Raw genomic sequence first — 46,160 nt, 5'->3', positions numbered from 1 at the left:
GTCGCGAGGAAGGCCGAGAAGAAGGCAGGGAAGAGGGGCGCATCCAGACATCCCAGGCGATGGTTCTTCGCCTTCTGGAATGGCGCCGCATCCCCGTCCCCGACACCGCCCGCGCACGCATCGAAGCCTGCACCGACCTCAGCCAACTGGAGACGTGGGCCGAACGAGCCGTACACGCGGCGGACGCCGGCGAATTGTTCGCCGGGGAATGAGCCCGCGTCCTCACGGCCGACGCCCGCCCCCGTCGGGCACGCCTCCCCGGTGATCGGCGCGCGCCGATCGCCGGTCACCGGTGATCTCCCGCCCGCCAGACGTCGCCTTCCGGCCCGGTAACGATTGAGTTTCGGCCACCGCCCACCCCCTTGCCACCCCTCATGTAATCGATTCCAATCGTTTCCGCGTCTCGATGTAATCGATTCCAAACGTCACGAGTTCACAAGGAGGTGGGCCGGAGGTGGCGAGTATCAAGGATGTCGCCGCGGTGGCGGGCGTGTCCGTTGCGACGGTTTCGCGGGTGCTGAACGCGCATCCGTCGGTCAGCGCGGACGCGCGGAGCCGGGTGCTGGCCGCCGTGGAGTCGCTGGGGTACCGGCCGAACGCCGTGGCGCGTTCGCTGCGGACCGATCAGACCCACACCCTGGGCCTCGTCATCAGCGACGTCCTGAATCCCTACTTCACCGAGCTGGCCCGCTCCGTGGAGGAAGAGGCCAGGTCGCTCGGGTACAGCGTGATCATCGGGAACGCGGACGAGCGGCCCGACCTGCAGGACCACCACGTACGGAACCTGCTGGACCGGCGGATCGACGGCCTGCTCGTGTCGCCGACCGACGGCGGGTCTCCGCTCATGCTGGACGCCGCCCGCGCCGGAACACCGATGGTGTTCGTGGACCGCTGGATCCCCGGCGTCGACGTCCCCGTCGTACGCGCCGACGGACGAGCCGCCGTACAGGACCTCGTGGCGCACCTCCACGCCCTCGGGCACCGGCGGGTCGCGATCATCGCGGGGCCCGCGGCCACCACCACCGGCAGCGAGCGCGTCGAGGCGTTCCGCGCCGCGCTGGCCGAGTACGGGCTCCCGCTCCCCGGCGTCTACATCGGCCAGGGCGACTTCCAGGCCGCCAGCGGGCGCCGGGTCACCGAGGGCTTCCTCGACCTTCCCGAACCGCCGGACGCCGTCTTCGCCGCGGACAACCTGATGGCGCTCGGCGCCCTGGACGCCGTCCGGGCGCGCGGGCTGCGGGTGCCGGACGACATCGCGCTCGCCGCGTTCGACGACATCCCCTGGTTCGTGCACACCGATCCCCCGGTCACCGCGATCGCCCAGCCCACCGGCGAGCTGGGCCGGGCCGCCGTACGCGCCCTGGTCGACCGGATCGAGGGGCGGCCGGCCACGTCCGTCACCCTCGCCGCCCGGCTGGTCGTACGCCGTTCCTGCGGTGAGACACCGGAGAAAGCCCGGATCGTCCCCACCCCGCCCCTCCCCCCAGTGCAAAGGAGCACGACGTGAGCAACCCGGACGAGTTGCTGCGCATCGAGGGCATACGCAAGACCTTTCCCGGCGTGGTCGCACTCGACGGTGTCGACTTCGACCTGCGCCGGGGCGAGGTGCATGTGCTGCTCGGAGAGAACGGCGCCGGCAAGAGCACGCTCATCAAGATGCTCTCCGGCGCCTATACGCCCGACTCCGGGCGGATCCTCGTCGGCGGGCAGGAGACGCGCATCCACGGTGCGCAGGACTCCGGGCGGCTCGGGATCGCCACCATCTACCAGGAGTTCAACCTGGTGCCGGACCTGACCGTCGCCGAGAACATCTTCCTCGGCCGGCAGCCGCGCCGCCTCGGGATGATCGACCGGAAGCGGATGGAGGCCGAGGCCGCGAAGCTCCTGGAGCGGGTCGGCGTGCGGGTCTCACCGCGGGCGCGGGTGCGGGAACTGGGTATCGCCCGGCTCCAGATGGTGGAGATCGCCAAGGCGCTGAGCCTGGACGCGCGCGTGCTCATCATGGACGAGCCGACCGCCGTGCTGACCTCGGAGGAGGTCGAGAAACTGTTCGCGATCGTGCGCCAGCTGCGGGCGGACGGGGTGGGCATCGTCTTCATCACGCACCATCTCGACGAGATCGCCGCCCTCGGTGACCGCGTCACCGTCATCCGGGACGGCAGGAGTGTGGGCCAGGTGCCCGCCACCACGCCCGAGGACGAACTCGTACGGCTCATGGTCGGGCGGTCGATCGAGCAGCAGTACCCGCGTCAACGCCCGGACAGGGGCGATGCGTTGCTCAGCGTCGAGGGGCTGACCCGCGACGGCGTCTTCCACGACGTGAGCTTCGAGGTGCACGCCGGTGAGGTCGTCGGCATCGCCGGTCTGGTGGGCGCCGGGCGCACCGAGGTCGTACGGGCCGTGTTCGGCGCGGACCCGTACGACGACGGGACCGTGAAGGTGGGTGGCACCGCGCTCAGGCGCTCCGACGTGAACGCCGCGATGGCGGCCGGGATCGGGCTGGTGCCCGAGGACCGCAAGGGGCAGGGCCTGGTGCTGGACGCCTCCGTCGAGGAGAACCTGGGCCTCGTCACCCTGCGCGCGGCGACCCGCGCCGGGCTGGTCGACCGCCGGGCGCAGCATGCCGCGGCCGAGCGGATCGCCGGTCAGCTGGGCGTGCGGATGGCCGGGCTCGGCCAGCATGTGCGCACGCTGTCCGGCGGCAACCAGCAGAAGGTCGTCATCGGCAAGTGGCTGCTGGCCGACACCAGGGTGCTGATCCTGGACGAGCCGACGCGCGGCATCGACGTCGGCGCCAAGGTCGAGATCTACCAGCTGATCAACGAGCTGACGGCCGCCGGTGCCGCCGTCCTGATGATCTCCAGTGATCTGCCCGAGGTGCTCGGCATGAGCGACCGGGTGCTGGTGATGGCCCAGGGCCGGATCGCCGGCGAACTCGCGGCCGGCGAGGCCACGCAGGACGCCGTGATGGCGCTCGCCGTGTCCAGCCCCACGACCGGCGACGCGAACGGCAACACGAACGACAACACCGCGAAGGAGGCCGACCGTGGCCAGTGACACGCTCAAGAGCACGAAGGGAGCGAGTGGCGCGCCGGGCGGCCTGCGCCGGCTGCTGCTCGACAACGGCGCGCTGACCGCGCTGATCGTCCTGGTCATCGCCCTGTCGGCGCTGTCCGGTGACTTCCTGACGACGGACAACCTGCTCAACATCGGTGTCCAGGCGGCCGTGACGGCGATCCTGGCCTTCGGTGTCACCTTCGTGATCGTGGCGGCGGGCATCGACCTGTCGGTCGGCTCGGTGGCCGCGCTGTCTGCGACGGTGCTGGCGTGGAGCGCCACCCAGCACGGGGTGCCGGTCGCGCTGGCCGTCGTCCTCGCGGTGGCCACGGGTGTGGCGGCCGGTCTGGTGAACGGTTTCCTCATCGCCTACGGCAAGCTGCCGCCGTTCATCGCGACGCTCGCGATGCTGTCGGTGGGGCGCGGTCTGTCGCTGGTGATCTCCGGCGGTGTGCCGATCCCGTTCCCGGCCTCGGTCTCGCACCTCGGTGACACGCTCGGCGACTGGCTGCCGGTGCCGGTCCTGGTCATGATCGTGATGGGGCTGCTGGCCGCGTTCGTGCTCGGCCGCACCTACATCGGCCGCTCGATGTACGCGATCGGCGGCAACGAGGAGGCCGCGCGCCTGTCGGGTCTGCGGGTGAAGAAGCAGAAGCTCGCTATCTACGCCCTGTCCGGTGTGTTCGCGGCGGTGGCGGGCATCGTGCTGGCCTCCCGGCTGTCCTCCGCGCAGCCGCAGGCCGCCGACGGCTACGAGCTGGACGCGATCGCGGCCGTCGTCATCGGCGGCGCCTCGCTCGCGGGCGGCACCGGCAAGGCGTCCGGCACCCTGGTCGGCGCGCTGATCCTCGCGGTGCTGCGCAACGGTCTGAACCTGCTGAACGTCTCCGCGTTCTGGCAGCAGGTCGTGATCGGTGTCGTGATCGCGCTGGCGGTGCTGCTCGACACGGTGCGCCGCAAGGCGGGTGCCACCCCGGTCACCAGCGGGGGCGGCGGCAACAAGGGCAGGCAGGCGGCAACGTACGGGCTCGCGGCCGTGGTGACGGTGGCGGTGGTCGGCGCGACCTCCTTCCTGCACAACGGCTCCTCGTCCTCGGACAAGCCGAAGATGGGTCTGTCGCTGTCCACCCTGAACAACCCGTTCTTCGTGCAGATCCGCTCCGGCGCCCAGGCCGAGGCGAAGAAGCTGGGCGTGGACCTGACGGTCACCGACGCGCAGAACGATGCCTCCCAGCAGGCCAACCAGCTTCAGAACTTCACCAGTTCGAGCCTCGACGCGATCATCGTCAACCCGGTCGACTCGGACGCGGCGAGCAACTCGGTCAAGGCCGCCGACAAGGCGAAGATCCCGGTGATCGCGGTGGACCGCGGGGTGAACAAGGCCACCGTGGACGCCCTGGTGGCCTCGGACAACATCGCCGGCGGCGAGCAGGCGGCCAGGACGATCGCCGAGAAGCTGGGCGGCAAGGGCAAGATCGTGATCCTCCAGGGTCAGGCGGGCACCTCGGCGGCGCGGGAGCGTGCGCAGGGCTTCGCCAACGGTCTGAAGGCGTACCCCGGCATCAAGGTGGTCGCGCAGCAGCCCGCCGACTTCGACCGCACCAAGGGACTCGACGTGATGTCGAACCTGCTCCAGGCCCACCCGGACGTGCAGGGCGTGATCGCCGCCAACGACGAGATGGCCCTCGGCGCGATCAAGGCGCTGGGTTCGAAGGCCGGTACGTCGGTGCCGGTGGTCGGCTTCGACGGCACCCCGGACGGCCTGACCGCGGTCAAGGCGGGCACGCTGTACGCCTCCGTCGCGCAGCAGCCGACCCAGCTCGGCCGGATCGCCGTGGACAACGCGCTCAAGGCGTCCCGGGGCAAGAAGGTGCAGCAGACGGTGAAGGTGCCGGTGAAGGTGGTCACCAAGGACAACGTGGCCGGATTCACCGGCTGACGGCGGCGGGCGAAGCGGGCGCGGGCGGACGGTCGGACACCATGGACGCACCATGGGGGCGGCCGTCCGCCCCGGCTCGTTCCTCGGGTTCTCGGATTTCAAGGGTTCATGGGAGTCAACTGATGTACGACTACGACCTGTTGGTCGTGGGTTCGGCCAACGCCGACCTGGTGATCGGGGTCGAGCGGCGGCCAGCCGCCGGTGAGACGGTGCTCGGCGGGGATCTGTCCACGCATCCGGGCGGCAAGGGCGCCAACCAGGCGGTCGCGGCGGCCCGGCTGGGTGCCCGTACGGCCCTGCTGGCGCGCGTCGGCGAGGACGGCCACGGCCGGCTGCTGCTGGACTCCCTGCGCTCGGCCGGGGTGGACCCGGCGGGGGTGCTCGAAGGCGGGGCGCCGACCGGGGTCGCGCTGATCACCGTGGACCCGTCCGGGGACAACAGCATCGTGGTGTCGCCCGGCGCCAACGCCCGCCTCACCCCGGCGGACGTCCGGGCGGCCGGCTCGCTGCTCCGGGCCGCGCGCGTGGTCTCGGCCCAGCTGGAAATCCCGCTGGAGACGGTGGAGGAGGTCGTACGGACCCTGCCGTCCGGCACCCGTTTCGTGCTCAACCCCTCCCCGCCGCGCCCGCTGCCCGCGGAGGTGCTGGCCGCCTGCGACCCGCTGATCGTCAACGAGCACGAGGCGCGGGTGATCCTGGGCGAGTCCGCCGGGGGGGAGCCCGAGGACTGGGCGCGCGGGCTGCTGGCCCTCGGCCCGCGCTCGGTCGTGGTCACGCTCGGCGCGCGGGGTGCGCTGGTGTACGACGACTCGGGGGCGCGGCGGGTCGCGTCGGTGAAGGTCGACGCGGTGGACACCACGGGTGCGGGCGACGCGTTCACGGCGGCGCTGGCCTGGAAGCTGGGCACGGGCGTGGGCCTCGCCGAGGCGGCGGCGTACGCGGCCCGCGTCGGCGCGGCGGCCGTGACGAGGGCGGGGGCGCAGGAGTCGTATCCGACGGCCGAGGAGGTCGGGCAGCTGTGAAGAAGTCGGGCATCCTGAACCGCCATCTGGCGGGCGCCCTGGCCGAGTTGGGGCACGGGGACGGGGTTCTGGTCTGCGACGCGGGCATGCCGATCCCGGCCGGGCCGCGCGTGGTGGACCTGGCCTTCCGGGCCGGGGTGCCGTCCTTCGCGGAGGTCTTCGCCGGCCTGGTGGACGAACTGGTCCTGGAGGGCGCCACGGTCGCGGAGGAGCTGCGCGGAGGCCATCTGGAGCTGGTGCGGCGGCAGTTCGCCCGGCTGGACGTCGTACCGCACGAGCGGCTCAAGGAGTTGTCGGCGGGAGCGAGGCTGGTCGTGCGCACCGGTGAGGCGAGCCCGTATGCCAATGTGCTGTTGCGGTGCGGGGTGTTCTTCTAGGGACGCGCCGAAAGAGGGCGGTCAACTCCGCTGATGGAAACGGGTGTTGAGCATCCGTACCGCCGGTGTTTGACTTGGCCGGTGACTGCCATCGAGGGAGCGAGCGCTCTGGACCAGCTCGGGCCGGTGCTCAGCCGGCATCCGGTCGACCACCGCAAGCGGTGGGTGAATGCCGCCTGGGCCCTGCTGGTCGCCGTCCCGTCGGGCTGGCTCGGGGTGTGGGGCCTGTCCACCGCCGACGAGGGGTCGGCCCGCGGCAACCGGGCGATCGGCCTGCTGATCGGTCTCGCGCTGGGCGCCGTATGGGTCGCGGTGACCCAGATCGTGCGGGCGCTGCGCGGCGAGCCCGGAGAGTACTTCGAGGTGCGGGAGCGGGGCCTGGTCCACGGGTCGCGGCGGGGCGCCGCCGGCTGGACCTGGGACCGCGTCACCTCCCTTTACATCGAGGGCGACGCCGTCAACCGCCTCGCGACCCGGCTGGGCAACGGCTACCGCATCGAGATCCTGTTCGCCGACGGCCGCCGGCTGCGGACCGACGGGCTCGCCGCGTACGCCGCGGACCTGGGGCGCGTGCTGCTGGCCCGCTGCCCGGACATCGCCCTGCGCCCGCGGGTCCCGTGGTGGGCGAGGGCGGGCGGACGGCTGCTGGCCGGGGCGGCGCTCTGTGTGCTGGCGATCGTGGGCCAGGTCCTCTACATCACGGACCACCCCGATCGTGTGCACCGGGAGCAGACCGCCCTCGGCCCGGCCACGGTGACCGACGCACAGGGCATCAGCGACACGGGGATCACCCTCCTGGCCGTCGGCATGATGGTGTGCGCGATCGCGGCGATCACCTTCGTCGTCCTCTTCGTGCGGGGCCGGGCGTACCGGGGCGTGTCCGGCCGCTGAGCCCTTCACCGGGTGGTCGCAGCGGCGCCGGACTTCTCGGCATCCTTCGGCTCGGGATTCACCAGCACGATCCCCCAGGTGTCGTGCGGGCCGGGCCGCACCGTGATCTCCTCGGTGCGGCCGGGGCGGGTGAAGTGCAGGACGACGGGCTGCCGTACGGCGAAGCCCTCTGCGAAGTCGGCGGTGACCTCGTCGCGGGCCGCCGCCCTGCCGTACTCCTTGATCCACCCGCGGGCCGCGGGCCTCGCGTCGCCGTCCTCGGTGTCCAGGGCGGCGACGCCGTCGACGTCACCGTCGGCCAGCCGCCACAGAAGCTTCTGGACGACTTCCAGGCTGTCGGCGACCGGGTAGCCGGTGACGCGCAGGTGCGGGTGGTCCGCGTAGTCCTGCAAGTAGTCCGTTCGCTTGGCGGCACAGCCGGTCAGGGCGGCGCCGAGCAGCAGCGGGATCACGAGCGCGGTGGCGCGGCGGCGGGTCGATATGGTGATCATCCGGTCAAGTTTCCACGATCGGCCGCGTGGCCGTCCCGGCCGGCCGCGCGCCCGCCGGTTTGCGCGCACGCACCCGCGGGGCGGGGCAAACGGTCCCCCCGCGGGTTCCATCCCATGTGATGAACCCGCAGGACGACACGCCCGGCATCGCCCGGACCCGGCCCCACCATGGCGGTGTCCGCCCTTCGCGACGACACCTAGGAGCACCACCATGTCGCCTCAGGACTCGGCCGAACCGGAACTCGCCGGACTGACCATCAGCGATCCGCTCGACCAGCGGGTGCACAACCCGGTCGACGTACCGTCCCCGGACAACGAGTGGAGCCTGCCGGAAGGCTTCGCGTGGGTCTTCCACGGGGAGGGGAACCGGGGCATCACCCGGCCCGTGATCATCTCCGACGGCTTCAGCCTCGGCCGGAGCGAACTCGACAAGCTCTACCAGTTCCTGGAGAGCGACTTCCCCCTCATCAGCGAACTGCGCCGGCGCGGCAAGGACGTCATCCTGCTCGGCTACAACGAGCGCACCGCCGCGATCCAGGCCAACGCCCAGGCGGCCACGGCGGCGATCCTGCGGGCCGCCGCCGAACGGCTGGGCGGCGAGCGGCTGGTCGTCGGCGGGTTCAGCATGGGCGGACTGGTCACCCGGTACGCCCTCACCCGGCTGGAGAACCAGCGCATCGACCACCAGACCGGCACCTACTTCTCGTTCGACACCCCGCATCGCGGCGCCACCATCCCGGTCGGCGTCCAGGCGTTCTCGTACTTCATCCCGTTACCGGGCAACGACTTCGCCCGGCAGATGAACAGCCCGGCCGCCCGCCAGATGCTGTGGCGGCACTACGACAAGGACACCGGCAAGATCGGGGTGGCCAAGGAGCGCCAGGACCTGCTGGCGGAGCTGGCGCGGTTGGGCGGCTGGCCCCGCATCCCCCGGCTGCTCGGCGTCGCGAGCGGGCGCGGGGACGGTGTGGGACTGCCCGAGGTGCGGCCCGGCGAGACCGCGCTGCGCGTCGAGCGGATCTACCCCGGCACCACCTTCTACACCCAGGCACAGGGCGACGACGTGACCGCCGCCTACCTCAACCGCCGCTTCCCGAAGGCCGAGAAGACGATCACCACCGACGGCTTCCCGGAACTCGACGGCGCGCCCGGCGGCACGCTCAACACGTACCGCATCCTCGCCAACGCGCTGGAGAAGGCCGGCGGCACGGTGGACCTGCGGCACCCCGACATCTGCTTCGTGCCCACGATCAGCGCGGTGTCCGTCCGCGACATCGGCCGGCAGGACGACCTCTACGTGCAGGTGAACGATCTCCCGCCGGAGGAGAGCGACCTGGACGACTTCATCTGCTCGTCGACGACCACCACGCACACCGCCGTCACCGAGGAACTGGGCGTCTGGCTGCTCGACCGGATCACCTACTGACCCGGAGCCGGACTCAGGCGGCGTGCTCCAGATAGCGCGCCGCCGTCTCCCGCAGCACCTCCCGGCCGTCCCGCGCCCACAACTCCTCGTTGAACAGCTCCACCTCGACCGGGCCGGAGTAGCCCGCCGCCTCGACGTGCCCGCGCCACTCGCGCAGGTCGATCGAGCCGTCTCCGAGCTGCCCCCGGCCGTTCAGCACCCCCGCGGGCAGCGGTGTGGTCCAGTCGGCCAGTTGGAAGGCGTGGATACGGCCCGCCGTGCCCGCCCGAGCGATCCCCGCCGGGGCCTGGTCGTCCCACCAGACGTGGTACGTGTCCACGGTCACTCCCACCTGGTGCGCGGGGAAGCGTTCCGCGAGGTCCAGCGCCTGGGCCAGGGTCGACACCACGCAGCGGTCGGCGGCGAACATCGGGTGCAGCGGCTCGATGGCGAGGCGGACGCCGTGGGACTCGGCGTAGGGGGCCAGTTCGGCGAGGGCGTCGGCGATGCGTTCGCGGGCTCCGCCCAGGTCCTTGCCGCCCGCCGGGAGACCGCCGGAGACCAGGACCAGCGTGTCGGTGCCGAGCGCCGCCGCCTCGTCCACCGCGCGGCGGTTGTCGGCCAGGGCGGCGGCCCGCTCGCCGGGGTCGATCGCGGTGAGGAAGCCGCCCCGGCACAGCGTCGTCACCACCAGCCCCGCCGACCGGACCAGCGCAGCCGTCTCCGTGACGCCGTACGCCCGCACCGGCTCGCGCCAAAGGCCCACCTTGCCGATGCCGAACTCGCCGCAGACTTGCGTCAGTTCGGGCAAGGACAGCTGTTTCACCGTCATCTGGTTGACGGAGAGGCGGGCGAGGTCGCCGGTCACTGCCGGACTCCGTACAGGGCGAGAAGGGTTTTCATGCGGTCCTCGGCGAGGCGGGGGTCCGGGAACAGGCCGAGTCCGTCGGCGAGTTCGTAGGCGCGGGCCAGGTGCGGGAGTGAGCGGGCCGACTGGAGGCCGCCCACCATCGTGAAGTGCGACTGGTGGCCGGCCAGCCAGGCGAGCAGGACGACGCCGGTCTTGTAGAAGCGGGTGGGGGGCTGGAACAGGTGACGGGCCAACTCCAGGGTCGGGTCGAGGAGTTCGCGGAACGCGGCGGCGTCCCCGGCGTCGAGGTGGCGTACCGCCGGTGCCACCAGCGGGGCGAGCGGGTCGAAGACGCCGAGCAGGGCGTGGCTGAAGCCCCGCGCGTCGCCCGCGATCAGCTCGGGGTAGTGGAAGTCGTCGCCGGTGTAGCAGCGCACGCCCTCCGGGAGACGGCGGCGCAGAGCGATCTCCCGCCCCGCGTCCAGGAGGGAGATCTTGACGCCGTCGACCTTGTCCGGGTGGGCCGCGATCACGGCGAGGAACACCTCGGTGGCGGTGTCCAGGTCGGCCGAACCCCAGTAGCCCTCCAACGCCGGGTCGAACATCGGGCCGAGCCAGTGCAGCACGACCGGCTCGGCGGACTGGCGGAGCAGGTGGCCGTAGACCTCCTGGTAGTCCTCGGGGCCGGTGGCCGTCGCGGCCAGGGCGCGAGAGGCCATCAGGATCGCCTGGCCGCCGGACTCCTCCACGACCGCGAGCTGTTCCTCGTAGGCCGCGCGGATCTCCGCGAGGCTCCCGCCGGTGAGCTGGTCGGTGCCGGCGCCGCAGGCGATGCGCCCGCCGACTGCCTTCGCCTCGGCCGCGCTGCGCCGGATCAGCTCGGCGGCCCCCGGCCAGTCCAGGCCCATCCCGCGCTGAGCGGTGTCCATCGCCTCGGCGACCCCGAGGCCGTGCGCCCACAGATGGCGGCGGAAGGCGAGGGTGGCGTCCCAGTCGACGGCGGCGGGCGAGCCGGGCGAGACGTCCGCGTACGGGTCGGCGACGACATGGGCCGCGGAGAAGACCGTACGGGAGGTGAAGGCCGCACCGGGGGCGGTCCGGAGGGGCTCGGGGCGCGGCTCGTACGTCCGCACGGTGCCGTCGGCGCGGGGGAGTCCGATGGTCACAGGGCGATCTCCGGCACCGCGAGGCGGCGGCCCTCCGCCGCCGACCTCAGGCCCAGTTCGGCCAGTTGCACGCCCCGCGCCCCGGCCAGCAGGTCCCAGTGGTACGGGGTGCCGGCGTACACATGCCTGAGGAACAGCTCCCACTGCGCCTTGAAGCCGTTGCCGAACTCCCCGTTGTCCGGGACCTCCTGCCACTGCTCGCGGAACGCCTCGGTGGCGGGGACGTCCGGGTTCCAGACCGGCCTGGGGGTCGTAGCGCGGTGCTGGACGCGGCAGTTCCGCAGGCCGGCCACCGCCGAGGCCTCCGTGCCGTCGACCTGGAACTCGACCAGTTCGTCGCGGTGGACGCGCACCGCCCAGGAGGAGTTGATCTGCGCGATCGCACCGCCCTCCAGCTCGAAGACGCCGTACGCGGCGTCGTCGGCCGTCGCGTCGTACGGCTTGCCGTGCTCGTCCCAGCGGCGCGGGATGTGGGTGGCGGTCAGGGCCTGGACGGACGTGACGCGGCCGAACAGTTCGTGCAGCACGTACTCCCAGTGCGGGAACATGTCCACGACGATGCCGCCGCCGTCCTCGGCGCGGTAGTTCCAGGAGGGGCGCTGGGCGTCCTGCCAGTCGCCCTCGAAGACCCAGTAGCCGAACTCGCCGCGCACGGACAGGATCCGGCCGAAGAAGCCGCCGTCGATCAGCCGCTTCAGCTTCCGCAGGCCCGGCAGGAACAGCTTGTCCTGGACGACGCCGTGCCTCACGCCCTTCTCCCGCGCCAGGCGGGCGAGTCCGAGAGCGCCGTCGAGGCCGGTGGCGGTGGGCTTCTCGGTGTAGACGTGCTTGCCCGCGGCGATCGCCTTCCGGAGTGCGCCCTCGCGGGCGGCGGTGACCTGCGCGTCGAAGTAGACGTCGACGGACGGGTCGGCGAGCACCGCGTCCAGGTCGGTGGAGACGTGCTCCAGTCCGTGCCGGCCGGCGATCACGCGGAGCGCGTGTTCGCGTCGGCCGAGCAGGACCGGCTCCGGCCACAGCACGGTGCCGTCGCCGAGATCGAGTCCGCCCTCGTCGCGCAGGGCGAGGATCGAGCGCAGCAGGTGCTGGCGGTAGCCCATGCGCCCGGTCACGCCGTTCATGGCGATGCGCACCGTCGTCCTACGGGTCATGCCTCTCCCCTCCACGGGCCCCGGCGGGGCCTCGCCGAGCCCTCTTGCGTGGCGCCGAGCGGCCTGCCGTCCACTGCGACAATCGTCATAGCAAGCGCTTTCCGCCGAGAGGGAAGCTAGCCTCGGGACGGCGGTCGGCACAAGGCCCGTCCGGGTTCCGGGGCCCCTTTCCAGCGGGAGGGGCGTCGGCAGGGCGCGGGAACCGAAGTCCTGCTCAGGCCGTCTACCTGCCCTGACGAGACGACGATCGGCGCGACCCGGAGGACGACGAGAATGACCGTGACCCTGGCGGACGTGGCCGCGCGCGCCCAGGTCTCCCCCGCGACGGTGTCGCGTGTGCTGAACGGCAACTACCCGGTGGCGGCGTCGACCCGCGAGCGGGTGCTGCGCGCGGTGGACGAGCTGGACTACGTCCTCAACGGACCCGCGAGCGCGCTGGCCGCCGCCACGTCCGACCTGGTCGGCATCCTCGTCAACGACATCGCCGACCCCTTCTTCGGGATCATGGCGAGCGCGATCCAGGCGGAGATCGGGGGCACCGGGGGCCGGGCGGGCGGCGAGCGGCTCGCGGTCGTCTGCAACACGGGCGGCTCGCCGGAGCAGGAGCTGAAGTACCTGACGCTGCTGCAACGGCAGCGGGCGGCCGCGGTCGTACTGACCGGCGGCGCGGTCCTGGACGCGCCGCACGCGGCGGCCGTGGCGGCGAAGCTGCGCAAGCTCGGGGAGGGCGGCACGCGAGTGGTGCTGTGCGGCCGGCCCCCGGTTCCGGACGCGGGGGCGGTCGCCCTCAGCTTCGGCAACCTCGGCGGGGCGCGGGCGGTGACCGGGCATCTGGTGGGCCTCGGGCACCGGCGGCTCGGGTACATCGCCGGGCCCGAGGAGCGCTCGACCACGCGGCACCGGCTCGACGGACATCGCGCCGCGCTGGCCGCGGCGGGGATCGGGGAGGATCCGCGATGGACCGTGCACGGGCGGTTCGACCGGCGCTCGGGGTACGAGGGCGCGCGGGAACTGCTGCGCCGGGACCCGTCGTTGACGGCCGTGGTCGCCGCGAACGACTCCGTCGCGGCGGGGGCGTGCGCCGCCCTGCGGGATTCCGGGCTGCGCGTCCCGCAGGACGTGTCCGTCACCGGGTTCGACGATCTCCCGGTGGCCGTGGACGTCGTACCCGGCCTGACGACGGTCCGCCTGCCGCTGGCCGAGGCGGGCGCGCGGGCCGGGCGCATCGCCATGGGCCGGGAGGAGGCGCCGGCCTGGGGGACGGCCGAGGTGCCGGGGGAACTGGTGGTCAGGGGGTCGACGGGGGCGCCACGGGGCTGAGCGGGGCGGGCCGGTGGCGGCCGGGGGCTGAGCGGGCACCCGGCGCCGGCGTGCACGGGCCGACGGGTCCGGTGGCCGGATCGCTCGCGTCCCCCGCGGCCACCAAGACGCGCACCGGCGCGTCGCCGTCGGCGGGGCAGCGCGCGACCGCGGCGGGACGTGCACCACGCGGCCAGCCGACTCCCGCCCCCTGTACGCCAGGCAACCGGCGGCCCCGCGTCCCCGTGCGCCACGCCCGCTTCCCCTACGCCACGCGCCCGGCCGGTCCGCGTTGCCATACGGACGCACCCGATCCGGCCGCCTTCCCACGCACCACGCGGCCAGCCGACACGCGCCCCCGTACGGACGATCCCGGCGGCCCCGCACCCCCGTACGCCATGCGGCCGGCCGGCCCACGCCCCCGTGCCGACGCGCCCGTGGTCGACCGTCGTCGTCTACGCGGTCGGTCTCTCCCCCCGACGCGAAGGGCTCCCACCGGGGCGCGGCCGGCCGTCTTCCGTGCGGTCGCGTTTCGTCCCGATGGGAGTCGCCCCGGTGGGCCGTGCCGCCTCGCCCGGTGGGGCCGCCGCCCTCACACCTGCGGCAGCCCTCCCTCACACCTGCGGCCGGTGGCCCTTTTCCTGGTGCGGGTAGGTCTGGTCGGCGGCGGGCAGGCGCGGTGCGGGCAGCGTCGCCACCTCCTCCTTCGCCTTCTTCAGCCGCGCCGCCGTGTCCACGGGCAGCCGGGGCGCGCGCGTGGCGCTCCGGGAGAAGCGGAAGGCGCTGGTGAGGTCGCCGAAGGTGCGCCGCCGCCACGCGCTGACGTTCGGCTCCTCGACCCCGGTGAAGCGCTCCAGGAGCCGGAGGGCCGAGGTGTGGTCGAAGGCTTCGGTGGCGACCCAGCCGCCCACGGTCCAGGGCGAGATGATGATCGCCGGGACCCGGAATCCGCCGCCGATGGGGAGGCCGCCGACGAACTCGTCCCTGGTCCCGGCGGGCGGGGTGGGCGGGGCGACATGGTCGAAGAGGCCGTCGTTCTCGTCGTAGGCGAGGATGAAGGCCGTCTTGCGCCACACCTTCGGATTGGCGGCGATGGCCTCGATCTTCGACGCCACGAAGTCCGCTCCCGCGGCCGGCAGATAGTCGGGGTGCTCCGACTGGTGGCTGGTCGGCATGAGCCAGCTCACCGCCGGCAGCCGGTCGTTGCGGGCGTCGTCCTCGAAGGCGCCCGCGGGCCGCGGGCGCACCCCGCGCTCATGGAGGGCGGAGCCCGGCTTGGCCTTCTGGAACGCGGCGAACTGCTCCAGCATGTTGCAGCCGTAGTCGTCGTCCTGCCGGTACACCTGCCAGCTGACCCCGGCCGCCTGGAGCCGTTCGGCGTACGTCGTCCAGCGGTACGGCGCCGGCGCCTCGTTGCTGATGACCGGGCCGCCCCTGGTGCCGCCCGGATCGATCGAACCCGTCATCCACATCAGGCGGTTGGGCCAGGTGGGCCCGAGGACCGAGCAGAAGTAGTTGTCGCAGACGGTGAAGGTCTCCGCGAGCGCGAACTGGAACGGGATGTCCTCGCGCGTGTAATACCCCATGACGTAGGGGCCGTTGGCACCGTCGGCCGCGCGATGGGCGGGCAGCCACCGGTCCATCTTGCCGTTGTTCCACGCCTGGTGCTGCACCGACCAGGCGTGGCTGGTGGACGGGATCGCCTGGGCGCTGGACTTGCGGGTGTCGAGGTGGAAGGGCAGCAGATAGCCCTTCGGGTTCTCGGCGTCCGGCTGGTAGAAGACGCTGCGCCCGGTGTCGAGCCGTCGCGCGCGCGGGTCGGCGAAGCCGCGTACGCCGGAGAGTGTGCCGAAGTAGTGGTCGAAGGACCGGTTCTCCTGCATCAGCAGGACGACGTGCTCGATGTCGTGCAGCGAGCTGCGCCTGGGCGCGTCGGCGGCGACCGCCTTCTGGACGCTCGGCGGGAGCAGGGAGAGGGCCGCCGCGCCGCCCAGCGCTCCGGCGCCCGAGCCCAGGAGTCTGCGTCGAGTCAACTCTGCCATGTATCGACCTTCTTGTGGGTCTTTGCGGACCGGATGAGCGGTCGATCCCTACCCCGGCAGATCGGGTGACATCGGTTGTCGGCGAAAAAGCGGCAATACCTGGGTTCTTCTTGGAGAAGTCGTGACATTGCGGCGCGCCGGTGGCGCATGCGGCGGGCGAGTAGGCTCGTTGTGCATGAAGCTGGCGTTCTCCACTCTCGGTGTCCCCGGCCTGCCCGTCCCGGACGTCCTGGCGCTCGCGTCCGAGCACGGCTACCACGGTGTCGAACTGCGCGCCCACCCCGAGGAACCGGTCCACCCCGGCCTCTCCCCCGCCGAACGCGCCGACACGGCCGTCCTGTTCAGGAGTGCGGGCATCGAACCGCTGTGCGTGGCCGGGTACGCGCGGGTCGCCGCGCCCGGTGACGACGCGGCGGTACTCGGCGAGCTGCGCGGGCTGCTCCGGCTCGCGCACGATCTCGGCGCGCCCTTCGTCCGGGTCTTCCCCGGCGGGGAGGGGCCTCGGGAGGAAGCCGACGCGATCGCGGCCCGGCGGCTCGGGACCGCCGCCGAGGACGCGTCCGCGCTCGGGGTGCGGATCCTGCTGGAGACCCATGACTCGCACCGCACCGGCGCCGGCGCCATCCGGGTGCTGGGCCCGGTGGGGCACCGGCAGGTGGGGGCGCTGTGGGACGTGATGCACACCTGGCTGGGCGGCGAGCAGCCCGCGCAGACGTACGCGGCGCTCGCCCCCCACCTGGGCTACGTGCAGGTCAAGGACATCGCCTCGGCCGAGGACAGCACCCCGCTGCCGCTCGGCGCGGGCGTGCTGCCGCTCACCGAGTGCGTGGAGGTGCTCAGCCGGGGCGGCTGGGACGGCTGGCTGTGCTGGGAGTACGAGAAGCGGTGGTACGAGCGGGCCGCCCCGCTGCCCGGCCTGCTCGCCGCGGGCCGCGATCACCTCGTACGGCTGCTCGGCGAGGCGGCGTAGCCCGGTGCCCCCGGCCGCCTCAGTAGGTCAGGCCGTGGCCGATCGGGTACAGGATCCGGGTCGGGTCGTCGGCCCGCTGCACGGGTACCGGCAGCCTGCCGCGCGGCTTGACCCGGCCGGCGATCACCCGTGCGGCGGCGCGGAGTTCGACGTCGGTCCAGCAGTACGACGCCAGGCAGGCCCGGACCGAGGGGAGCTGGGCGATGTCGTACGGATTGCGCAGGGCGAGCGCCACCACGGGCTTGCCGGTCGCCAGCAGCCGCTCCACCAGGGTGCGTTGGGAGCTGCCCGCCGTCACGTTGTAGGTGCCGACCACCACCGCGTCGGCGTTCCGGGCGGCGGCCACCGCCTTGTCGATGGTCGCGGCGGACGGGCTGGTACCAGTGGACAGCGCGGTCGCGGTGAAGCCCGCCTCGGTGAGGGCGGCGGCCAGCACGCCGGTCGGCGGGCCCGTCGTACCGGACGGGGAGTCCGGGTCGGCGCCGACCACCAGCAGGCGGGGTTCCCGGTGCCGGTCGAGGGGCAGGATCGCGTCCTCGTTGACCAGCAGGGTCGTCGTACGGTCGGCGATGCGCTCGGCCGCGGCCAGGTGGGACGCGGTGCCCACCACCCGGTCCACGCCCGCCCGGTCCGCGTACGGGTCGCCGAACAGACCGAGCCGGGATTTGAGCCGCAGGATGCGCAGGATCGATTCGTCGAGGCGGGACTCGGTCAGCTCGCCGTCCTGGACGGCCTTCAGGACCGCGTTCCAGGCCAGGTCGATGGACGGCGGGTCGAGCAGCTGGTCCACGCCGGCCTTCAGCGCGAGCACCGGCACCCGGTCGTCGCCGTACTTGGTGCGCACGCCCTGCATGCCGAGGGAGTCGGTGACCACCACGCCCTCGTAGCCGAGCTCACCGCGCAGGATGCCGGTGAGGATCGGCTCGGAGAGGGTGGCCGGGTCGCCGGAGTCGTCCAGGGCCGGGAACTGGATGTGCGCGGTCATGATCGAGTCGATGCCCGCGGCGATCGCCGACCGGAACGGCACCGCGTCCAGCTTCTCCCACAGCTCCCGGCTGTGCGTGATGACCGGGAAGCCGTAGTGGCTGTCCACGGAAGTGTCCCCGTGGCCCGGAAAGTGCTTGGCGGTGGCGGCGACTCGGGCCGACTGGTAGCCCTTCACCTCGGCCGCGACCAGCTCCGCGACCGCCGCCGGGTCGGCGCCGAAGGAGCGCACCCCGATCACCGGGTTGGCCGGGTTGACGTTCACATCCGCGTCGGGCGAGTAGTCCTGGTTGATGCCGAGGGCGCGCAGTTCGGTGCCCGAGATACGGCCCAGGGTGCGCGCGTCGGCGGCCGGACCGTCCGCCCCGCCCCCGCCCTCGCCCTCGCCCTCGCCCTCGCGGGGAAGCGCTTCGCGCCCTTTCGCTCCCGCCCCGATCGCCATGGCGCCGGGGAACAGGGTCGCGGGCTCGCCCACCCGGCACACCGCGCCGTGCTCCTGGTCGGTGGCGATCAGCATCGGCAGGCCCCGCGGCTGCTCCAGGGACGCCTTCTGGATGCCGTTGGACAGGTCCGCGATCTGGTGCGGGCTCCGGGTGTTGTGGGTCCAGGTGAAGTAGATGATCCCGCCGACCCGGTACTTCCGGATCAGCTCGGCCGCGGTGCGCACCCCGAGCTCGCTGAGGTTGGCGTCGATGTCGGCCTGGTCGGGGGCGGTGGCGGAGGCGCCGTAGACCCGCGACACGAACAGCTGGCCGACCTTCTCCTCGAGGGACATCCCGGAGATCAGGGCCTTGAGCCGGCGCTCGTCGGGGGTGGCGGCGCGGGCGGTGGCGGGGACGGTGAGCGCGGCGGTGATCCCGGCACCCGCGGCGAGGACGGTACGCCGGGACAGCCGGGCGCCGCCGTCACCGCCCCCGGTGTTTCCTGTGCCTCTCTTGCTGGTGTCGCTTCCCGTGCTGGTGTCGGGCACGTGCGCTCCTTCCCAGAGGAGAACTGCTGAAGGAAACTTCCAAGGAGTCACGAATATCCGGGAAGTTTCTTTCCGTCAAGGGAAAGCGCGGGAGCCAGCGTGTCGGTGGGCCCGGCGGCTCAGCAGAGGATCCAGCCCGAACTGACGCTGTTCCGGCCGACCGCGCCGCGGACCCAGACGCAGCGGTGCCCGGCGTGCACGGTCACCGGACCGGCGTGGCTGAGGTAGTGGCCGGTGTCCTTGGCCGGGAGGCTGCCGCGGGCCTGGACGCTGACCGACATCGCGCGGACGGTGCCGGGGACGCGGGCGACGGTCATGGCGCAGACGTAGTCGCCGCTGCGGTAGACGCGGGTGACACCCAGGGCGAAGGAGAAGGTTCTGACCTGCTGGCCCGAGCAGGTGCTGGGCGCGGCCTGTGCGGTGCCGGAAGCCGCGAGGGCCAGCAGCCCGGCCGCGGCCAGCAGGGCCGGGCCGAGCGTGAGTCGCCGACGGATCGCACCCTTTTCCACGTCTTCGTCCTCCCCGTAGCGTGTCCAGGCCGTCCCCCGGCAGCCGTACGCCTGTACGACGCAGGGGGTGTGTCGGATGGTTGCACGGCCGTCACCGGCGCGAACCGGCGGGTCCGGCCGGTCGCCGGCGGCTCAGCGGACCGCGCCCACCGGCTCCTCCGGCTCGGAGCTCCCGGTGAAGGTCCGCCACAGTTCGGCGTACCGGCCGCCGAGGGCGAGCAGTTCCTCGTGGGTGCCGTCCTCGGCGACCCGGCCGCGGTCCATGACCACCACCCGGTCGGCGCGCGCGGCGGTGGTCAGCCGGTGGGCCACCACCAAGGTGGTGCGCGCGTGAACGCTCGCCGAGGAGTGGTCATCGGACGAGGGGCCCGCCATGCGGCGGCCCGCCAGGCGGTCGGTGGCCTGGTTGACCTGGGCTTCCGTCGCGAGGTCGAGGGCGGCGGTGGCCTCGTCCAGGAGCAGGATGTCCGGATCGACCAGTTCGGCGCGGGCGAGCGCGATCAGCTGGCGCTGGCCCGCGGAGAGGTTGCGTCCGCGCTCGGCGACCTCGTGCAGATAGCCGCCGTCGAGGGTGGCGATCATGTCGTGCGCGCCGACCGCCCGCGCGGCCGCCTCCACCTCGGCGTCGGTGGCGTCGGGGCGGCCGTAGGCGATGGCGTCCCGGACGGTGCCCGGAAACAGGTACGCCTCCTGCGGCACCACGCCGAGCCGGTGCCGGTACGCGGTCAGGTCCAGGTCGCGCAGGTCGATGCCGTCGACCGTGACCCGCCCGGCCGTCGGGTCGTAGAACCGGGCCACCAGCTTGACCAGCGTGGACTTCCCGGCGCCGGTCTCGCCGACGAAGGCGACGGTCTGGCCCGCGGGGATCCTCAGGTCGACGTCCGCGAGGGCCGCCTCGTCGTCGCCGTACGCGAAGTGCACATGCTCGAAGGCGATGTCGCCGCGCAGCGAGGTGACGTCCCGCGGCCGCTGCGCCGCCTCGGTGGAGGTGGGCTCGCGCAGCAGTTCCTGGATGCGGCCGAGGGAGACGGTGGCCTGCTGGTAGCCGTCGAAGACCTGGGAGAGCTGCTGGACGGGGGCGAAGAAGAGGTCGATGTAGAGGAGGTAGGCGACCAGGGCGCCGGTGGTGAGAGTGGCGGCCTCGACCCGGTCCGCGCCCACGATCAGCACGGCGGCCGCGGCGACGGAGGACAGCAGCTGCACGAACGGGAAGTAGACCGATATCAGCCACTGACCGCGCAGCCGGGCGGCGCGGTAGCCGTCGCTGCGCTCGGCGAACCGCCGCCCGCCGTCCCGCTCGCGGCGGAACGCCTGCACGATCCGCAGCCCGGACACGGACTCCTGGAGGTCGGCGTTGACCGCCGAGACGCGCTCGCGGGCGAGTTCGTACGCCTTCACGCTCGCCCGGCGGAAGAAGAAGGTGGCGATGACCAGCGGGGGCAGCGTGGTGAACACGACCAGCGCGAGCTGGATGTCGAGCACCAGCAGGGCGACCATGATGCCGAAGAAGGTGACGACCGAGACGAACGCGGTGACCAGCCCGGTCTGCAGGAAGGTGCTCAGCGCGTCCACGTCGGTGGTCATGCGGGTCATCACCCGGCCGGTCAGCTCGCGCTCGTAGTAGTCGAGGCCGAGCCGCTGGAGGTGCGCGAAGATCTTGAGCCGGAGCGTGTAGAGGACGCGTTCGCCGGTACGGCCGGTCATCCGGGTCTCGCCGATCTGCGCCGCCCACTGCACCAGGACCACCAGCAGGGCGAGCAGCGAGGCCGACCAGACGGCGCCGATGGCCAGCTTGGTGACGCCCGCGTCGATGCCGTGCCGGATCAGCACGGGCAGGAGCAGGCTCGCGCCCGCGTCGACGGCGACCAGCGCGAGGCTGATCAGCAGGGGCAGCCCGAAGCCGTGCAGCAGGCGGCGCAGTCCGTAGGAGTCCTCGGGACGTACCGCCTTCTCCTCGTCGACGCCGGGGGTGTCGGTGGCCGGGGGCAGGGCGGCCACCCGGTCGAGGAGCTCGGGGGTGGCGGGGGTGCCGGCCAGCGCCATGTCCTTCGGCGCGCGGTCGCCGGTCCACAGGCGGGGGGTGACACCGCGCTCGGCGTCGTACTCGGCGTCCAGCTCGGCGCGCAGGCCCGCGTCGTCCTCGGCCGGCTCGCCGTCCGGCGGCGTGTGGCCGGGCGAGACGCCGCCCAGTTCGTCCGGGTCGGTCAGCAGCCTGCGGTACAGGGCGGAGCGCCGCTGGAGTTCCTCGTGGGTGCCGAGGTCGGCGAGCCGGCCGCGGTCGAGTACGGCGATGCGGTCGGCGAGGTTCAGGGTGGAGCGGCGGTGGGCGATCAGCAAGGTGGTGCGGCCCCGCATGACCTCCTTGAGGGCCTCGTGGATCTCGTGTTCGACGCGCGCGTCCACGGCGGAGGTCGCGTCGTCCAGGACCAGCAGGCGGGGGTCGGTGAGCAGGGCGCGGGCGAGCGCGACGCGCTGGCGCTGGCCGCCGGAGAGGGTGAGGCCGTGCTCGCCGACCTTGGTGTCGTAGCCCTCGGGCAGCTCCCGGATGAAGCGGTCGGCCTGGGCGGCGCGGGCGGCGGCCTCGATCTCGTCCTGAGTGGCGTCCGGGCGGCCGTACGCGATGTTGGCGCGGACGGTGTCGGAGAAGAGGAACGAGTCCTCCGGGACCAGTCCGATGGCTGCGCGCAGCGAGGAGAGGGTCAGCTCGCGGACGTCGTGGCCGCCGATGAGGACGGCGCCGTGGGTGACGTCGTAGAAGCGCGGCAGGAGCAGGGAGAGGGTGGACTTGCCGGAGCCGGAGGAGCCGACGACGGCCAGCGTCTCACCCTGGCGTATCTCGAAGCTGAGCCCGTCCAGGACCTTGGCGTCCTCGGCGTACCCGAAGGACACGCCGTCGAACTCGACGGTCGCGGGCGCGTCCGCGGGCAGCTCCAGGGTGCCGTCCTTCATGGTCGGCTCGGTGTCGATCAGCTCCAGGACGCGCTCGGTGCCGGCGCGGGCCTGCTGGCCGACGGTGAGGACCATCGCGAGCATGCGGACCGGGCCGACCAGCTGGGCGAGGTAGGTGGAGAAGGCGACGAAGGTGCCGAGCGTGATGTGCCCGCGCACCGCGAGCCAGCCGCCGAGGGCGAGCATGGCGACCTGGCCGAGCGCCGGCACGGCCTGGAGGGCGGGGGTGTACTTGCTGTTCAGGCGGATGGTGCGCAGCCGTCCCGCGAACAGCTTGCGGCCGACCTCGCGCAGCTTGCGGGTCTCCTGCGCCTCCTGCCCGAAGCCCTTGACCACGCGTACGCCGCTCACCGCGCCGTCGACCACACCGGCGACGGCGGCGGCCTGGGCCTGGGCGTACCAGGTGGCGGGGTGCAGCTTGGTGCGGCTGCGCCGGGCGATCCAGCCGAGCGCGGGGGCGACGGCGAGGGCGACGAGGGTCAGCGGCAGCGACAGCCACGCCATGATCACCAGGGAGACCAGGAACAGCAGGACGTTCCCGATGGTCATCGGGAGCATGAACAGCAGGCCCTGGATCAGCTGGAGGTCGCTGGTGGCGCGGCCCACGACCTGCCCCGTGGACAGCTCGTCCTGGCGGCGGCCGTCGAGACGGGTGATCGTGTCGTACATCTCCGTCCGCAGGTCGTGCTGGACGTCGAGGGCGAGCCGGCCGCCGTAGAAGCGGCGGACGTAGGTGGCGGCGTAGACGAGGACGGCAGCGGCGACGAGGGCGCCGGCCCAGGGGGCCATGGAGCGGGTGTGGGCCCCGATCACGTCGTCGATGATCACCTTGGTGATCAGCGGCACGACGGCGGTGACGGCCATGCCGGCGAGCGAGGAGCCGAGGGCCAGGACGACGTCCTTCGGATAGCGCCAGGCGTAGCCCGCGAGCCGTCGTGCCCATCCCCGTTGCGGTCCCACGCGGTGCCTCCCGATCGTCGTACTCGTCCGGAAGGCACCAACGCGGGCGGGCGGTGATTTCATCCCGCCGTAACAATCGGCCGTCAGGCGCGCACCCGCAGGGAGTAGAAGCGTGTGGTCTGGGCCGGGTTCTGGTTGTCGTCGCTGACCAGGAGGACCTTGAGGCGGCCGGTGCGGTCGCGGCCGGTGATGGTCATCCCCTCGATGTTGTCGAGGAGCGGGTTGGGCTGCGGCTGCCTGGCGGTGGCGCCGAGGGAGGGGCAGTCGGCGAGGTCGGCGAGCAGCGTCTTCCCGAGCGGCCGGACGCCGCGCTGCCCGGTGAGGTTCCCGATGCCGCTGGTGTCGGTGGCGTGGCGCGGGTCGGCCAGGTAGAGGCGGACGGTGTTGCCGACGCCCGCGGTGAAGCCGCGCTCCAGGACGAGGAGCCGGCCGTCGGGCGTGGCCTGCACCTCGGGGACGCCGAGTCCGGGGTCGATCCGGTACGCGTACTGCGCGCCGAGCCGGAAGTGGTCGCCCTTCGTCCGGGCCCAGGTCTGGAAGCGGACGAGGCCGGGGTCGTCGCCCGCTATCGGCTCCTCCATGGACGCGAGGAGGGTGTGGCCGCCGGGCAGCAGGGTCAGGCCCTCGAAGGTCTGGTTGGCGGTGGCGCGGCCGGCGGGGGCGACGAGGAGGGGGGCCGGCACGGGGAGCCGGTCGAGGATCCGGCCGTCGCGGGAGTAGCGGCGGATGGAGGGCTCGGTCTCGGAGGTGACGAGACGGGTGCCGTCGGTGTCGATGACGAGGCCCTCGGAGTCGAGGTCGGCGCCGTTCTCGTCGGCGAGGTGGACGGCGGAGCGGGGCGCGAGGGTCCTCGCGTCCAGGTCGAAGAGGGAGGACCGGTCCGCCAGGGCGGCGAGCGAGCCGTCGCGGTCCACGGCGAGGGCGGAGAAGTTGCCGACGAAGGTGCCGTCGTACGTCGTCTTGTCGAGCGCGTCGGAGAAGCGGTCGATCAGGACCCGTGCCGAACAGGCGTGGCCCGCCGCCCGGTTGGATCCGGAGCCGGCGGGCCGGGCCGCGGCGGGCCCGGCGGCGGTCAGCGTGGTGACGGCCGCCAGGCCGGCGGTGACGGTGGCGATGACATGTCTCAGGCGCATGGTCGATCACCGTAGCGGCGAGCCGACCAGGCGCAACCGGCTTTGGACCGGCCTCGCTGCGGTTACTGTCCGGGCGTGGCGACGAACGCCTCGCTCGGCCTGCTGGTGGGGACGTAGCGCGCCGTCTTGGCGGTGGTCGGCACGAGGTCCTTGTGGATGGCCTTGGCGACGTTCTGGATGGTGGTGACGCCGTAGTCCATGGTGCTGTTGTCCTGGGTCAGCACGGACATCATGTAGTCGTGCCCGGCGCCGTTGAAGGTGCCGAGGCTGTGCACGCGCCAGCCGTGCGTGGAGCGCTGGAGCCAGCCGTTCTTGACGTGCACGGAGACGGTGGACGGGGCGCCGGCGGGCGTACCCCACCGCTGGTCGGAGACGACCTTCCCCATCAACTGCTGAATGTAGGCACGCGAGTTGTCGCTGAGCACGCTGTTCTTGGCGGTGACGAGCTGGAGCAGCTTCTGCTCGTCGGCGGCGTTCTCCTGGGTCAGGCCCCAGTAACCGCCCGTGCCCGGCACGGTCTTGGTCATCTTGGCGGCGGCCAGGAAGCCCTTGATCTTGGTGAGGCCCAGCTGCTTCCACAGCTTGCTGGTGGCGTCGTTGTCCGACTGGGTGATCATGCGGGTGGCGAGCGAGGTCTCGGTGCTCGTCAGGTACCGGTTGTGCTTCTTGGCGTCCCACAGCAGGGTGGCGAGCACGGTGACCTTGACGGTGCTGGCCGAGTCGTAGGCGGTGGTGCCGCGCAGGGTGCAGGTGGTCTTGGTGCCGCGGTCGTACAGGCCGAGGGCGACGGTGCTCTTGCGGTTCGCGAGCGCCGCGGTGATGTCCTTGGTGAGCTTGGCGGCGAGACCGGCCTTGCCCGACGTGCAGCTCACGGCGGGCGTGGTCGCGGCGGCCGGGGTGGCGGCGGCGACGGCGGGTATGAGCAGCGCGGCACCGAGCGCCGCGACCGACGCCTTGCGCCGGCTGAAGCGGTGGGTCATATCGGGGTCCCCCTGGGAACGACGTGTGTGCGCACCCCTGGTGGGCGCGTACGGCCCTTTGACTCGCAGGGGTGGTCGGAAGTTGCACACATGTTCCCAGGGCGGGTGTTCCAACCGACCAAGAGGTGGCGATACTCCGCTCATGCCGGAGCAGAACGCGTCCCTCTCAGGCGAACTGTCCGTCTTCCGGAAGAAGTTCCCCGACCTGCCGAGGTGACCGGGCGGCCCGGTGGCTCGGTGGGCCGGCGGATCGGCCGCGGATCAGGCGGTGGGCGCGTGAGGAGCGTCTCGCTCGTGTGAACCGCCAACTCGGCGACTGACGGCTCACGCCTCGAAGTCGTACTCCAGCACATACGCGGCGGAGTCGAGGATCATCTCGTTGACCTCGACGACCCGCTCCTCCGCGTCGAAGGCCGTGCGGGCGAGGTGGATCACGGGGATGCCGGGTGGCAGGGACAGGCGGGCGGCCTCGTGCTGGTCGGGCATGCGGGAGCGGAGTTCCTCGCGGAAGCGGACGGGCGCGTGGCCGAGGTCGGCCAGGCGGGCGTAGACGCCGCCGGGGCCGGTGTCCGGCCGGGTGATCGGGGTGCCCGTGACGAGGTCGGCCGGCAGGCAGGAGGTGGACAGCAGCACCGGCTTGCCGTCGAGGACGAAGCGACGGCGGCGGACGCAGAGACGCGCGGCCTCGTCCAGCCCCATGACCGCGGCAACGGAGTCCGCCGCGACCTCGTGCGTCACCTCGACGGAATCGACGGTGAGTTCCCGCCCTTCGGCATCCGCCGCCCAGACGGACCGCCCCTCGCCCCACCCCGCCCGCGCGAGCCGCTCGATGCCACGACGCCGGATCGGCCGGAAGTCCCGCACGAACACACCGGCGCTCTTGCGGGCTTCGGCGATGCCCTCCGCCTGGAGCAGACCGAGTGCCTGGCAGGCCGTCATACGGGCGACGCCGTGTTCGGCCATCAGGTCGTTCTCACCGGGCAGCCGGTCTCCGGGACCGTACCGCCCGGCCTCGACGGCGGCCCGCAGCTCAGCCGCGATGCGCTGGGTACGTGGGCTGCCGCCCCGTCTCCCGGCCGCTCATCCAGACCTCTCCTCCTGAGGATCCCTGGACATCCTAGGAGCGGCGACGGCACCGGCACTCACACGGAAGAGTTACATCTCTAGAGATGTGCAGTCGTGAGGGTCCCTACTGGCGGCGAACACCCCGGAGGTACTCGTGTCGGATCGCAGCTCACCCCAGCCCCCCGTCATTCCCGGCATGGCCGAGGAGAATTGGCGGATCCAGCACGCGCGGAATCCGCTCGGCCGACAGATCGGCGTGCGTGTCGCGCAATACGACGGGCGGCTGCGAGTCGAGGTCGCCGACGCCAATCTTGCGGCGCCCCGACCGAGAACGGCAACGGTTGACGACGAACGCGGGCGCGGTCTCGTCGTCGTCGACGCGCTCGCCGAGCGTCGGGGCCGGTTTCCTCGCCCGTATAGCAGCGGCAAGGACGGCTGGGCCGAACTACCGCCCTTCCGGCTGGCCCAAGTGCGTCGGCGCGAACATTCGCAGTACCGCCGGCAGCACCACCACCGACGGGCCCGGCGTGCCGAGTGCCTTCGCCAGGTCGCTTTCCAGGGTCTCCGGGGTCGTGCGTACCGCCGGGACGCCGAAGGATTCCGCGAGGGCCGCGTAGTCGGGGCGGGACAGGTCCGTGGCCGTCGGCTCGCCGAAGGCATCCGTCATGTACTCGCGCAGGATGCCGTAGCCGCCGTCGTCGACGATCAGCCAGGTGACGGGGAGGTCGTGCTGGCGGGCCGTGGCCAGTTCGGCGAGGGAGTAGAGGGCGCCGCCGTCGCCGGAGACCGCGAGGACCGGGTGGGTGGGGTCGGCGACCGCCGCGCCCAGGGCCGCCGGGAAGGCGTAGCCGAGGCCGCCCGAGCCCTGGGCCGAGTGCATCAGGTTCGTGCCGCGGGGGTCGAAGGCGCACCACGCCCAGTAGGACAGGATCGTCATGTCCCAGAAGGACGGGGCGCGGGCCGGCAGTGCCCGGCGGACGGCGGTCAACAGCGACTGCTCCAGGGTCAGTTCCTGGGCCGCGATGCGGTCCGAGACGCGGGACAGGAGGGAGCGGACGCGCTCCGGTGCCTCCGGGTCGTGGCGTTCCGCCGCCGTTTCCAGGAGGGCCTGGAGTGCCAGGCGGGCGTCCGCGTGGATGCCGAGCGCGGGGTGGTTCGACTCCAGTTTGCCGAGGTCCGCCTCGATCTGGATCACCCGGCCGCGGGGCCTGAACGTGTGGTAGTTCGAGGAGAGTTCACCCAGACCCGAGCCCACGACCAGGAGGACGTCGGCGTCTTCCAGGAAGTCGGTCGTATGGCGGTCTTCCATCCAGGACTGGAGGGACAGCGGGTGCTCCCAGGGGAACGCGCCCTTGCCGCCGTACGTCGTCACCACCGGGGCGTCCAGCAGCTCCGCGAGCCGCCGCAGCTTGCCCGAGGCGTCGGAGCGTACGACGCCGCCGCCCGCGATGATCGCCGGGCGGACGGCGTGGGACAGCAACTCGGCTGCCACGGCGGTCAGTTCGGGGCGCGGAGCCAGGTCGTCCGGGGTCGCGTCCATCGCCGTCACCACCGGCAGCGACGCCGGCGCGGCCAGCATGTCCTGGGGGATCTCCACCCACACCGGGCCGTGCGGGGCCGTCAGCGCGGACTTCCAGGCCGCGGCGATCGCCGAGGGGATCTGGGACTGGGAGCGGACCGTGTGCACCGACTTGACCACACCCCGGAACGACGCGGCCTGGTCGGGGAGTTCATGGAGATAGCCGTGGCGGCCACCGCCCAGGCCGGCCGACGGGATCTGGCTGCTGATCGCGAGGACCGGCGCGGAGGCGGAGGCCGCTTCCTGGAGCGCGGCCAGCGAGGTCAGCGCGCCGGGACCGGTGGACAGGAGCAGCGGCGCGGCCTCGCCGGTGATCCGGCCGTACGCGTCCGCCGCGAAGCCCGCGTTGTTCTCCACCCGCAGGCCCACATACCGGAGGGAGGACCTGCGCAGGGCGTCGAACATCCCCAGCGCGTGCTGGCCGGGCAGGCCGAAGACGGTCGTCGCGCCGAGCCCGGCCAGGGTCTCCACGACCAGGTCTCCGCCGACGCGTCCGGCGGGCGGGTTCAGCGCGGCCTCCCGCTGGGCGGCGGTCGGGCGGAGTACCAGGTCGTGGTCGTGCGTCACGTCGGTTACGCGTCCTTCCGGGCCGCCGCGATCTGGCGGGACATGATGGTGGTCAGTTCGTACGCCGTGTGGGAGGCCGCCACGGACGTGATCTCGGCGTGGTCGTAGGCCGGGGCGACCTCCACCACGTCCGCCGAGACCAGGTTGCAGGACGCCAGGCCGCGCAGGATCTCCAGCAGCTCGCGCGAGGTCATGCCGCCCGCCTCCGGCGTGCCCGTGCCGGGGGCGTGCGCCGGGTCAAGGCAGTCGATGTCGATGGAGATGTACAGCGGGCGGTCTCCGATGCGCTGGCGGAGCTGGTCGGCCACCTCGTCGGCGCCCCGGCGGTAGACGTCCGCCGAGGTGACGATGCCGAAGCCCATCTTCTCGTCGTCGGTGAGGTCCTGCTTGCCGTACAGCGGGCCGCGCGTGCCCACGTGCGAGAGGGCGGAGGTGTCGAGGATGCCCTCCTCCACCGCGCGGCGGAACGGCGTGCCGTGCGTGTACTCGGCGCCGAAGTACGTGTCCCAGGTGTCCAGGTGGGCGTCGAAGTGCAGCAGCGCGACCGGGCCGTGCTTCTTCGCCACCGAGCGCAGCAGCGGCAGCGCGATGGTGTGGTCGCCGCCCAGGGTCATCAGGCGGGCGCCGGTGCCCAGCAGGTCGTCCGCCGCGGCCTCGATCGTCTCGACGGCCTCGTTGATGTTGAACGGGTTCACCGCGATGTCGCCGCCGTCCGCGACCTGCGCGAGCGCGAAGGGGGAGGCGTCCTGCGCGGGGTTGTAGGGGCGCAGCAGCCGGGACGCCTCGCGGATCGCGTTGCCGCCGAAGCGGGCGCCGGGCCGGTAGGAGACGCCGGAGTCGAAGGGCACGCCCACCACGGCGACATCGGCGCTGCCGACCTCGTCCAGGCGGGGCAGCCGGGCGAAGGTCGCGGGGCCGGCGTACCGGGGGACGCGGGAGGAGTCGACGGGGCCGCGGGGCGTCTCGTTGCTGCTCATGGGTGTGCCTTCTTTCCTGCTTCCTGACTGCCTGGGATCGACACTAGGTGGCCGGGCAGCCACGACGAAGTGTACGTTTTATCCATACAGGGGATATGGAGTGGAGGAAGTGCACACCATGGCCGACACCAGGGGGGATACGAGCCGCACGGCCCCGGCCGCTCCGGGCACCCCGGCCGCCCCCGCCCCGGCCGCTTCCCCTGCCGCCACCCCCGTCCCGCCCACCCCACCCGTCCCCCTCTCCGCTCTCCTCGCCCGCGACGACCTCGCCCTGCGCCAGCTCGCCGGTCCGACCGGCCCGGACGTCGTCGTCCACTGGGCGCACACCTCCGAGATGGCGGACCCCCTCCCCTATCTCCTCGGCGGCGAACTGCTCCTGACGGCGGGGGTCCAGTTCCCCGACGCCCCGTCGCCGGACGCCTTCTTCGACGCCTACGTCGCCCGCGTCGTCGCCGCGGGCGGCGCCGCCCTCGGCTTCGGGCTCGCCCCGGTGCACGACAGGGTGCCGGACGCCCTGGTGGCCGCCTGCGACACCCACGGGCTGCCGCTGCTGGAGGTCCCGCCGGGGACCACCTTCTCGGGCGTGGCCCGTGCGGTGTGGCAGCTGATGGCGCAGGCCCGGCTCGCCGAACTGCGCCGGGTCACCGAGGCCCAGCAGAGCCTCGCCGCGGCCGCGGCCCACCCCGACCCGGTGCCGTCCGTGCTGCGCCGGCTGGCCCAGCGGCTCGGCGGGCACGCGGTGCTCTACGGCCCCGACGGCACCGCCATCGCGTCGGCGGGCCGGGCACCCGCGCCCGCCGCCGGGAAGGCGCTGCGCGAGCTGGCCGCAGTGGTACGCCCGACCGGACGGACCCGCGCGCCCACCCACCCGGCCGGCCCCACCGCGCCCTCCCCCGGCGGCCCGCCCCGGCCCGCTTCCGCCACCGACACCGCCGGCGGCGCCCATCTGTCCGCCTACGCCCTCGGCTCCGGCGAGGGCTTCGTGCTCGGCGTCGCCGCCGGGCGCCGCGAGGGCGGGGACCACACCATCGCCTCCGTCGGGGCGGTGCTGCTGTCGCTGCTGACCGGGGAGCACCACAGCGGCGCCGGGGCCGCCCGGTCCTCCGCGCTGGTACGGCTGCTGCTCGGGGCGACGCCGGAGGAGGTCGCGCCGCTGCTCGGCACCGGCGATGGCGCGGGCGAGGGCACCGGGGGCGAGACGGGGGACGGCGAGCGGATCGTCGTACACGCCCGGCCCGAGCGGGGGGCGCCGGACGCCGTGGCCGCCGCCGCCCTCGGCACCGCCCTGGGCTCCCCCCTGGTCGACACGGACGGGGAGTTCGTACGGGTCCTCGTGCCCGCCCACCGGGAACCCGCCCCGGTGCCCGGCTGGACGCTCGGGGTCAGCGCGCCCGCGGGCCCCGCCGGCTGGCCGGCCGCCGACGCCCGGGCGGCCCGCGCGCTGGCCCGCGCCCGCGCGACCCGCGTCCCGCTGGTCCGGCACGGCACCGGGCGCGGTGCCCGGCACGGGCTGTCCGAGCTGGTGCCCGAGGCGGAGGCGCGGGCCCGCGCCGAGGCACTGCTCGCGCCGCTGGCCGCGGGACCCGCCCTCGTGGACACCCTGCGTACCTGGCTGTCGCTGCACGGCAGTTGGGACCGCACCGCGGTGGCCCTGGGAGTACACCGCAACACCGTGCGTCAACGCGTCGCCCGCGCCGCCCTGCTGCTCGGCGCCGACCTGGACGACCCGGACGTCCGCATGGAGTTGTGGTTCGCGCTGCGGCACGCCTGACGCCGCCGGCCGCCGCCTGTGCAGGAGCGTGACGCCCGTCCCAGCGGGCGGAACCACGGGGCCGCCCGCGCCGGGCTGCCCCACAATGGATGCCATGCCGATATCCGGGACACCCAGCCGCGCCCAGCTCGTCGACCACCTGGTGAGGACCCGTATCGCGGGGGACGTCGCCACGCCCCGCGAGAACAACCTCTCCCACTACCGCCTGCTGGCCAACGGGGACCGCAACTTCTGGCTCGGTCTGGAGCTGGGCGAGCGCTGGGCGGACGAGCAGGACGTGCTCGCGGTGATGGCCGAGCGGGTGGGGGTCAACGACGACCCGGAGTACCGGTACGGCCAGGACACCATCGACCCGGAACTGACCGTGGACGCCCTGGACCGGCTCGCGGCGCGGCTGCGCAAGGCGGCCGAGGGGCGTGAGCGGGTGCTGTTCGCGACCGGGCATCCGGGCGGGCTGCTGGATGTGCACCGGGCCACGGCCGCCGCGCTGCGCGCCGCCGGCTGCGAGATCGTCGTCGTCCCGGACGGGCTGCGGACGGACGAGGGGTACGTCATGCAGTTCGCGGACGTGGCCGTCCTGGAGCACGGGGCGACGCTCTGGCACACCCACTCCGGGGCGCCCATGCGGGCCATTCTCACGGGACTTGAGCAGAGCGGGCGGCCGCTGCCCGACCTGGTGGTCGCCGACCACGGCTGGGCCGGGTACGCCGCGCAGCACGGCCTGGACGCGGTCGGCTACGCCGACTGCAACGACCCCGCGCTGTTCCTCGCCGAGTCCGAGGGCACCCTCCAGGTCGCCGTGCCGCTGGACGACCACGTGGTCAGCCCGCGCCACTACGATCCGATGACCGCGTATCTGCTGGCCGGCGCCGGTCTGGCCGATCTGGACCAATAGGGTTCGTCAGGGGCGAACCGGCCCGGAGACGACAGTATGTGCGGCCCCGCACGCGGGGCCGCACATACTGTCACATCGAATCGGGACCTGGCTCAGCGACCGCCACCACCGTGGCCTCCGCCACCACCGTGGCCTCCGCCGCCGCCGTGGCCTCCGCCACCGTGGCCGCCTCCGTAGCCTCCGCCACCGTGGCCGCCTCCGTAGCCTCCGCCACCGTGGTCGCCTCCGTAGCCGCCACCACCGTGGTCGCCTCCGTAGCCGCCATAGCCGCCATAGCCACCGTGGCCGTAGCCGCCGTAGCCGCCGTAGCCCCAGTCGCCGTCGTCGTTGCCCCACCAGCCGCCGTATCCGCCGCGGCCGTGGTCTCCGTGGCCGCCGCCCCAGTCGCTGCTGTAGGAGCTGTGAACGTTGGACGGGCTCGCCGAGGCGGTGCCCGCCACGCCGATCGCGGCCCCGCCTGCCAGCAGCAGGCCGGTGGCGGACAGCGCAACAAGGCGCCGCGTGCGTGTTGCTCGCATGGGAATTACCTTCCATCGTCTCTCGCGGCCCCCGGAGGGACACACGAGGCGGATGGCCGCCGCCGCGCGGAGGGACGCGCGGCACGGTCTTCGGATATCACCGCGAGAGATCGTGCGTACACGGCACGTCTGCACGGTCGACGCCTGCGGCCCACCCGGACGCTGGCGCGTCATCAGGTACCGCGGCTGAGGTCGGAGGTGTCCCGCAACCTCGTCGGCCGCTCCTACCGTGCACTCGCGGCTTTCACTCATTGAGCCTAGTACCGCACCCGCCGCTTGGCACCTCAGCAAACCGGGTTGCCATCCGGTGGGCGCGGGACGCGGACGACGCCCTCCTGGATGACGGTGATGGCGAGCCGCCCGTCACGGGTGTATATGCGGGCCTGGCCGAGGCCGCGGCCGCCGTGCGCGGACGGCGACTCCTGGTCGTACAGCAGCCATTCGTCGGCGCGGAAGGGGCGGTGGAACCACATCGCGTGGTCCAGGGAGGCCCCCACCACGTCGCCGACCGCCCAGCCGCCGCGGCCGTGCGCGAGCAGCACGGAGTCGAGCAGGGTCATGTCGGAGACATAGGTGGCGAGGACGACGTGCAGCTGGGGGTCGCCCCAGACGGAGTCCGGGGCGGGGTCGTCGTCCACCTTGCCGTTGGTCCGGAACCACACTTGGCTGTGCGGCTCGCGCGGCTCGCCGAAGCGGCCGTACGGCGGCTCGTCCACGTATCTGAGGTCGACCGCCTCGCGCGCCTCCAGGAAGCGTGCCACCACCTCGGGCGCGAGATGGGCGTAGCCGTGCAGCCGCTCCTGGGAGGTGGGCAGGGTCGCCGGGTCGGGCGCGGGGGGCATCGGCACCTGGTGGTCGAGGCCCTCCTCGTACGTCTGGAAGGACGCCGAGAGGTGGAAGATCGGCTTGCCGTGCTGGACGGCGACCACGCGGCGGGTGGTGAAGGACCGGCCGTCGCGGATGCGGTCGACGGTGTAGACGATGGGCGCGCCGGGGTCGCCGGGGCGCAGGAAGTAGGCGTGCAGGGAGTGGGCGGGGCGGTCCGCGGGGACCGTGCGCCCGGCGGCGACCATGGCCTGCGCCGCGACCTGCCCGCCGAAGACGCGGGGTACGACGGCGGAGCGGGACCGGCCGCGGTAGATGTCCTCCTCGATCTGTTCGAGGTCGAGCAGATCGAGGAGGTCCTGGAGTGCCTGGCTCATGACGGGTCTGTACCGGCCAGTGATCGCGGGACCTTACAGGCCCATGTCCTTGGCGATGATCGTCTTCATGATCTCGCTGGTGCCGCCGTAGATGCGGTTGACGCGGTTGTCCGCGTACAGGCGGGCGATCGGGTACTCGTTCATGTACCCGTAGCCGCCGTGCAGCTGGAGGCAGCGGTCGATGACGCGGTGGGCGACCTCGGTGCAGAACAGCTTGGCGGAGGCGGCCTCTGCGGGGGTCAGCTCGCCGGCGTCCAGGGCCTCGGTGGCGCGGTCGGCGACGGCCTCGGCGGCGTCCACCTCGGCCTGGCAGGCGGCCAGCTCGAACTTGGTGTTCTGGAAGTGGGCGACCGGCTTGCCGAAGACGGTGCGCTCCTGCACGTACTGCTTGGCGAACCGGACGGCGGCCTTGGCCTGCGCGTAGGCGCCGAAGGCGATGCCCCAGCGCTCGGAGGCCAGGTTGTGGCCGAGGTAGTAGAAGCCCTTGTTCTCCTCGCCCAGCAGGTCCTCGACGGGGACCTTGACGTCCACGAAGGCCAGCTCGGCGGTGTCGGAGGTCTTCAGACCGAGCTTGTCCAGCTTGCGGCCGACGGAGTAGCCCTCGGACTTGGTGTCCACCGCGAACAGGGAGATGCCGTGGCGGCGGTCCTCGGCGGTGGGCGCGGCGGTGCGGGCGCACACGATCACGCGGTCGGCGTGCACGCCGCCGGTGATGAAGGTCTTGGCGCCGTTGAGGACGTAGTGGGTGCCGTCCTCGCTGAGCCGGGCGGTGGACTTCATGCCCGCGAGGTCGGAACCGGTGCCCGGCTCCGTCATCGCGATGGCCCACATCTCCTCGCCGGTGACGAACTTCGGCAGGTAGCGCTTCTTCTGCTCGTCGGTGGCCAGCATCTTGATGTACGGCAGAGCGAGCAGCACGTGCACGCCGGAGCCGCCGAACTGGACGCCCGCGCGGGCGGTCTCCTCGTAGAGGACGGCCTCGAACTTGTGGCTGTCCATGCCCGCGCCGCCGAACTCCTCGGGCACGTTGATGCCGAAGATGCCCAGCTCGCCGAGCTTGTAGTAGAAGTCGCGGGGCGCCTGGCCAGCCGCGAACCACTCGTCGTACACCGGTACGACCTCGGCCTCGATGAAGGCGCGCAGGGTCTCCCGGAACGCCTCGTGATCCTCGTTGAACACCGTACGGCGCACGCCGTCCACCTCCACGTACCTCGGGCATGCCGGCAAGGGGCATGTCTAAGCGCTTGCTCACCCGAGCGTACCGGCGGGTAGGGAGGGCGTCCAGGGGCGGAAGGCCGTAACGCTCGTCACGCCGGGGACGAGACGGGGGCGGGGCGTGCGCTTGGGAGGGCCGACCGGGGGCGGGGATGTACGCCGGAGCGGCCGGGTGGGGGCGGGGCGGCAGGCCGGAGGCAGGGGCAGACGCCGGGACGGCAGGCCGGAGGCAGGGGCAGACGCCGGGACGGCAGGCCGGGAGGCAGGGGCAGACGCCGGGACGGCAGGCCGGAGGCAGGGCCGCCTGCCGGAACGGCCGACTGGGGGCAGGAGCAGACGCCGGAACGACCGACCGAAGGCAGGGGCGGACACCGGGACGACCGACCGGAGGCAGGGCCGCCTGCCGGAACGGCCGACTGGGGGCAGGGGCAGACGCCGGGACGACCGACCGGGGCCGGGATGCGCGCAGAGACGGCCGGTCGGGGGCGGGGGCGTGCGGCCGGGAACGGCAGGCCGGGGCGGGGCGCGGGTCGCTCCGTGCGGCAGCTGCGCGACGTGCCCCACGGCGCCCCCAGGGCCGCGGTGCCCGCTACGCGCCCCCCGCCGCCTCGAACGCCGCCCGTGCCATCCGGTGCAGCAGTTCCGCCGTCGCCCCCCGGCCGGGAAGCGTGCCGGCGCGGCCCAGGTGGGGGGTGGAGTTGAGCAGGCCGAAGACGGAGTGGACGGCGGAGCGCGCGGCGGGCTCGGTGAGCGGCGGGTGGACCTCGCGGACCACACCCACCCACAGCTCCACGTACTGCCGCTGGAGCTGGCGCACCAGCTTGCGGTCGCTGTCGCGCAGCCGGTCCAGCTCGCGGTCGTGCAGGGTGATCAGCGGCCGGTCGTCCAGCGCGAAGTCGATGTGGCCCTCGATCAGGGAGTCCAGGACCGCAGTGGCGTGCCCGTCCCCGTCGGCCTCCGCGAGCCGCCGCCGGGCCCCGGTGAGCAGCTGGCCGCTGATGCCGACGAGTAGTTCGGCGAGCATCGCGTCCTTGCCGGGGAAGTGCCGGTACAGGCCGGGACCGCTGATGCCGACCGCCGCCCCTATCTCGTCCACGCCGACGCCGTGGAAGCCGCGCTCGGCGAAGAGGCGGGCGGCCTCCTTGAGGATCTGTTCGCGGCGGGTGGGGGCGTCGGTTCTGGCCATGAAGACAATTCTAGACAGCGAGGTTAGCGGTCGTTAACCTGAAGGAAATGGTTAACGCTCATTAACCGGTTCGAGCACCGGGTGAGGGGACCGCAGGATGCAGGAGGCACCGGAACTCCGGAGCACGGCCGAGCCCGCGTCGGATGCCTGGCGGGCCAATGAACAGGCCCATCTGGCGCTGGTCGGGGAGCTGCGCGACAAGCTCGCCGCGGCGGCGCTCGGCGGCGGGGAGCGGGCGCGCGCCCGGCACACCGCGCGCGGCAAGCTGCTGCCGAGGGACAGGGTCGACACCCTGCTCGATCCGGGCTCGCCGTTCCTGGAGCTCGCCCCGCTCGCGGCCGACGGGCTGTACGACGGGCAGGCGCCGGCCGCCGGTGTGATCGCCGGGATCGGCCGGGTCAGCGGGCGCGAGTGCGTGATCGTCGCCAACGACGCGACCGTCAAGGGCGGCACGTACTACCCGATGACGGTCAAGAAGCATCTGCGCGCCCAGGAGGTGGCCCTCGACAACCGGCTGCCCTGCGTCTACCTGGTCGACTCCGGCGGCGCCTTCCTGCCGATGCAGGACGAGGTCTTCCCGGACCGCGAGCACTTCGGGCGGATCTTCTACAACCAGGCCCGGATGTCCGGCGCCGGCATCCCGCAGATCGCGGCCGTCCTCGGCTCCTGCACCGCGGGCGGCGCGTACGTCCCGGCGATGAGCGACGAAGCGGTCATCGTCCGCGGCCAGGGCACCATCTTCCTGGGCGGCCCCCCGCTGGTGAAGGCGGCCACCGGCGAGGTGGTCACGGCGGAGGAGCTGGGCGGCGGCGAGGTCCACTCCCGGATCTCCGGCGTCACCGACCACCTCGCGGAGGACGACGCGCACGCGCTGCGGATCGTCCGGAACATCGTCGCCACCCTTCCGGCCCGGCAGTCGCCGCCCTGGGAGGTCGCCCCGGCCGTCGAACCGAAGGTGGACCCGGCCGGGCTGTACGGCGCGGTGCCGGTCGACTCCCGCACCCCGTACGACGTCCGGGAGATCATCGCGCGCGTCGTCGACGGCTCCCGGTTCGCCGAGTTCAAGAGCGAGTACGGCCAGACGCTCGTCACCGGTTTCGCCCGGATCCACGGGCACCCGGTCGGGATCGTCGCCAACAACGGCATCCTCTTCTCCGAGTCCGCCCAGAAGGGCGCGCACTTCATCGAGCTGTGCGACCAGCGCGGCATCCCGCTGGTGTTCCTCCAGAACATCTCCGGCTTCATGGTCGGCAAGGACTACGAGGCGGGCGGCATCGCCAAGCACGGCGCCAAGATGGTCACCGCGGTGGCCTGCACCCGCGTGCCCAAGCTGACCGTCGTGGTGGGCGGTTCGTACGGCGCGGGCAACTACTCGATGTGCGGCCGGGCCTACTCCCCCCGCTTCCTGTGGATGTGGCCCAACGCCAAGATCTCCGTGATGGGCGGCGAGCAGGCCGCCAGCGTCCTCGCCACGGTCAAGCGCGACCAGCTGGAGGGTCGCGGCGAGACCTGGTCCGCCGAGGACGAGGAGACCTTCAAGGCGCCGATCCGCGCGCAGTACGAGACCCAGGGCAACGCCTACTACGCGACGGCCCGGCTGTGGGACGACGGCGTGATCGACCCGATGGAGACCCGCCAGGTGCTCGGACTCGCCCTGACGGCCTGCGCCAACGCGCCGCTGGGAGAGCCCCAGTTCGGCGTCTTCCGGATGTGAGGGAGGGAACCGTGTTCGACACAGTGCTGGTCGCCAACCGGGGCGAGATCGCCGTACGCGTCATCCGTACGCTCCGCGAGCTGGGCGTGCGCTCGGTGGCGGTCTTCTCCGACGCCGACGCGGGCGCGCGGCACGTCCGGGAGGCCGACACGGCGGTCCGGATCGGTCCGGCCCCGGCGTCCGAGAGCTACCTCTCGGTGGAACGCCTGCTGGAGGCCGCCGCCCGCACCGGCGCGCAGGCCGTCCACCCCGGCTACGGCTTCCTCGCCGAGAACGCCGCGTTCGCGCGGGCCTGCGAGGAGGCGGGCCTCGTCTTCATCGGCCCCCCGGCCGACGCCATCGCGCTGATGGGCGACAAGATCCGCGCCAAGGAGACGGTGGCGGCCGCCGGGGTGCCGGTGGTCCCCGGCGGACGCGACCCCGACCTGGCCGAAGCCGCCCGCGCGCTGGGCGCGCCCGTGCTCCTGAAGCCCTCGGCCGGCGGTGGCGGCAAGGGCATGCGCCTGGTGCGGGACCTGTCCGTCCTGGACGAGGAGATCGCCGCCGCCCGCCGCGAGGCCCGCGCCTCCTTCGGCGACGACACCCTGCTGGTGGAGCGGTGGATCGACCGCCCCCGGCACATCGAGATCCAGGTGCTGGCCGACGGCCACGGCCAGGTGGTGCACCTCGGCGAGCGCGAGTGCTCGCTCCAGCGGCGCCACCAGAAGATCATCGAGGAGGCGCCCAGCGTCCTCCTGGACGAGGCCACGCGCGCGGCGATGGGCGAGGCGGCCGTGCAGGCGGCCCGCTCCTGCGGCTACCGGGGCGCGGGCACGGTGGAGTTCATCGTGCCGGGCAGCGACCCCTCCCAGTACTACTTCATGGAGATGAACACCCGCCTCCAAGTCGAGCACCCTGTCACGGAGTTGGTGACCGGACTCGACCTCGTGGAGTGGCAGCTGCGGGTGGCCGCCGGCGAGCCGCTGGGCTTCGTCCAGGAGGACGTGACGCTGACCGGGCACGCGATCGAGGCCCGCATCTGCGCCGAGGACCCCGCCCGCGGCTTCCTCCCCTCCGGCGGCACGGTCCTGCTGCTGGACGAACCGGAGGGCGACGGCGTGCGCACCGACTCCGGGCTCAGCGAGGGCACCGAGGTCGGCAGCCTGTACGACCCGATGCTCTCCAAGGTGATCGCGTACGGTCCCGACCGCGGGACCGCGCTGCGCAGGCTCCGGGCGGCACTGGCCGGGACGGTCACGCTGGGCGTGCAGACGAACGCGGGCTTCCTGCGCCGCCTCCTCGCCCATCCGGACGTGGTGGCGGGCGAGTTGGACACCGGTCTGGTGGAGCGGGTCGTGGCCGACCTGGTCCCGGCGGAGGTGCCCGAGGAGGTGTACGAGGCGGCGGCGGCCGTACGCCTGGAGGCGCTGAAGCCCTCCGGCGAGGGCTGGACCGACCCCTTCTCGGTGCCGAGCGGCTGGCGGCTCGGCGGCACCCCGAAACCGCCCGCCTTCCCTCTGCGGGTCCAGGACCCGGTGACGTACACCCCGCGCGGCACCGCCACCGTCACCGGCGACACGGTGGCCGTCACCCTCGACGGGCTGCGGCACACCTTCCGCCGCGCCGGTGACTGGATCGGCCGGGACGGCGACGCCTGGCAGGTGCGCGACCACGACCCGGTGGCCGACTCGCTGTCCCGGACGGCCCACGCGGGCGCCGACTCGCTGACCGCGCCGATGCCCGGCACGGTGACCGTCGTCAAGGTCGCCGTCGGGGACGACGTGGTCGCCGGGCAGAGCCTGCTGGTGGTGGAGGCGATGAAGATGGAGCACGTCGTCTCCGCCCCGCACGCGGGCACCGTCGCCGAGCTGGACGTGACACCGGGCACCACGGTCGCCATGGACCAGGTGCTGGCCGTCATCGCGCCGAAGGAGGAGGCGGAGTGAGCACCGATCGGCTGCCCATGGTCGTACCGGCGTCGGACCTGCCCGCACGGGTGCGGATCTACGAGGTCGGCGCGCGCGACGGGCTGCAGAACGAGAAGGGCGCCGTACCGACCGAGGTGAAGGCGGACTTCATCCGCCGCCTGGCCGAGGCGGGCCTCACCACCATCGAGGCCACCAGCTTCGTGCACCCCAAGTGGGTGCCCCAGCTCGCCGACGCGGAGGAGCTGTTCCCGCGGGTGCGCGACCTGCCCGGCGTGGAGCTTCCCGTCCTGGTCCCCAACCAGCGCGGCCTGGACCGGGCGCTGGCCCTCGGCGCCGACCGGATCGCGGTGTTCGCCAGCGCCACCGAGTCCTTCGCCAAGGCCAACCTCAACCGCACGCTGGACGAGTCCCTCGCGGTGTTCGAGCCGGTGGTGCGCCAGGCCAAGGACGCGGACGCGCGGGTGCGCGGCTACGTCTCCATGTGCTTCGGCGACCCGTGGGAGGGCGCGGTGCCGCTGCACCAGGTGGCCCGCGTCTGCACCGCCCTGCGGAACATGGGCTGCGACGAACTGAGCCTCGGCGACACGATCGGCGTGGCCACCCCCGGACACGTCCAGGAACTCCTGAACCTCCTCAACGAGGAGGGCGTGCCGACCGACGAGATCGGCGTGCACTTCCACGACACGTACGGCCAGGCCCTCGCGAACACCTACGCGGCCCTGGAGCACGGCGTGACGACGGTCGACGCGTCCGCCGGCGGGCTGGGCGGCTGCCCGTACGCCAAGTCCGCCACCGGCAACCTCGCCACCGAGGACCTGGTCTGGATGCTGCACGGCCTCGGCATCGAGACCGGCGTCGACCTCGACCGGCTGACCGCCACCAGCGTGTGGATGGCCGCCCACCTGGACCGGCCCAGCCCTTCCCGTACCGTCCGCGCTCTCTCCCACAAGGACCAGTGATCAGCATGGACCACCGCCTCAGCCCCGAGCTGGAGGAACTCCGCCGTACGGTCGAGGAGTTCGCGCACGACGTCGTGGCGCCGAAGATCGGCGACTTCTACGAGCGGCACGAGTTCCCGTACGAGATCGTCCGCGAGATGGGCCGCATGGGCCTGTTCGGGCTGCCGTTCCCGGAGGAGTACGGCGGCATGGGCGGCGACTACCTGGCGCTCGGCATCGCCCTGGAGGAACTGGCGCGGGTGGACTCCTCGGTGGCGATCACCCTGGAGGCCGGTGTCTCGCTGGGCGCGATGCCGATCCACCTCTTCGGCACCGAGGAGCAGAAGCGCGAGTGGCTGCCCCGACTGTGCGCGGGCGAGATCCTCGGCGGCTTCGGCCTGACCGAGCCGGACTGCGGCTCGGACGCGGGCGGGACCCGCACGACGGCCCGCCTCGACCCCGACACCGACGAGTGGGTGATCAACGGCACCAAGTGCTTCATCACCAACTCCGGTACGGACATCACCGGGCTGGTCACGGTCACCGCGGTCACCGGCCGCAAGCCCGACGGCAAGCCGCTGATCTCCGCGATCATCGTGCCGTCCGGCACGCCGGGCTTCACCGTCGCGGCGCCGTACTCCAAGGTCGGCTGGAACGCCTCGGACACCCGCGAGCTGTCCTTCGCGGACGTCCGCGTCCCCGCGGCCAACCTGCTCGGCCAGGAGGGCCGCGGCTACGCCCAGTTCCTGCGCATCCTGGACGAGGGCCGCATCGCCATCGCCGCCCTCGCGACGGGTCTGGCGCAGGGCTGTGTGGACGAGTCGGTGAAGTACGCCAAGGAGCGGCACGCCTTCGGCCGGCCGATCGGCGCCAACCAGGCGATCCAGTTCAAGATCGCCGACATGGAGACGAAGGCCCACACGGCACGCCTCGCCTGGCGCGACGCCGCCTACCGCCTGGTCGCCGGCGAACCCTTCAAGAAGGAGGCGGCCATGGCCAAGCTGTACTCCTCCACCATCGCGGTCGACAACGCCCGCGAGGCCACCCAGATCCACGGCGGCTACGGCTTCATGAACGAGTACCCGGTGGCCCGCATGTGGCGCGACTCCAAGATCCTCGAAATCGGCGAGGGCACGAGCGAGGTGCAGCGCATGCTGATCTCACGGGAACTGGGACTGGCGGGCTGAGCCCGCGGAAGCTCGGACCGAGGGGGGCGCGTCCACGTGGACGCGCCCCCTCGCCTTTCCTGCGCCGGGGGGCTACGACGTGATGCGGTACGCGGACGGATCCGGTCGGCGGTAGTACCGGCTCAGCGCGTAGGCCAGAGCAACGCCTGCGCCACGATGACCCGTTCGCCGTCGAAGGTGACGGCGGGGCCCTGGTGGAGTTCGTAGCCGAGGGCCAGTGCCTCGCTGACCCGGTGGCAGAAGGCGGCGTCGTCGGGGCCGGTGAGGACGCGGTAGGCGGGGAGGCCGCCGGGGGGTGTGCTCATGGAGGCAAGGGTCGCAGGCGGGCCTGCCGTCAGGGCGCGGACCCCCACAGCTCCATCCCGGCAGCGAGCAGTTCCAGCACGGCGGCCCGCTCGCCGGGGGTCCAGTCGTCGCACTCGTCCGCGCACAGCTTCCCGTACGCGCCCTCGTGCACCGCGCCCCGCCGGGGCGGCCGGCGGTCCTCACCGAGCCCGCGGGCCAGGTCCTCGAAGAAGTTCCACGCCTCCAGCACGACCCCCGCGGGCACCCGCCGGCGCACCGGGTCCGCCAGCCAGCGCTCCACCCGGACGAGTTCCAGCGTGTCCACCCCGGAGGCCGCGAGGCGCCACCCCCGCCGCCCCGCGAACAGCCGCGCCTGCCGCCCCGTCACGAACACCGGCACCCGGCGGCTCCCGCCCTCCGTCACCGTCAGCACCCGGTCGGGCTCGTCCCCGCGCCCCCCGGCCCACAGCACCACACCACTGCGCCCGGCCCCGCGTACCCGGTACGCGTAGAGCCTCCCGCACCCGGCCACCCCCATGAACCCCGCCTCTCCTGAGCGAGTTTCACAGTCAACGCGGTCGAGCAGGCGGAGGCAAAGGCATTCCGCGCGGCGGGCGGCCCCGGCGCGGGAAACCGCACCGCACCCTGGGACAGACAAGAAGGTTAGGCTAACCTAAGCATCGCACTTGTCCGGCGGGCGTCGCGCCCCGTTCGAAAGCGGTCAGATCCATGTCCCATGCCCGTGCCATCCACCTCTCCCGCCGCGGCCTGCTCGCCGCGGGCGGCGCCGTAGGGCTCGGCGCCGCGCTCGCGGCCTGCGGGGACGACAAGGGCAAAGCCGAGGGCGCCGGCAGCGGGTCGACCGCGGCGAAGCCGGGACCCTGGACGTTCAAGGACGACCGCGGCACGACCGTGAAGCTCGACAAGGTGCCGGCGGACATCGTCGCCTTCACCGGCGTCGGCGCCGCGCTCTACGACTACGGTGTCCAGGTCAAGGGCGTCTTCGGCCCCACCACGACCAAGGGCGGCAAGCCCGACGTCCAGGCCGGCGACATGGACGTCAGCAAGGTGACCGTCCTCGGCAACACCTGGGGCCAGTTCAACGTCGAGAAGTACGCCGCCCTCTCCCCCGACGTGCTGATCACCACGATGTTCGACGGCGCCGGCACCCTCTGGTACGTCCCGGAGCAGTCCGCCAAGCAGATAGCCGAACTCGCGCCCAGCGTCGGCATCTCCGTCTACGACCGCCAGCTCACCCAGCCGCTCCAGCGGATGTGGGACCTCGCCGAGTCGCTCGGCGGCGACATGAAGGCCGCCAAGGTCACCGACGCGAAGAAGCGGTTCGAGGCGGCCGCCGCCCGGCTGCGGGCCGCCGCCAAGGCCAAGCCGCACATCAAGGTGATGGTCGGCAGCGCCAGCGACCAGCTGTTCTACGTCTCGGGCACGCGTCTGTCCATCGACCTGGAGTACTTCAAGGCCCTCGGCGTGAACTTCGTGGAGCCGCCGGAGAGCGCGAAGAAGCAGGGCGGCGGCTGGTACGAGTCGCTGAGCTGGGAGAACGTCGACAAGTACCAGGCCGACATCATCATGATGGACGACCGGTCCTCCGCCATCCAGCCCGCGGACATCACCAAGCCGACCTGGCGGAAGCTGCCGGCGGTGAAGGCGGGCCAGGTCATCGCGCGGTCGCCCGAGCCGATCCTGTCGTACGACAAGTGCGTACCGCTGCTGACGACGCTCGCCGAGGCACTGGAGAAGGCGAAGAAGGTCAGCTAGGCACCCCCCGATCGCGGGGCCGCCCGGCCGCGTGCGCCGTGGCCGGGGCGCCCCGAGGTTCGCCGCAGTCCCCCCGCTTCCCCCCAGGAGCCCTCATGACCACGGCCGTTGCCGCCCCTTACCGGTTCTTCTCCCTCCAGGTCGTACGGACGCGGCGGCTCGGGCCGTCCCTCGTCCGGGTCACCTTCGGCGGGAGCGAGCTGTGCGACTTCCGTTCCGAGGGACGCGACCAGTCCCTCTCGCTGTTCCTGCCGCACCCCGGCCAGACCGAGCCCGTCGTACCGCTCGACCTCGGGGACGGGTGGTGGCAGGCATGGCGGGAACTGCCGGACGACGTACGGGCCGTGATGCGCTCGTACACCCTGCGGGAGCTGCGCCGCGATCCGGACGAGGTCGACATCGACTTCGCCCTGCACGGGGTCGGTCCCGGCGCCGCCACCGCCGCGGGACCCGCCTCCCGGTGGGCCGCGCGGGCCGTCCCCGGCGACCGGGTGCTGGTGCTCGGGCCCGTGCTCGCCGACAACCGGGCCATCCGGTTCCGCCCGCCCGAGGACACCGATCTGGTGGTGATGTGGGGCGACGAGACCGCCGTGCCCGCCGCGACCGCGACCCTGGAGTCCCTCCCGGCGGGCACCCGCGTACGCGCCTGGCTCCAGGTACCGCACCCCGGTGACATCCAGGACGTGCGCACGGACGCCGACGCGGAGATCACCTGGCTGGTGCGGGGCGAGGGCGACCCGGACCCTCTCGACGCCGTGCGCGGCGCCCAACTCCCGCCCACCGCACGCCCGTACGTGTGGATCGCCGGCGAGTCCGGTCATGTGAAGGCCCTGCGGCGGCACTTCGTCCAGGAGCGCGGGGTCGACCGGCGCCGGGTCACCTTCGTCGGGTACTGGCGGCGCGGACTGACCGAGGAGCAGCTCCGCGCGGCGGGCGAGTAGGTGCGGGCGGCGCCGCACAGCCGCCCCGCCCCGTTTCGCAGGCGTTCCCCGCACACGTGTGCCTTGATCCAAAGAACTTAGGTTAGGCTAACCTAAGTTAATCCCCACGGACTTCCCCCCGGAGGACCCCCCATGCGCTCCCACCTGCTCAATGGCCTCACGGCGGAGCACTACCGCCGCTCCGTGACCGAAGGAGTAGAGCGGGTGGCGGCCAAACTCGCCGCCACCGAGCGCCCGTTCACCGGCGTCACCGTGGACGAACTGTCCCCCCGCGTCGACGCCATCGACCTCGACCGCCCGCTCGGCGACACCGCCGCCGTCCTCGACGAGCTGGAGGACGTCTACCTGAAGGACGCGGTCTACTTCCACCACCCCCGCTACCTCGCCCACCTCAACTGCCCGGTCGTCATCCCGGCCGTGCTCGGTGAGGCCGTGCTCTCCGCGGTCAACTCCTCGCTGGACACCTGGGACCAGTCGGCCGGCGGCACGCTCATCGAGCGCAAGCTGATCGACTGGACGACCGCGCGGACCGGCCTCGGGCCCGCCGCGGACGGCGTGTTCACCTCCGGCGGCAGCCAGTCCAACCTCCAGGCGCTGCTGCTGGCCCGCGAGGAGGCCAAGAGCGGCGACCTCGCGAAACTGCGTATCTTCGCCTCCGAGGCCGGCCACTTCAGCGTGCAGAAGTCGGCGAAACTGCTCGGGCTCGGCCCCGACGCGGTCGTCACCGTCCCCGTCGACCGCGACAAGCGGATGCAGACCGTCGCCCTGGCCCGCGAGCTGGAGCGCTGCCACGCCCGAGGCCTGGTGCCCATGGCGGTCGTCGCCACCGCCGGCACCACCGACTTCGGCTCCATCGACCCGCTGCCCGAGATCGCCGAGCTGTGCGACCGCCACGGCGCGTGGCTGCACGTGGACGCGGCCTACGGCTGCGGGCTGCTCGCCTCGCGCAAGTACCGGCACCGCCTCGACGGCATCGAGCGCGCCGACTCGGTGACCGTCGACTACCACAAGTCCTTTTTCCAGCCCGTGAGTTCATCCGCCGTGCTGGTGCGCGACGGCGCCACCCTGCGGCACGCCACCTACCACGCCGAGTACCTCAACCCGCGCCGCGCGGTGCGCGAGCGCATCCCCAACCAGGTCGACAAGTCCCTCCAGACCACCCGCCGCTTCGACGCCCTCAAGCTGTGGCTGACGCTGCGCGTGATGGGTGCCGACGGCATCGGCGAACTCTTCGACGAGGTCTGCGACCTGGCCGTACAGGGCTGGCACCTGCTCGCCGCCGACCCGCGCTA

37 protein-coding genes and 1 pseudogene (1 of these 38 cut by a window edge) are annotated in these 46,160 nt (G+C 72.8%); 19 read left to right on the top strand and 19 right to left on the bottom strand.

Annotated elements, in window-relative coordinates; genetic code table 11:
• From ACZ7EC_RS05600 to ACZ7EC_RS05570, 7 genes and pseudogenes are all read left to right on the top strand, one after another.
• A pseudogene (locus tag ACZ7EC_RS05600) lies at window positions 1-212 on the top strand (hypothetical protein); the annotation flags it as partial.
• 242 nt (window positions 213-454) lie between these two features.
• A complete protein-coding gene (locus ACZ7EC_RS05595; protein WP_471058417.1) occupies window positions 455-1,507 on the top strand; it encodes a LacI family DNA-binding transcriptional regulator in 1,053 nt (350 codons plus the stop codon).
• On the top strand, window positions 1,504-3,057 hold the full coding sequence (locus tag ACZ7EC_RS05590; protein ID WP_471058414.1) for a sugar ABC transporter ATP-binding protein: 1,554 nt from the start codon (window positions 1,504-1,506) through the stop codon (window positions 3,055-3,057). Before ACZ7EC_RS05595 ends, ACZ7EC_RS05590 begins: the two co-directional genes overlap by 4 nt.
• Window positions 3,047-4,996 carry an ABC transporter permease/substrate-binding protein gene (locus ACZ7EC_RS05585; protein WP_471058411.1) on the top strand — a complete coding sequence of 650 codons (1,950 nt, stop codon included), beginning with the start codon at window positions 3,047-3,049 and terminating at the stop codon, window positions 4,994-4,996. The genes ACZ7EC_RS05590 and ACZ7EC_RS05585 overlap by 11 nt, the downstream gene beginning before the upstream one ends.
• A gap of 122 nt (window positions 4,997-5,118) precedes the next feature.
• Window positions 5,119-6,018, top strand: a complete 900-nt coding sequence (locus tag ACZ7EC_RS05580; protein WP_471058408.1) for a ribokinase — start codon at window positions 5,119-5,121, stop codon at window positions 6,016-6,018.
• A complete protein-coding gene (gene rbsD, locus ACZ7EC_RS05575) occupies window positions 6,015-6,395 on the top strand; it encodes a D-ribose pyranase (RefSeq protein ID WP_471058405.1) in 381 nt (126 codons plus the stop codon). The genes ACZ7EC_RS05580 and rbsD overlap by 4 nt, the downstream gene beginning before the upstream one ends.
• An 81-nt stretch (window positions 6,396-6,476) precedes the next feature.
• Entirely contained in the window at window positions 6,477-7,286 is an 810-nt protein-coding gene (locus tag ACZ7EC_RS05570) for a hypothetical protein (RefSeq protein ID WP_471058403.1), read from the top strand.
• Window positions 7,287-7,291: 5 nt separating this feature from the next.
• On the opposite strand, the gene ACZ7EC_RS05565 is transcribed toward ACZ7EC_RS05570, so the two are convergent.
• On the bottom strand, window positions 7,292-7,777 hold the full coding sequence (locus ACZ7EC_RS05565) for a hypothetical protein (RefSeq protein ID WP_471058401.1): 486 nt from the start codon (window positions 7,775-7,777) through the stop codon (window positions 7,292-7,294).
• 211 nt (window positions 7,778-7,988) lie between these two features.
• Between ACZ7EC_RS05565 and ACZ7EC_RS05560 the strand changes: the two genes are divergently transcribed.
• The gene (locus ACZ7EC_RS05560; RefSeq protein ID WP_471058398.1) at window positions 7,989-9,203 is read left to right on the top strand and encodes a lipase family protein; all 1,215 of its coding nucleotides are present in this window, start codon (window positions 7,989-7,991) and stop codon (window positions 9,201-9,203) included.
• 13 nt (window positions 9,204-9,216) lie between these two features.
• Here the strand turns inward: ACZ7EC_RS05560 and ACZ7EC_RS05555 are convergent, their stop codons facing one another.
• Genes ACZ7EC_RS05555 through ACZ7EC_RS05545 form a run of 3 tightly spaced genes read right to left on the bottom strand, consistent with a single transcriptional unit; the run spans window position 9,217 to window position 12,349 of the window.
• A complete protein-coding gene (locus ACZ7EC_RS05555) occupies window positions 9,217-10,014 on the bottom strand; it encodes a sugar phosphate isomerase/epimerase family protein (protein WP_471059729.1) in 798 nt (265 codons plus the stop codon).
• Window positions 10,015-10,046: 32 nt separating this feature from the next.
• Window positions 10,047-11,198: a dihydrodipicolinate synthase family protein gene (locus ACZ7EC_RS05550; RefSeq protein WP_471058396.1), complete on the bottom strand. Its 1,152-nt coding sequence runs from the start codon at window positions 11,196-11,198 to the stop codon at window positions 10,047-10,049.
• Complete coding sequence (locus ACZ7EC_RS05545; RefSeq protein WP_471058392.1) at window positions 11,195-12,349, bottom strand: Gfo/Idh/MocA family protein; 1,155 nt, start codon at window positions 12,347-12,349, stop codon at window positions 11,195-11,197. Before ACZ7EC_RS05545 ends, ACZ7EC_RS05550 begins: the two co-directional genes overlap by 4 nt.
• Before the next feature lie 273 nt (window positions 12,350-12,622).
• Between ACZ7EC_RS05545 and ACZ7EC_RS05540 the strand changes: the two genes are divergently transcribed.
• Window positions 12,623-13,669: a LacI family DNA-binding transcriptional regulator gene (locus ACZ7EC_RS05540; RefSeq protein WP_471058390.1), complete on the top strand. Its 1,047-nt coding sequence runs from the start codon at window positions 12,623-12,625 to the stop codon at window positions 13,667-13,669.
• Between the two features lie 593 nt (window positions 13,670-14,262).
• On the opposite strand, the gene ACZ7EC_RS05535 is transcribed toward ACZ7EC_RS05540, so the two are convergent.
• Window positions 14,263-15,690, bottom strand: coding sequence for an alkaline phosphatase family protein (locus ACZ7EC_RS05535; protein WP_471058386.1), 1,428 nt, complete (start codon window positions 15,688-15,690; stop codon window positions 14,263-14,265).
• Window positions 15,691-15,865: 175 nt separating this feature from the next.
• Here ACZ7EC_RS05535 and ACZ7EC_RS05530 point away from each other — a divergent pair, with 175 nt between their 5' ends.
• Complete coding sequence (locus ACZ7EC_RS05530) at window positions 15,866-16,660, top strand: sugar phosphate isomerase/epimerase family protein (protein ID WP_471058383.1); 795 nt, start codon at window positions 15,866-15,868, stop codon at window positions 16,658-16,660.
• 19 nt (window positions 16,661-16,679) lie between these two features.
• Here ACZ7EC_RS05530 and ACZ7EC_RS05525 read toward each other — a convergent pair whose 3' ends face one another.
• The 8 genes from ACZ7EC_RS05525 to speB all read right to left on the bottom strand — a co-directional run bounded on the left by ACZ7EC_RS05525 (window position 16,680) and on the right by speB (window position 29,333).
• Window positions 16,680-18,614, bottom strand: a complete 1,935-nt coding sequence (locus ACZ7EC_RS05525) for a glycoside hydrolase family 3 protein (protein WP_471058380.1) — start codon at window positions 18,612-18,614, stop codon at window positions 16,680-16,682.
• A gap of 119 nt (window positions 18,615-18,733) precedes the next feature.
• Entirely contained in the window at window positions 18,734-19,123 is a 390-nt protein-coding gene (locus ACZ7EC_RS05520; protein ID WP_471058378.1) for a hypothetical protein, read from the bottom strand.
• Between the two features lie 132 nt (window positions 19,124-19,255).
• Window positions 19,256-23,032, bottom strand: a complete 3,777-nt coding sequence (locus ACZ7EC_RS05515; RefSeq protein WP_471058375.1) for an ABC transporter ATP-binding protein — start codon at window positions 23,030-23,032, stop codon at window positions 19,256-19,258.
• A gap of 83 nt (window positions 23,033-23,115) precedes the next feature.
• On the bottom strand, window positions 23,116-24,165 hold the full coding sequence (locus ACZ7EC_RS05510; protein ID WP_471058372.1) for an esterase-like activity of phytase family protein: 1,050 nt from the start codon (window positions 24,163-24,165) through the stop codon (window positions 23,116-23,118).
• A gap of 62 nt (window positions 24,166-24,227) precedes the next feature.
• Window positions 24,228-25,145: a serine hydrolase gene (locus ACZ7EC_RS05505; RefSeq protein WP_471058369.1), complete on the bottom strand. Its 918-nt coding sequence runs from the start codon at window positions 25,143-25,145 to the stop codon at window positions 24,228-24,230.
• Window positions 25,146-25,469: 324 nt separating this feature from the next.
• Window positions 25,470-26,186, bottom strand: coding sequence for a GntR family transcriptional regulator (locus ACZ7EC_RS05500; protein WP_471059727.1), 717 nt, complete (start codon window positions 26,184-26,186; stop codon window positions 25,470-25,472).
• A gap of 469 nt (window positions 26,187-26,655) precedes the next feature.
• The gene (locus tag ACZ7EC_RS05495) at window positions 26,656-28,356 is read right to left on the bottom strand and encodes a thiamine pyrophosphate-binding protein (protein ID WP_471058366.1); all 1,701 of its coding nucleotides are present in this window, start codon (window positions 28,354-28,356) and stop codon (window positions 26,656-26,658) included.
• A gap of 5 nt (window positions 28,357-28,361) precedes the next feature.
• A complete protein-coding gene (gene speB / locus ACZ7EC_RS05490; protein WP_397985833.1) occupies window positions 28,362-29,333 on the bottom strand; it encodes an agmatinase in 972 nt (323 codons plus the stop codon).
• Between the two features lie 118 nt (window positions 29,334-29,451).
• On the opposite strand from speB, the gene ACZ7EC_RS05485 reads away from it, so the two are divergent.
• Together ACZ7EC_RS05485 and ACZ7EC_RS05480 are read left to right on the top strand one after the other, a co-directional pair.
• Window positions 29,452-31,104: a PucR family transcriptional regulator gene (locus ACZ7EC_RS05485; protein ID WP_471058362.1), complete on the top strand. Its 1,653-nt coding sequence runs from the start codon at window positions 29,452-29,454 to the stop codon at window positions 31,102-31,104.
• 94 nt (window positions 31,105-31,198) lie between these two features.
• Window positions 31,199-31,999 (top strand): phosphatase, encoded by an 801-nt coding sequence (locus tag ACZ7EC_RS05480; protein ID WP_471058359.1) that lies wholly within the window; start codon window positions 31,199-31,201, stop codon window positions 31,997-31,999.
• 92 nt (window positions 32,000-32,091) lie between these two features.
• Here the strand turns inward: ACZ7EC_RS05480 and ACZ7EC_RS05475 are convergent, their stop codons facing one another.
• From ACZ7EC_RS05475 to ACZ7EC_RS05460, 4 genes are all read right to left on the bottom strand, one after another.
• Window positions 32,092-32,517 (bottom strand): hypothetical protein, encoded by a 426-nt coding sequence (locus ACZ7EC_RS05475; RefSeq protein WP_471058356.1) that lies wholly within the window; start codon window positions 32,515-32,517, stop codon window positions 32,092-32,094.
• 284 nt (window positions 32,518-32,801) lie between these two features.
• Window positions 32,802-33,719, bottom strand: coding sequence for an acyl-CoA thioesterase (locus tag ACZ7EC_RS05470; RefSeq protein ID WP_471058353.1), 918 nt, complete (start codon window positions 33,717-33,719; stop codon window positions 32,802-32,804).
• A 33-nt stretch (window positions 33,720-33,752) separates the two neighbouring features.
• Window positions 33,753-34,910: an acyl-CoA dehydrogenase family protein gene (locus ACZ7EC_RS05465; RefSeq protein WP_449195343.1), complete on the bottom strand. Its 1,158-nt coding sequence runs from the start codon at window positions 34,908-34,910 to the stop codon at window positions 33,753-33,755.
• 613 nt (window positions 34,911-35,523) lie between these two features.
• On the bottom strand, window positions 35,524-36,120 hold the full coding sequence (locus tag ACZ7EC_RS05460) for an SACE_7040 family transcriptional regulator (RefSeq protein ID WP_471058349.1): 597 nt from the start codon (window positions 36,118-36,120) through the stop codon (window positions 35,524-35,526).
• 97 nt (window positions 36,121-36,217) lie between these two features.
• Between ACZ7EC_RS05460 and ACZ7EC_RS05455 the strand changes: the two genes are divergently transcribed.
• From ACZ7EC_RS05455 to ACZ7EC_RS05440, 4 genes are read left to right on the top strand one after another with little or no spacing between them, the layout of a single operon-like run.
• Window positions 36,218-37,834, top strand: a complete 1,617-nt coding sequence (locus ACZ7EC_RS05455; RefSeq protein WP_471058346.1) for a carboxyl transferase domain-containing protein — start codon at window positions 36,218-36,220, stop codon at window positions 37,832-37,834.
• A gap of 11 nt (window positions 37,835-37,845) precedes the next feature.
• Window positions 37,846-39,759: an acetyl/propionyl/methylcrotonyl-CoA carboxylase subunit alpha gene (locus ACZ7EC_RS05450; protein ID WP_471058343.1), complete on the top strand. Its 1,914-nt coding sequence runs from the start codon at window positions 37,846-37,848 to the stop codon at window positions 39,757-39,759.
• A gap of 17 nt (window positions 39,760-39,776) precedes the next feature.
• Window positions 39,777-40,700, top strand: a complete 924-nt coding sequence (locus ACZ7EC_RS05445; protein WP_471059725.1) for a hydroxymethylglutaryl-CoA lyase — start codon at window positions 39,777-39,779, stop codon at window positions 40,698-40,700.
• A gap of 5 nt (window positions 40,701-40,705) precedes the next feature.
• Window positions 40,706-41,866, top strand: coding sequence for an acyl-CoA dehydrogenase family protein (locus ACZ7EC_RS05440; protein WP_471058340.1), 1,161 nt, complete (start codon window positions 40,706-40,708; stop codon window positions 41,864-41,866).
• Between the two features lie 122 nt (window positions 41,867-41,988).
• Here the strand turns inward: ACZ7EC_RS05440 and ACZ7EC_RS05435 are convergent, their stop codons facing one another.
• Both ACZ7EC_RS05435 and ACZ7EC_RS05430 read right to left on the bottom strand, forming a co-directional pair.
• Complete coding sequence (locus ACZ7EC_RS05435) at window positions 41,989-42,171, bottom strand: DUF1737 domain-containing protein (RefSeq protein ID WP_471058337.1); 183 nt, start codon at window positions 42,169-42,171, stop codon at window positions 41,989-41,991.
• 29 nt (window positions 42,172-42,200) lie between these two features.
• The gene (locus ACZ7EC_RS05430) at window positions 42,201-42,689 is read right to left on the bottom strand and encodes a hypothetical protein (protein WP_471058334.1); all 489 of its coding nucleotides are present in this window, start codon (window positions 42,687-42,689) and stop codon (window positions 42,201-42,203) included.
• Between the two features lie 191 nt (window positions 42,690-42,880).
• Between ACZ7EC_RS05430 and ACZ7EC_RS05425 the strand changes: the two genes are divergently transcribed.
• The 3 genes from ACZ7EC_RS05425 to desA form a co-directional block, all read left to right on the top strand.
• Window positions 42,881-43,927: an ABC transporter substrate-binding protein gene (locus ACZ7EC_RS05425; RefSeq protein ID WP_471058332.1), complete on the top strand. Its 1,047-nt coding sequence runs from the start codon at window positions 42,881-42,883 to the stop codon at window positions 43,925-43,927.
• Window positions 43,928-44,022: 95 nt separating this feature from the next.
• Window positions 44,023-44,868 (top strand): siderophore-interacting protein, encoded by an 846-nt coding sequence (locus ACZ7EC_RS05420; RefSeq protein ID WP_471058329.1) that lies wholly within the window; start codon window positions 44,023-44,025, stop codon window positions 44,866-44,868.
• Window positions 44,869-45,000: 132 nt separating this feature from the next.
• A protein-coding gene (desA, locus tag ACZ7EC_RS05415) for a lysine decarboxylase DesA (RefSeq protein WP_471058326.1) crosses the window boundary here: on the top strand, window positions 45,001-46,160 show its 5' portion. The gene runs 283 nt beyond the window's last position; only the first 1,160 of its 1,443 coding nucleotides appear in the window; its start codon is at window positions 45,001-45,003; its stop codon lies beyond the right edge, outside the window.

It is taken from the genome of Streptomyces sp. NPDC037203, assembly GCF_055605065.1.
This window is presented reverse-complemented; position numbering and strand designations above follow the sequence as displayed.

Excerpts from the sequence above, each read along its gene's own strand:
- ACZ7EC_RS05580 (WP_471058408.1), top strand. The coding sequence starts at position 5,119 with ATGTACGACTACGACCTGTTGGTCGTGGGTTCGGCCAACGCCGACCTG.
- ACZ7EC_RS05565 (WP_471058401.1), bottom strand. The coding sequence starts at position 7,777 with ATGATCACCATATCGACCCGCCGCCGCGCCACCGCGCTCGTGATCCCG.
- ACZ7EC_RS05560 (WP_471058398.1), top strand. The coding sequence starts at position 7,989 with ATGTCGCCTCAGGACTCGGCCGAACCGGAACTCGCCGGACTGACCATC.
- ACZ7EC_RS05555 (WP_471059729.1), bottom strand. The coding sequence starts at position 10,014 with ATGACGGTGAAACAGCTGTCCTTGCCCGAACTGACGCAAGTCTGCGGC.
- ACZ7EC_RS05545 (WP_471058392.1), bottom strand. The coding sequence starts at position 12,349 with ATGACCCGTAGGACGACGGTGCGCATCGCCATGAACGGCGTGACCGGG.
- ACZ7EC_RS05540 (WP_471058390.1), top strand. The coding sequence starts at position 12,623 with ATGACCGTGACCCTGGCGGACGTGGCCGCGCGCGCCCAGGTCTCCCCC.
- ACZ7EC_RS05535 (WP_471058386.1), bottom strand. The coding sequence starts at position 15,690 with ATGGCAGAGTTGACTCGACGCAGACTCCTGGGCTCGGGCGCCGGAGCG.
- ACZ7EC_RS05530 (WP_471058383.1), top strand. The coding sequence starts at position 15,866 with ATGAAGCTGGCGTTCTCCACTCTCGGTGTCCCCGGCCTGCCCGTCCCG.
- ACZ7EC_RS05510 (WP_471058372.1), bottom strand. The coding sequence starts at position 24,165 with ATGCGCCTGAGACATGTCATCGCCACCGTCACCGCCGGCCTGGCGGCC.
- ACZ7EC_RS05505 (WP_471058369.1), bottom strand. The coding sequence starts at position 25,145 with ATGACCCACCGCTTCAGCCGGCGCAAGGCGTCGGTCGCGGCGCTCGGT.
- speB (WP_397985833.1), bottom strand. The coding sequence starts at position 29,333 with ATGAGCAGCAACGAGACGCCCCGCGGCCCCGTCGACTCCTCCCGCGTC.
- ACZ7EC_RS05485 (WP_471058362.1), top strand. The coding sequence starts at position 29,452 with ATGGCCGACACCAGGGGGGATACGAGCCGCACGGCCCCGGCCGCTCCG.
- ACZ7EC_RS05480 (WP_471058359.1), top strand. The coding sequence starts at position 31,199 with ATGCCGATATCCGGGACACCCAGCCGCGCCCAGCTCGTCGACCACCTG.
- ACZ7EC_RS05475 (WP_471058356.1), bottom strand. The coding sequence starts at position 32,517 with ATGCGAGCAACACGCACGCGGCGCCTTGTTGCGCTGTCCGCCACCGGC.
- ACZ7EC_RS05470 (WP_471058353.1), bottom strand. The coding sequence starts at position 33,719 with ATGAGCCAGGCACTCCAGGACCTCCTCGATCTGCTCGACCTCGAACAG.
- ACZ7EC_RS05460 (WP_471058349.1), bottom strand. The coding sequence starts at position 36,120 with ATGGCCAGAACCGACGCCCCCACCCGCCGCGAACAGATCCTCAAGGAG.
- ACZ7EC_RS05455 (WP_471058346.1), top strand. The coding sequence starts at position 36,218 with ATGCAGGAGGCACCGGAACTCCGGAGCACGGCCGAGCCCGCGTCGGAT.
- ACZ7EC_RS05445 (WP_471059725.1), top strand. The coding sequence starts at position 39,777 with ATGGTCGTACCGGCGTCGGACCTGCCCGCACGGGTGCGGATCTACGAG.
- ACZ7EC_RS05440 (WP_471058340.1), top strand. The coding sequence starts at position 40,706 with ATGGACCACCGCCTCAGCCCCGAGCTGGAGGAACTCCGCCGTACGGTC.
- ACZ7EC_RS05435 (WP_471058337.1), bottom strand. The coding sequence starts at position 42,171 with ATGAGCACACCCCCCGGCGGCCTCCCCGCCTACCGCGTCCTCACCGGC.
- ACZ7EC_RS05430 (WP_471058334.1), bottom strand. The coding sequence starts at position 42,689 with ATGGGGGTGGCCGGGTGCGGGAGGCTCTACGCGTACCGGGTACGCGGG.
- ACZ7EC_RS05425 (WP_471058332.1), top strand. The coding sequence starts at position 42,881 with ATGTCCCATGCCCGTGCCATCCACCTCTCCCGCCGCGGCCTGCTCGCC.
- ACZ7EC_RS05420 (WP_471058329.1), top strand. The coding sequence starts at position 44,023 with ATGACCACGGCCGTTGCCGCCCCTTACCGGTTCTTCTCCCTCCAGGTC.